27 protein-coding genes and 4 pseudogenes (1 of these 31 cut by a window edge) are annotated in these 48,044 nt (G+C 67.3%); 19 read left to right on the forward strand and 12 right to left on the reverse strand.

Annotated elements, in window-relative coordinates; all coding sequences use genetic code 11:
- On the forward strand, positions 1 to 64 hold the final stretch of the coding sequence (locus NNI01S_RS18725; protein WP_063021401.1) for a guanyl-specific ribonuclease. Its footprint begins 422 nt before the window's first position; only the last 64 of its 486 coding nucleotides appear in the window; its start codon lies off the left edge, out of view; its stop codon occupies positions 62 to 64.
- Entirely contained in the window at positions 64 to 558 is a 495-nt protein-coding gene (locus tag NNI01S_RS18730; RefSeq protein WP_063021402.1) for a barstar family protein, read from the forward strand. The genes NNI01S_RS18725 and NNI01S_RS18730 overlap by 1 nt, the downstream gene beginning before the upstream one ends.
- A gap of 9 nt (positions 559 to 567) precedes the next feature.
- On the opposite strand, the gene NNI01S_RS18735 is transcribed toward NNI01S_RS18730, so the two are convergent.
- Positions 568 to 1,203 carry a TetR/AcrR family transcriptional regulator gene (locus NNI01S_RS18735; protein WP_063021403.1) on the reverse strand — a complete coding sequence of 212 codons (636 nt, stop codon included), beginning with the start codon at positions 1,201 to 1,203 and terminating at the stop codon, positions 568 to 570.
- A 146-nt stretch (positions 1,204 to 1,349) separates the two neighbouring features.
- Here NNI01S_RS18735 and NNI01S_RS18740 point away from each other — a divergent pair, with 146 nt between their 5' ends.
- The 3 genes from NNI01S_RS18740 (at position 1,350) to yhjD (ending at position 4,450) form a co-directional block, all read left to right on the forward strand.
- Complete coding sequence (locus tag NNI01S_RS18740) at positions 1,350 to 2,282, forward strand: oxygenase MpaB family protein (protein WP_063021431.1); 933 nt, start codon at positions 1,350 to 1,352, stop codon at positions 2,280 to 2,282.
- 22 nt (positions 2,283 to 2,304) lie between these two features.
- Entirely contained in the window at positions 2,305 to 3,336 is a 1,032-nt protein-coding gene (gene trpS, locus NNI01S_RS18745; RefSeq protein ID WP_063021404.1) for a tryptophan--tRNA ligase, read from the forward strand.
- Between the two features lie 82 nt (positions 3,337 to 3,418).
- The gene (gene yhjD / locus NNI01S_RS18750; RefSeq protein WP_174554436.1) at positions 3,419 to 4,450 is read left to right on the forward strand and encodes an inner membrane protein YhjD; all 1,032 of its coding nucleotides are present in this window, start codon (positions 3,419 to 3,421) and stop codon (positions 4,448 to 4,450) included.
- Between the two features lie 7 nt (positions 4,451 to 4,457).
- Here yhjD and NNI01S_RS18755 read toward each other — a convergent pair whose 3' ends face one another.
- Positions 4,458 to 5,759, reverse strand: a complete 1,302-nt coding sequence (locus NNI01S_RS18755; RefSeq protein ID WP_063021406.1) for a D-alanyl-D-alanine carboxypeptidase family protein — start codon at positions 5,757 to 5,759, stop codon at positions 4,458 to 4,460.
- 128 nt (positions 5,760 to 5,887) lie between these two features.
- Here NNI01S_RS18755 and NNI01S_RS18760 point away from each other — a divergent pair, with 128 nt between their 5' ends.
- On the forward strand, positions 5,888 to 7,402 hold the full coding sequence (locus tag NNI01S_RS18760; RefSeq protein ID WP_063021407.1) for an MFS transporter: 1,515 nt from the start codon (positions 5,888 to 5,890) through the stop codon (positions 7,400 to 7,402).
- Positions 7,392 to 8,003, forward strand: a complete 612-nt coding sequence (locus NNI01S_RS18765) for a TetR family transcriptional regulator (RefSeq protein ID WP_063021408.1) — start codon at positions 7,392 to 7,394, stop codon at positions 8,001 to 8,003. The genes NNI01S_RS18760 and NNI01S_RS18765 overlap by 11 nt, the downstream gene beginning before the upstream one ends.
- Before the next feature lie 15 nt (positions 8,004 to 8,018).
- Here the strand turns inward: NNI01S_RS18765 and NNI01S_RS18770 are convergent, their stop codons facing one another.
- Positions 8,019 to 8,918 carry a phenylalanine 4-monooxygenase gene (locus NNI01S_RS18770; RefSeq protein WP_063021409.1) on the reverse strand — a complete coding sequence of 300 codons (900 nt, stop codon included), beginning with the start codon at positions 8,916 to 8,918 and terminating at the stop codon, positions 8,019 to 8,021.
- 128 nt (positions 8,919 to 9,046) lie between these two features.
- Positions 9,047 to 9,568 carry a DUF4396 domain-containing protein gene (locus NNI01S_RS18775; RefSeq protein ID WP_084488976.1) on the reverse strand — a complete coding sequence of 174 codons (522 nt, stop codon included), beginning with the start codon at positions 9,566 to 9,568 and terminating at the stop codon, positions 9,047 to 9,049.
- Between the two features lie 107 nt (positions 9,569 to 9,675).
- Between NNI01S_RS18775 and NNI01S_RS18780 the strand changes: the two genes are divergently transcribed.
- Positions 9,676 to 9,873 carry a type II toxin-antitoxin system VapB family antitoxin gene (locus tag NNI01S_RS18780; RefSeq protein WP_063021411.1) on the forward strand — a complete coding sequence of 66 codons (198 nt, stop codon included), beginning with the start codon at positions 9,676 to 9,678 and terminating at the stop codon, positions 9,871 to 9,873.
- A 22-nt stretch (positions 9,874 to 9,895) separates the two neighbouring features.
- Here the strand turns inward: NNI01S_RS18780 and NNI01S_RS18785 are convergent, their stop codons facing one another.
- Positions 9,896 to 10,201, reverse strand: coding sequence for a DUF6881 domain-containing protein (locus NNI01S_RS18785; protein ID WP_218019220.1), 306 nt, complete (start codon positions 10,199 to 10,201; stop codon positions 9,896 to 9,898).
- 139 nt (positions 10,202 to 10,340) lie between these two features.
- On the opposite strand from NNI01S_RS18785, the gene NNI01S_RS18790 reads away from it, so the two are divergent.
- The 3 genes from NNI01S_RS18790 (at position 10,341) to NNI01S_RS18800 (ending at position 12,848) form a co-directional block, all read left to right on the forward strand.
- Positions 10,341 to 11,024 (forward strand): JAB domain-containing protein, encoded by a 684-nt coding sequence (locus NNI01S_RS18790; protein WP_063021412.1) that lies wholly within the window; start codon positions 10,341 to 10,343, stop codon positions 11,022 to 11,024.
- Positions 11,025 to 11,142: 118 nt separating this feature from the next.
- A complete protein-coding gene (locus NNI01S_RS18795; RefSeq protein ID WP_218019221.1) occupies positions 11,143 to 11,820 on the forward strand; it encodes a HEAT repeat domain-containing protein in 678 nt (225 codons plus the stop codon).
- Positions 11,814 to 12,848: a HEAT repeat domain-containing protein gene (locus NNI01S_RS18800; RefSeq protein ID WP_063021413.1), complete on the forward strand. Its 1,035-nt coding sequence runs from the start codon at positions 11,814 to 11,816 to the stop codon at positions 12,846 to 12,848. The genes NNI01S_RS18795 and NNI01S_RS18800 overlap by 7 nt, the downstream gene beginning before the upstream one ends.
- 62 nt (positions 12,849 to 12,910) lie before the next feature.
- Here the strand turns inward: NNI01S_RS18800 and NNI01S_RS34615 are convergent.
- From NNI01S_RS34615 to NNI01S_RS36550, 3 genes and pseudogenes are all read right to left on the reverse strand, one after another.
- A pseudogene (locus tag NNI01S_RS34615) lies at positions 12,911 to 13,033 on the reverse strand (succinate dehydrogenase iron-sulfur subunit); the annotation flags it as partial.
- A 190-nt stretch (positions 13,034 to 13,223) separates the two neighbouring features.
- Positions 13,224 to 35,510 carry an MFS transporter gene (locus tag NNI01S_RS35720; RefSeq protein ID WP_245676271.1) on the reverse strand — a complete coding sequence of 7,429 codons (22,287 nt, stop codon included), beginning with the start codon at positions 35,508 to 35,510 and terminating at the stop codon, positions 13,224 to 13,226.
- Positions 35,511 to 35,804: 294 nt separating this feature from the next.
- Positions 35,805 to 37,631, reverse strand: a pseudogene (locus NNI01S_RS36550) (LuxR C-terminal-related transcriptional regulator); the annotation flags it as partial.
- Here NNI01S_RS36550 and NNI01S_RS36045 point away from each other — a divergent pair.
- From NNI01S_RS36045 to NNI01S_RS36080, 8 genes are all read left to right on the forward strand, one after another.
- Entirely contained in the window at positions 37,527 to 38,051 is a 525-nt protein-coding gene (locus NNI01S_RS36045) for a hypothetical protein (RefSeq protein ID WP_169812987.1), read from the forward strand. The pseudogene NNI01S_RS36550 and the gene NNI01S_RS36045 sit on opposite strands and share 105 nt — an antisense overlap.
- 105 nt (positions 38,052 to 38,156) lie before the next feature.
- Positions 38,157 to 38,834, forward strand: coding sequence for a hypothetical protein (locus NNI01S_RS36050; protein ID WP_169812988.1), 678 nt, complete (start codon positions 38,157 to 38,159; stop codon positions 38,832 to 38,834).
- Positions 38,835 to 38,912: 78 nt separating this feature from the next.
- Positions 38,913 to 39,278: a hypothetical protein gene (locus NNI01S_RS36055; protein ID WP_169812989.1), complete on the forward strand. Its 366-nt coding sequence runs from the start codon at positions 38,913 to 38,915 to the stop codon at positions 39,276 to 39,278.
- 345 nt (positions 39,279 to 39,623) lie between these two features.
- Positions 39,624 to 41,087, forward strand: a complete 1,464-nt coding sequence (locus NNI01S_RS36060; RefSeq protein ID WP_169812990.1) for a hypothetical protein — start codon at positions 39,624 to 39,626, stop codon at positions 41,085 to 41,087.
- 90 nt (positions 41,088 to 41,177) lie between these two features.
- Positions 41,178 to 41,741 carry a hypothetical protein gene (locus NNI01S_RS36065; protein ID WP_169812991.1) on the forward strand — a complete coding sequence of 188 codons (564 nt, stop codon included), beginning with the start codon at positions 41,178 to 41,180 and terminating at the stop codon, positions 41,739 to 41,741.
- A gap of 96 nt (positions 41,742 to 41,837) precedes the next feature.
- Positions 41,838 to 42,392 carry a hypothetical protein gene (locus NNI01S_RS36070; RefSeq protein ID WP_169812992.1) on the forward strand — a complete coding sequence of 185 codons (555 nt, stop codon included), beginning with the start codon at positions 41,838 to 41,840 and terminating at the stop codon, positions 42,390 to 42,392.
- 1,336 nt (positions 42,393 to 43,728) lie between these two features.
- On the forward strand, positions 43,729 to 43,866 hold the full coding sequence (locus NNI01S_RS36075; RefSeq protein ID WP_169812993.1) for a hypothetical protein: 138 nt from the start codon (positions 43,729 to 43,731) through the stop codon (positions 43,864 to 43,866).
- 203 nt (positions 43,867 to 44,069) lie between these two features.
- Positions 44,070 to 45,017 carry a hypothetical protein gene (locus NNI01S_RS36080; RefSeq protein WP_169812994.1) on the forward strand — a complete coding sequence of 316 codons (948 nt, stop codon included), beginning with the start codon at positions 44,070 to 44,072 and terminating at the stop codon, positions 45,015 to 45,017.
- Positions 45,018 to 45,353: 336 nt separating this feature from the next.
- Here NNI01S_RS36080 and NNI01S_RS18810 read toward each other — a convergent pair whose 3' ends face one another.
- The 4 genes and pseudogenes from NNI01S_RS18810 to NNI01S_RS18820 all read right to left on the reverse strand — a co-directional run.
- On the reverse strand, positions 45,354 to 45,788 hold the full coding sequence (locus NNI01S_RS18810) for a YbaB/EbfC family nucleoid-associated protein (protein WP_169812995.1): 435 nt from the start codon (positions 45,786 to 45,788) through the stop codon (positions 45,354 to 45,356).
- Positions 45,789 to 45,931: 143 nt separating this feature from the next.
- Positions 45,932 to 46,738, reverse strand: a complete 807-nt coding sequence (locus NNI01S_RS36085; RefSeq protein ID WP_245676268.1) for a hypothetical protein — start codon at positions 46,736 to 46,738, stop codon at positions 45,932 to 45,934.
- A gap of 651 nt (positions 46,739 to 47,389) precedes the next feature.
- Positions 47,390 to 47,674 (reverse strand): annotated as a pseudogene (locus NNI01S_RS36555) (WXG100 family type VII secretion target); the annotation flags it as partial.
- Positions 47,675 to 47,837: 163 nt separating this feature from the next.
- A pseudogene (locus NNI01S_RS18820) lies at positions 47,838 to 48,038 on the reverse strand (succinate dehydrogenase iron-sulfur subunit); the annotation flags it as partial.
- Positions 48,039 to 48,044 lie beyond the last annotated feature (6 nt).

Consider the following 48,044-nt stretch of genomic DNA (forward strand, 5'->3'; position numbering starts at 1 on the left):
CGGCAGCGACGGCTCGGCCTGGTACACCGGCGACCACTACCAGACCTTCACGAGGATGCGCTGATGACAAAGACCGTCACGCTCTCGCAGTTCCTGGCCCGGCCCGACGCGGAGGACGCGCCGCCCAGTGTCGAACTCGCCCCGCCGCGCGTCACCTTCGGCGCCCTCCCGGTCGACGCCGCCGAGTTCAGCGGGGTGCGGGACAAGGCGCCCTCCGGCTACCTCGTGCGCGAGTTGCGTGGCGCGAAGATGCCCACCACCGCACGGCTGTTCGACGAGTTCGCGGCCGCGTTCCAGTTTCCGTACTACTTCGGCGAGAACAAGGACGCGTTCGACGAATGCCTGCGTGACCTGGACGATTTCCTCGGCGAAGGCGCCGGATACATTGCGGTGGTGCGCGAGTCGGCCGGATTGCTGGCCGAGGAGCCGATCGAGCGCGACTGGTTCGCCGAGGCCATGCGCGACTGCGCCGCCTACTGGTCGCGGCGGGATGTGCTGTTCCGGGTCGTCCTGCAAGGTGACGCACCCGATCTGCGGGACGTATCGCTGCGGCTGTGACCGGGGCCGTTACCGCAATCTGTCGGCCAGGTCCTCGCCGAGCAGGACGAATACGTCCACCGTGTGCTCGATCAGTTCGTCGCGCGTGAGGTGCAGATCGCCCTGGAGCCAGGCGGTCAGCGTCTGCACCAGCCCCCCGACCAGGTAGAGGGCGCGGAAGTCGACCGCCGAGGGCGGGGCGGAGTCGGGCATCCGGTAGAAGTCGGTGCCCTCGGCGGCCACCATCTGCGCGAACGCGCGGACCGTCTCGGTGGTGCGGGCGCGCAGCTCCGGCGTCGCCATGCCCGCGATCAGCGCCGCCTTCGCCTTGCGCGGGTCGTCGGTGAGCAGGTGCACGCCCGCGGTGATCGCGGCGTGCGCGGTCGCGCGCGTGTCCGGCGCGGCGGTGCGCACGGCCGCGAGGATGGCCGCAGCGAGTTCCTCGGCGATCCCGTCGATCAGGGCGACGAGTACCGCGTCGCGGCTGTCGAAGTTCTCGTAGTAGTACCGCTCGTTGAGACCCGCCCGTGCGCACAGCCCCGAGACGGTCAGCTTCCCCAGCCCTTCGGTGCCGATGATCTCGAGCGCGGCCTCCAGCAACGCCGCACGACGCTGCGCCCGGCGCTCCTCGGCGGAGACGCCTCCATAAGTCCGTTGCGCCGTCACAGTTCGATTCTTACAGGTGCGCAGGACTCCGGTGGCACGGTCGTCGCCCCAGCATTTCGGACCCGGAACATTTTGGCAGGAAGTCTTGCCAGAAGTAACTTTTCTGGTGGATGCTATTGCCAGATGTGCTCGACGAGGAGGCGGCGATGTCCGAGCCCGGTTATTTCAGTGACCACTCGATGGTCCGGCGGGTGATGAGCAAGCGCGCGGTGGGGCTGACCTACGGCCTGCGCGCCCTGGTGATCGGCGCGGTGCACCCGCTGCTCTACGTCGGCACCGCGGAGAACACCGAGCACCGGACGACGCCCTACACCCGGCTCGCGCTGACCGGCCGGCTGTTCGAGGCGGTGTTCCTCGGCAGCAAGGCCGAGGCCGATCGGGCGCTGGCGTTCACCAGGAAGCGGCACGTCAGGGTGCGGGGCGCGCTGCCGGAGGACGCCGGAGCCCGCCACCCGGCGGGGACGGGGTACTCCGCGCTCGACCCGCATCTGATGTTCATGACGATGGCCTTCACCTTCGACTCGGCCGAGGTGATGTACGACCTGCTGGTGCGCACCATGACCGACGGGGAGCGCGAGGGGCTCTACCAGGACTACGTGCGCTGGGGGGAGCTGTTCGGCATGCCCGCGGACGCGGCGCCGGGCGGCTACCGCGAGTTCCGCGCGTTCTTCGACGGCTACCTCGCCTCCGACGAGCTCTTCCTCACCGACGAGGCGCGGCTGGTCGGCTCCTACTTGGCCGGGCAGCGCGTCCCCTACACGCAGGGCGTGCCGTTGCAGCAGGTCACCTCCGCGTTCTATCTGCTGGTGCAGGGCAGCCTGCCGCCGCGGATCCGGCGGATGTACGGCATGCGCTGGGGTGCGCCCGAGGAGGTCGCCTACCAGGGGCTTTCGCGCGCGGTTCGCACGGCGCACGTGTCGGTTCCGCTGGTGCCCCCGGTGCTGCGCAACACACTCGCCGGTCCCAGCGCCCCGGTCTACAAGATGCTGTCCCAGCGTGAACACGAACTGGTGAGCGGCGGACGGCCGAGCATGCCCGGGGTGGACCCACGCAACTGGGTGCAGCGAAATTCCGCTTGAGCCGCATGGGAAGATCGGGGGTATGTCCAGTCCTGCGCCCACCCCGGCCGCCGAACGCAAGCAGCGGGTTCTGTCCGGGATCCAGCCGACCAGCTCCTCGTTCCATCTCGGGAACTACCTTGGCGCGCTGCAGTACTGGGTGACCATGCAGGACGACTACGACGCGCTGTATTTCATCCCGGACTTGCACGCGATCACGGTGCCGCAGGAACCCAAGGAGCTGAGACTCCGCACCAAGGCCGCCGCCGCGCAGCTGCTCGCGCTGGGCATCGACCCCAAGAAGTCGACCCTGTTCGTGCAGAGCCAGGTGCCCGAGCATGCCGAGCTGGCCTGGGTGCTGAGCTGTCTCACCGGTTTCGGCGAGGCGAGCCGGATGACCCAGTTCAAGGACAAATCGGTGAAACAGGGCGCGGAGAACGCGACCGTCGGCCTGTTCACCTACCCGGTGCTGATGGCCGCGGACATCCTGCTCTACCGCGCCCATCAGGTGCCCGTCGGCGAGGACCAGCGCCAGCACCTGGAGCTGACCCGGAACCTGGCCCAGCGCTTCAACACTCGGTTCAAGAAGACGTTCGTGGTGCCGGAGGCGCACATCGTCAAGGGCACGGCGAAGATCTACGATCTACAGGACCCGACCGCGAAGATGAGCAAGTCCGCCTCCACCGACGCGGGCCTGATCAACCTGCTCGACGACCCGAAGGTCACCGCGAAGAAGGTGAAATCCGCGGTCACCGACACCGAACGCGACATCCGGTACGACCCGGAGCGTAAGCCGGGCGTCAGCAACCTGCTGGTGATCCTGAGCTCGCTGACCGGTGCGCCGATTGTCACCTTGGAGAAGGATTTCGAGGGCAAGGGTTACGGCGAGCTGAAGGCCGACGTGGCGGACGCGCTGGTCGAATTCGTCACGCCGTTGCGGGCGAAGGTGCAAGAGTACATGTCGGATCAAGGTGAACTCGACCGTGTACTCGCCGCCGGAGCCGAGCGAGCGCGAGAGATCGCCGGCAACACACTCGCGCAGGTCTATGACCGGGTCGGCTTGCTGAGTCGCTAGGCTGCCCGGTCTTCGCTGGGCGGTTGTCGCGCGCCCGGCCGGGTAACACCGGTGTGAGGTCTCTCGGTCGAAGGGGCGAATGGTGCAGGTGATCGACAATGTCAAAGCCGGGATCGAACGCCGGGTGCAGGCGCAACCGTGGCTGGACCACTTGGTCCGCACCGCGGGACGTTATCAGCGGCAACGGGGCAACTACTACGCGGCGGGTATCACGTATTTCACTGTGCTGTCGTTGTTTCCGCTGCTGATGGTCGCTTTCGCGGTCGCGGGCGTGGTCTTGTCCAGCAATCCGGAACTGCTCCAGGAGTTACAGGCCAAGATCATCGAGAACATTCCCGGTACGTTCGGCACCCAGCTGAACGACCTGGTGAATCAGGCGGTCGATTCCCGGCGCACGGTCGGTGCCCTGGGTTTGCTCACCGGCGTCTACAGCGGGCTCGGCTGGATGGCGAACCTGCGCGCCGCGCTGACCGAGCAATGGGACCAGAAGAGCCCCGACGGCAACTGGCTGATGACCAAACTCTCCGATCTCGGGGCGCTGGTCGGGCTCGGGCTCGCGTTCACCGTGTCGCTGGGGTTGTCGGCGTTGGCGTCGAGCACGCTCGGGGAGCAACTGCTCGACAAAGTCGGGCTGGGCGAGCTGCCCGGTGCGGGCGTACTGCTGTCGCTGCTGTCCATCGCGCTCGGCTTCCTCGCCTCGTGGGCGGTATTCGCGTGGGTCATCGCGAGGCTGCCGCGGGAACCGGTGACGTTGACAAGTGCGGCCAAGGCGGCCGGCCTGGCCGCGCTGGTGTTCGAGATCTTCAAGATCGTCGCCTCGATCTACCTGCAATCGGTGCTGAGCAGCCCGGCGGGCGCCACCTTCGGCTCGATCATCGGCCTGATGGTGTTCACCTACGTGACCTACCGCATCGTCCTGTTCGCCACCGCTTGGGCCGCCACCGCCTCGGAGAACGAGCCGGAAGCGGAGATACCCGCACCCGGGCCCGCCGTGATCGCGCCGCGGGTCAGCGCACGCGACATATCGGTGGGCGTGGGCGCCGCCTACTTCGGCGCGGGCGCGCTCGCGGCCCTCGCGCTCTCCGGCTTGCGCAAGTTGCCGGGCCGTCGGTGATCGTCCGTCAGCGTCGCCGGTTGGCCTGTCGCGCGCCTAGCAGCAGCGCGGCGACCAAGAGGACACCGCCGACGATCAGCAGGGTTCTGACGCCGGTGCGGCGATTCTCGGCTGCGGGCATCGCGGAGGGGTCGCTGCCGGGCGCCGAAGACGCGGCCCGGTCGCTGCCCGCCATGGGCGGCGCGGCCAGGGTGGCCGCGCCCTGGTCGCGCTGGGCTACCACCGCGCCGGGCAGATTGCCGACCGAGGCGCCGCGGGGCAGCGCGAACCCGTAGTCGAGCAGGCGGGCGGCCTGCTCCCACGGACGCAGCGGCTGCACGTCGGCCTTGAGCAGGGTGACCGCGAGTCTGCGGCCGCCGCGCTGGGCGGCGGCGACGAAGGTCTGGCGCGCGTCGTCGGTGAAGCCGGTCTTGCCGCCGAGCGCGCCGTCGTAGTTGTAGAGCAGCTGGTTGTCGTTGCCGATCGGGTAGCCGGGACGGTCGGTGTCGCCGGGGATCGCCGGGTCGGCCGGGTAGCCGGGGAAGTCGACCTGCTCGGTGTGGATCAGCTCGGCGAACAGCGGAATGCTCATGGCCTCGCGGAACAGCACGGCGAGGTCGTAGGCCGAGGTGCTCATCCCGGGCCCGTCCAGCCCGGACGGAGTCGCCGCGCGAGTGTCCATGGCGCGCAACGATTTCGCCAGGTCGTTCATCTTCGCGACGGTCGCGTCGTCGCCGCCGAGCTGCGCGGCGAGGGCATGCGCCGCGTCGTTGCCCGAAGCCATGATCAGCGCCTGCATGAGCTGCCGGTTGGTGTACCGGCCGCCGGGGCCGATGCCCACCCGGGTGCCGTCGACGTCGGCGTCGTCCCGGGTGCCGACGACCACTTTGTCCAGCTTCAGCGTGCGCAGCGCCAACGTGGCCAGCAGCACTTTGATCGTGCTGGCGGGCCGGTAACGCCCGTGCGGATCTTTCGCGGCCAGCACTTCGCCGGTGTCCAGATCCGCTACCAGCCAAGCCGTCGCCGAGATGTCCTGCGGGGCGGGCGGCGCGGCTTTGGGGAGCACGACCCCGCACTCGCCGAGGCGGGCGCCGCCGATGGGCGGGGAAGGGATCGGCAGTGGAGCCGGCGTCGGCTGACCGGGCGCGGGCACTTCGGAGGCGTCGATCGGCGCGGGCGGCACCGTCTTCTGTGGGCAGCCGTCGGTATTCGGGGTGGTGAACGGCGTAGTGGTGCCGGGTTCGGCGAGCGACGGCGCGGCCGTCGCTCCGATCGCGGCGACGGCCAGCACGACGCCCACGCAGAGCAAGGCACGGCGAGTGATCTTCATCGCCGATGAGCCTAGCGAGCGGTCCGGTGATCGGCCGCACATGCTCGGCGCATCGGAACCCGATATTGACAGCGTCTACTTAATGAGAGTTACTATCAAAAAGTTGTAACTACCATTTTGGAGGCGTCATGAAGAACGACTCGCCCCGGCGCTGGCTCGCCCTCGGCGCGCTGGCCGTGGCGATGCTGACCATCGGGCTCGATGTCACCGTGCTGACCGTGGCGCTGCCCACGCTCGCGGTCGACCTGAACGCGAATACCGCCGCGCTGCAATGGTTCAGCAGCGCCTACACGCTGGCGCTGGCCGCCGTGATGCTGCCGGCGGGCGCGCTCGGCGACCGCTACGGCCGTAAGAAGTTCCTGCTGGCCGCCCTGGCGCTGTTCGGCGTCGCGTCCGTCGCGTGCGCCGTGGCCACCTCGCCCGGCGAACTCATCGCGGCGCGGGTCGCGCTCGGGATCGCGGCGGCGGCGATGATGCCGCTGTCGATGTCGGTGCTGCCCGCGATGTTCCCCGAGCCCGCCGAGCTCCAGCGCGCGCTGACGATCTGGATCACCTCGACCGCGATCGGCTTGCCCCTGGGCCCGATCGTGGGCGGCTGGTTGCTGCGCAACTTCTGGTGGGGGTCGGTGTTCCTGATCAACGTGCCGATGGTCGTGATCGGCGCGCTCGCCGTCGCCGTCCTCGTGCCCGAATCGCGTAGCGCGCACCATTTCCGGATCGATCTGCCCGGAGTGGCACTGTCGGCGGCGGGCATGCTCGCACTCACCTACGGCTTCATCCGGATCGGTGAGCAAGGCTGGGGCGACGGCCCGGCCTGGGCGACCGTCGCCGTCGGTGTGCTGCTGTTCGGCGCGTTCTTGGCCTGGCAGCGCAAGACCGCGCATCCGCTGGTCGACCTCGGGCTGTTCGCGGCAGACGGTTTCCGTTGGGGCACAGCGTTTTCCATCGTGGTGAACTTCGCCATGTTCGGCATGTTCTTCACCGTTCCGCAGTACTTCCAAGCGGTGCTCGGCGTGGACGCGCTGGGCAGCGGCCTGCGGTTGCTTCCGCTGATCGGCGGATTGCTGGTCGGCAGCAGGCTGGTCGACAAGGTGCTGCCGAAACTGGGCGTTCGCGTCGTGATCACCGCCGGATTCACGCTCTTGGCCGGTTCCCTGGTGCTGGGCGCGCTCACCACCGTGGACAGCGGCTACGGGTTCACGGCCTTGTGGCTGACACTGCTCGGCGCCGGAATGGGAGTGGTGATGCCCGCCGCGATGGGCATGGCGATGGGTGAGCTGGACGCGGAGCGCTCCGGATCCGGTTCCGCGCTGCTGCAGGCGCTGCGCCAGGCCGGTGGCACCATCGGCGTCGCGGTGCTGGGCACCGTGCTGTCCACCCGGTACCGATCCGAACTCGGCCCGCTGAACCGCGAACCGATCGACGACGGCGTGAACGCGGGCGTCGCCGCGGCGCGCAAGCTGGGTGATCCGTCGATGCTGCACCAGGTGCAGGTGGCCTTCCTCGGCGGCATGAGCGCGATGCTCTGGGCCTGCGCCGGGCTGTGCCTGCTGGCGGCTGTGCTCGCGGCGACCGTGGTGCGTGCGCGGCTACGCACCCGAGCGCCGGAGCCGGGTGCGGCAGAATCGATCCATGTCGGTTGAGCCACCCGCGAACGGGACGGCGCAGGGTTTGCGCGAGCGGAAGAAGGAACGGACCCGCCGGACGATTCGCCTCGAGGCTTTCCGGCTGTTCCGTGAGCAGGGTTACAACGAGACGACCGTCGAGCAGATCGCCGCGGCCGCCGAGGTCTCGCCGAGCACCTTCTTCCGCTACTTCCCGTCCAAGGAACAGCTGGTGCTCGCCGACGACCTGGATCCGGTGCTGATCGAAGCGCTGCGGCGTCAGCCGCGCGATATCGGGCCGATGGCGGCTTTCCGCAACGCGGTGCTCGAGGTCTTCGGCAATCTGCCCGCCCCCGAGCTGGCGTTCGAGCAGGAGCGGCAGGCACTGCTGTATCACGTGCCGGAGCTGCGGTCGGCCATCGGCCTGGAGATCATCCGCAGCATCGACCTCATCGCGACCCTGTTGGCCGATCATCTCGGCCGGGCCGCCGACGACTTCGAGGTGCGAGTGGCGGCGGGCGCGATGGCGGGCGCGGCCCTCGGCATGGCGACGATGACGCCGTTGAACGTCGAGAACATCACCCGCACCTTGGATTTTCTGGACGCGGGTATGCCGCTCGCCCCGCGGCCCGAGTCCTGAGGTCGAGACCCCGCGCTACCGCGCCTTGGCGGTGCCCGCATGCCGCAGGCGATCCGGGGTTTCGTCGTCCATCGTCGCGAAGAAGCCGCCGATCACATCCTCGATCTCGGCGATCGAGTCCGCGCAATACAGAATCGGCTGGTAGTGGGTGATGTCGTAGGTCGCGGTGCCCATCTGGGCGATGTCGAGCGGGCGCAGCTCGGCGTGCCGGAACTCCTCGATCTCGCCGTAGGACGACAGCAGGCCCGCGCCGTAACAGCGGACCTCGCCGTGCTCCCGGACGACACCGAACTCCATCGAGAACCAGAAGACGTCGGCGAGGAATTTCAAGGCGCGCTCGGTGGTCAGGCGCGCGACCGCCGCACCGACCGTCGCGTAGATCGCCGCGAAGCGCGGGCTGGCGATCTGGTTGGCGTGACCGATGATCTCGTGGATGGCGTCCGGCTCGGGGGTGTACAACGGCGCGGAGTGATGCCGGATGTACTGCGTGGAATGGAAGATCCGATCGGCGAACGAGCCGAAGAACTCCCGCAGCGGCACCAGGCCCGCGGCCGGGGCGTAACGGAACCCGGTCAGCGGCGCCAGCGCGGCGGAGACCTCGTCCAGTTGCGGGATGTGATCGGTCGGCAACGCCAGCGCCTCGGCCGCCGCGAGTACCTCCGCGCAGGCATGCCTGCGATGTTTGCGCGCGAGTTCGGCCGACACGATCCGCCACACCTGCTGCTCCTCGTCGGTGTAGGCGATGTGCGGGAGCGGTTTGCCCGGAGCGTAGTCCAGCGCCAGTGCGGCGATGGCGTTGCGCCGGGCCCGATATACCGGGTCGTGCACGCCGGGGTGCTCCTCGCTCAGGTGCACGGTCACGTCGCCGTCGCCGGTGCGGGTCACCGGCGAGTACAGCTGCGCCTCGGTGAACATATCTCGATGCAAGCACCGCCGGAACCCGCCGACAACAAACACCCGTTCAGCTGGGCAATCTGCCTAGCTGAACGGGTGTTCCAGCAGCAATCCCGGCACCGTGGGGCGCGGATCCGGCGGCATGCTGATCAGTGCGCGCCGTGCAGCGAATGCACCACCGCGTGGCCTTTGCCGCGCCCGATCATCCACTTGTTGACCGGCGTGGTCACCGCGAAGGCCACCGCGAAGGCGACGGCGAGGGTGGCCCAGAACAGCACGGTGTCCAGGTGGGCGTCCATGGCGCCCGGAACCGCCAGAATCACGGCGTTGTCCACGATCTCCATGACCGTGATGGACACCGTATCGGCGGCCAGCGCGGTACCGACCGCGGCGGCCAACGGCAGGCCCGCCCGCAGCACGCCGCGCATGGTGAAGGCGTAACCGAACACGAACGCCAGCACGATGGCCAGCACCATCGTCGAGGTGTTGTTCCAGCCCAGCGCGGTGCCGACCACCATGCCGAGGATTTCGCCGATGGCGCAGCCGGTGAGGCAGTGCAGCGTCGCCATGGCCGCCATCCGCCAGGTAGCGGGGGAGCGGAGACCGGCGTGCTGTGCGGTGTGCGTGGCGTGCGAGACATGCTCGGCCGACGGGTGGTGCCTGTGTTCCATAGACGGAACTATACCCCCGTAGGGTATTTACGCAACCCTGAGTTCCCGATTTGCCGGACATGAGCGGGCGCCATGCCGCAAGATGGCGAAAGTACGAAGGAGGGCGCATGAAATCCGTGCGGATCGATCTCGACCAGGACTTGCTCGCCGCGGCCGCCGCCATCATGGGCACGTCGACCAGCAACGCCACCATCAACGAGGCCTTGCGCCGGATCGTCGTGCACGAGCGCCAGCTGCACAATCTGGCGCGGCTCGCCGCGAAGGCGTTCGTCGGGCTACCGGACGTCGCGGTGGCGGACCGCTAGACGGCCCTGCCTTCGGGGAGGCCTATCGGGGCGAGCTGGGCCGTTGCTCGTCGAGAGCGTGCCGCCAGACCTCGTCGAACTCCGTGGCGTCGATCTGGAGTGCGGTGAACTCGGTCTCCGCGCTCAGCTCGTCCGGCGTCGGGACCGGGATCTGCCCGAGTTCGGTGCTGCCGGTGCCCCGGCCCGAATCGGCCCAGTCGCGGTGCCCGTCGCGGAACACCTCGACCTTGCGCACCTCGAAACCGTCGTCGCCGATCTCGCTGAACAGCTCGACCGGCTCGTCGTCGAAATCGTGGTGCCACTGCGCCTTCAGGTACCACATCGCCATCAACTCCCCAGTTCGTGACCGACTCGGCTACCGAACCGCACCTCAGCAAGCATATGGGCGCGGCATCCCGCTGCCGAGCTGTCGGTGGCCCTTGGCAGAATCGCGGGCACTGTTGGCGTGACCGAGGGGTGGGGGAGTCATGGCGGTCTCTCTAGTCGACGTGCCGGTATCGCAGCGGCCGCGGGAACGGTTGCTGGCACTCGGGCCGCACGCGCTGAGCGACGCGGAGTTGCTGGCCCTGCTGTTACGGCAGGGCAGGCGCGGTGCGAGCGCGCTGGACCTGGCGGTGGAACTGCTGGTCGAGCACGGCGGGCTCGCCGGGCTGGCGTCGGCGCGTCCGGAGGAGCTGTCGCGCCGGGCAGGCATCGGCGTGGCGAAGGCCGCCGCGATCATCGCCGCCTTCCACCTCGGCGCACGGGCACGCGGCAGGCCGGACACGTCGATCCGGCTCACCGGCTCCGCCGACGTGGCCGCCGCCGCCCTCCCGTTGTTCGCGGGCTGCCGGGTCGAACGTCTGCTCGTGCTGGTCTGCGACGCGCAGAACCGCCTCCGTCAGAAGGTCTTCGTCGCCGAAGGCGCCGTCGACCAGGTCGCCGTCCCCGTCCGGGAAATCCTGAACACCGTCCTCCGCCACGACGGCCGAGCCTTCGCCATCGTGCACAACCACCCCTCCGGCAATCCGGCTCCCAGCCCCGACGACCGCCGCACCACCACGCTCCTCAGCGAAGCCGCCCGAACGGTCGGCCTGCGCTTCCTCGACCACGTCGTGCTCGCGGGGGAGAAGTGGGCGAGTGCCCCGAGCTTCGGAGTTGCCGGCGAGTAGACCGGCGCACTGCACATGCCGTGCGGAAACGGTGCCGTACGGGTTACTTCCTGCGGCCGATGCGCTCTTGACCTTCTCACTGTGTCAACGCCTTCACTGGCTGTCGGAGGTGGTCCCCATGACTTCGACCCACAGGAATCCACAGGACATGCGCCTGCTCGCCGCATTGGCGGCCGGGAACTCGTCGACGCGGCTCGAGGCGGCTCTCGCGGCCGGTACGCGCGCCGAGCCGGGCTTTGTCGATGCGCTGATAGAACGGTGCGCGATCGAGCCCGACTTCTTCGTTCGCGACATGCTCACCTGGGCGCTGACGCGTATGCCGTCGGAGATCGCGGTTCCGAGGCTCCGCAGAGAGCTGCGTTCCGAGCGTGCGCAGGCCCGCAGCCAAGCGCTGCACACGTTGTCCAAGATCGGGGACCCGACCGCATGGTCGGCGATCACCCGGTCGTTGCTGCACGAGGCCGACGACGACGTCGCCCGAAGTGCGTGGCGTGCTGCTGTCGTTCTCGTGCCCGAGGGGGAGAAAGAATGGCTGGCCGCTGAACTGGCCACGCAATTCGGCCGGGGCGACCGGGAGGTACGTTTGAGCCTGAGCCGCGCTCTCGTCGCGCTCGGTGAGCTGGTGGAGCCGGTCCTCCGGACCGCGATGGCAAGTCCCGACCCGACGGTGCGGGCGCACGCGCGCGCCACGGAGCGGCTTCTGCGCGACCCGGATGCCGGATTCGACCTCGCCGTCGATGCGGCGCGCAGGGTCGTCGCGCTCGGTCCGGACCAGGAGGAGACAACCGCGTGCTGATCGGTGAGGTGGCCCGCCGCTCGGGGGTGAGTGCGCGAATGCTCCGGCATTACGACTCCCTCGGGCTGGTGCGACCGACCGGCCGCACTGTGGGCGGCTACCGGGAGTACTCCCCGGACGACATCCGGCGGATCTTCCACGTGGAGGGGCTGCGATCGCTGGGGCTGTCACTGAGCCAGATCGGACGCGCTCTCGATGATTCCGGATTCGCCCCGTCCGCGCTGGTGGGGGACTTGATCCGGAAGACCGAAGAACGACTGAACCGGGAGCGGGAACTCCTGGAGCGGCTTCGCACGGTCGATTCGGCCGAGCCCTCCGGCTGGCAGGACGTCCTGCGCATCGTCGAGCTCCTGCACGGACTCGGTTCGCAGAACGCCGCCCGGCGGCAGCAGGTCGTCCTGGCCCCGGCCGAGGACCTGTCGATGCCCGCCGACCTGCTGGCCGAGGCGGTGCTCACCGAATCCGACCCGTACGTTGCCGGGGCCCTGCGGTGGGCGCTGGCACGGGCCGGTGGTGACGGGGTGGCGCGCGTGGCATCCGGCCTGGCCTCCGAGGACGTCGACGTCCGGCGCCGCGCGGTCCTCGCGCTCGCCGAGCTACCGGGCGACGCGGCGACCGCGGTGCTCACGGACGCGCTCGACGACGCGGACGCGACGGTCCGCAGGCATGCCGCGCTCGCACTGGGTGCGCGGGGCGTGACCCGGGCTGTGCCGGCGCTGGTCCGTACGGTGGTCGAGGGCCCGAACGACGTCGAGGCGGCGGAGTTCTTGGGAACGTTGGCGCGGGAAGCGGAGTGGGCGGACCGGATCATGAGTGCCCTGGCCGACGAACTCGTCGCACACGCAGCGGACTCGGCGGTGCGCATACGACTGACCCAAGCACTTGCCGAGATGCCGGGGACCATCGCGCTGGATACCTTGCGGCGACTGGCTCGCGACGAGGATCGTGCCGTGGCCCTCATCGCCTCGGCCCTGGTGGAAATGCTCGGGAAACGGCCGGATCAGAAGCCGCGCCCGGCCCCGCGATGACTCCCTAGCGCACCGATGACCGACGTCGGACCAACCGCGTAGCCGGTCTTCGGGCCGAGGAATCAGCGGGTGAACAGCAGCGCTCGCGTGACTTCTCGGATCGCCTTGGGGACCTCGATGCCGCGGGGGCAGGCGTCGGTGCAGGTGAAGATGGTGCGGCAGCGCCCGAAGGCTTCGACGTCGTTGCGGTCACGGACGAGGCCGTCGAGTACGGGCGCGCTGTGCGGGCCGGGGGACCGGTAGTGTGTCCGGGAACAACGACATCGCGGCCCTCGGGGTCTTCGTCGTCGGGGCCGAGGTCGTTCGCGACGGGGTCGCGGGGTGTGTCTCCCCGGTACGCGATGCGCTCGAGGATATTCCGGATTCCGGCGAACTTTACGACTTCTGGTCCGCGGCGCTGCGCAGTTCGAACCATATGGCTTGGCGCCAGCCGTCCTCATGGCGTTTGAACAGCTCGACGCCGGCGCGCATCGGCGTCGAATCATGCCCTGCGGCAGCAGGTCCGGGAAGGACAGCGAGACCGGAGCGGGTCGGGATGCCGCCTCGCGCGTTCCGCGGCATCGAGGCGGCGTGCGTGTCGAGCAGCGTCACGCGCAGCCGGTCATCGGTTGTCTCCGCCACGAGATGGATCCTGCCGCGGCGGTGTTCGGCGGCGTCCGTCACCATTGCCGTGAGTTCGGCGCACGCGAGGTTCACTTGTTCGACAGGCCAGCCGTCGAGCTGTCCGGCCAGCCAGGACGCGGCTTCCGAGGCTGCGTTCGGGCTGTATCGGCCCTCCGGCTCGGCACGAATGATTCGCTCGGACCGTTGGGCCGACTCCGCCACTGTCGCGGGTCGGGTGGACGCTACGGGAATATCTTCGGTGGGAGCCGTTTCGCTGCCCATCGCCCAGGACGCGCCGGAATCGGTGAGCCAGGAGGTGAACTTGTCGTGCACGACCGACCACGCGGCCGCTGCTCGCGCTCGATCCCGTCCGGACCGGAAGGCGGTGTAATGCGCTGCGACAGAGTCTCCGTCGGTGTGCACGGTGATCGTGCCCTCGGCAGGTTCACTTCTGGCCGCGTTGACCCGGATGGTGAACGAGTGGCCTTCCGCGGTCGCTTCCCAGGCGACGAGGTCGATCCAGAAGACAACGCGGTTACCCGCGCCGTCGTCGGCGGACGAGTAGCCGGACAGCAGCTTGTACGCGTCGCCTTCGTGGCGGAGCATCGGTCCGAGAGGCATCTCGGCTGCCGCGCCTCGCCACATCAGGCCTTGGTGCTCGGAACCGAACTGTGTGTCGAATTCACACACGCTGAGATCGGCTCGGCTGTTCGCCAAGGCGTCGAGGATCTGCGCGGGGTTCATCGGATCCCCGTTCCATTCCTCGAAACCTTGGCTGAATGCATCGAGACCCTTCACCCGGCCGCTGACCCGCCACCATCCGAAGCCGCTGATGTCCTCCAGCGATACGCCCTGCGCGAGGAGCGCGCTGAGCAGATCCTCATGCGACGCGTCGGCGGTGACGAACTTTCCGTCGGCGAGCAGGATGAAAGGGTCGCCGATTTCGGGGTCGCTGGTGTGATAAGGCTGCTTGTCGGGCCCCGTCCCGGGCAGCACGATCCAGCCGCGCGAATCCACCTCGGGCCACAGCAGTGCGATGTCGTCCGCAGGCTCGACCAGGGTTCCCGGCAGTGGCACCGTGTCGTAGGTGGTCCGGCTCGGACCTGAGGACGAGGCTGTCGTTTCTGAAGTGGGGTCCAGAGCCTCGGATTCTTCGCCGCCGAGGTCGATGGCGACGGGGTCGGTGCGGTCATCGGTCGACCGCGGTTGCTCACCAGTAGGAATGGATACCGTCGCCGGCTTCGTGCTCGGGGGCTCGGGTGGCTCGAAGAGGTATGTGCAGTCGGCGACGTTGTAGCCGTTGAATGTCGTGTTCCCCGAATCGATCCGGATCCGCTTCATTTTCTTGCGCTCTGCGGTCAGGTGGTCGAACAGGACGGGACGATTTGTCGCGGCACCGCCCGAGTGATCGTCGATGACGATGGCGAGCCGACACCCGCGGGCCGTAGCAACTTCTTGTGCCCAGTCCATGAACTTTCGATAGAAATCGGCGACCGAGACGTGGTTGATGTAGTTCTCGACGGGATTGAGACCGCGTATCAGCAAGATGGGTTCGCCGGTTTCGCTACGGGTCTCGAGGAGGAGGCAGGCCCCGGCGAACGCGGTACGGACCGGGTCGTCCGGATTCCGGACCATGATGACGGCCGTCATATTCTGCATCGCCTCGGCGACCGAAGGATATCTGCCGGCCCAGCAGGCGCTGGCGATATTACCGGACAGTTCGAGCAGTTGTCCCCGTGTCGGAACGAACTGAAGTCGAGTGGTATCGCTCGAGACCCCGACACCCTGCACTCGCAGAATTGCTTCTTCCAACGCCGAGATATTTGTCATCCGGCGGAACTTGCTCGCAATCTTGCGACTGGAGAAGTAGCGGCCGAATACTTCTTGATTGGTGGTGTGATCGACAAAATCCCGGACAAGAACCACGTCCTCCAGCGTTGGTTCTCCGGGTCGGAGGCTTTTCAAACGATCGATCCACACCGGATGTTGCTGCATCGCCCATGCGAAGCATATGGTTCGGAGATCGTCGTGCAGTTTACCGACGTGCACCAATCGCTGAAAATTCTGCTCGAAATTCTCCAGTGACCGCAGCGCCGGGAACTGTTGTGACCCCCCTGCCTCCGATGTAATGAGTTCCTTCAGTTCATGCACTCGCGCTACCATATTCCGACGTGCTTTGTCGTTCATGGGCGAACCGTCGGCCAGCGTGTCCGAAACGATGCAGCGGTCCAATTCCTCGATATACTCGACAATATCGCGGCCGATCTTGCCGAGTAGATAGGTCAGCGGTCGATGCGCGCTTGTCAGAGCCGAGCGCGCATCGAGCAGATTCTTCGCCAGTCTCTCGAAGCGGGTCAGCAGGTCCTCCGTCCATTGCGATCCGGACCCACTGTCGCGAGACCGCAGTTTGGCAATTTCGAGGACGCTGCTGGGTTGATATTCCGCGGGGATCGGTGCGATTCTGCCTTCCGCCGATGCCTGCTCATGGTAGCGGAGCAATTCACGCAGGGACGTCAGGCTTTGGGGTCCCCAGTCGGACGAGTCATATCGGGTGACGATGATCAGCAACTGTCCCAGGAATTCCGAGGACTGCACCTTTGCCAAATTCTCGGGCGAGATATTTGCGCTTTTGACCTCGGTCACGAACGGGCGTGCGATTTCTATCAACTCATGAACTACTGCGTCGCCGGTGCGTCGCAAGCCGAGGGTATTCCGCTCGGTTTCGGAGACGTTGTCCGATATCAGATCGCGAATGCATCGAGCAAATCCCGGTGTTACGTCCCGTATGACCTCCATCGCCGCACGGATCGTTGGCGGTCGCTTGGCGGAAGGTAGCCCACCTACCTTCTCGATATAGCAACTGAAATCCCGACCGGGCGGCCCATCGACGTAGAGGTCCTCCACTGCACGCAGTTGCTGCGCACTGAACTTCACCTCTGCGCTCACATCGTCCGGGAGGTGCGACAGCTGACCGGACTTCAGGAGTCTGTCCGCGAACTCCTGCCGGACAGAGTCGGGGGAGAAATCCTTTAGAGACGACAGGAAATCCCATCCAATATCTCTGCCATTCTTTCCATCGCTGAAACATTTGTCGAGCGTGTCGAGAAGTCGTGAGTCCACGCTTCCCGGCGATATCTCGGCAATCCGGTGCAATTCCCGTTCGAAGCTCGCCGGGTCTGCAATTCTGATCGGCATTCCCGCGATAATATAGGGCGCGAAGTGAGCATTTCTCTGATGAATCTCACGTAACGCGGCAGCAATCTGGGGTCTCGAGAGAAGATCGATTCCGTCTGCGACGGTGCCGACGTTCCAATTCCGATCTCGCACCATTTCGTACAGTATCTCGTACGCCATCGGATTCAGGATCGCGTCCTGGATATGGGCGTGGGCGGCGACGCGCATTCGAATCTGCTGGAGATTCAGACTATTGTCGAGCCGGTCTTTGGTCCCGCTGTCGGCGTAGGACTCGACCGCCACTTTTGTCAGCTCGAACTCCGCCGTGAGGTCACGGAAGTAGCCGACGATCGCTTCCTGCGCGTCGGCTGGTCGTCCGGCAAGTTCTTGCACGAGACGTGCGACGGTGTCCGTACTCAATGAAAGACGGGAGCCCAACTGGGCGAGTTCCGCGGTCGCGTCCGCTGGTGCGGGCGCTCGATCGAACGCCTCCAGTGCGGCGGACACAGATGTTGTGAATCCCCTGGCTACGCGTCGATTGGTTTGCCTGAGGTCCAGCTCATCACGGGTCAGCCACTGAACATCGTGGAGCCGCGTGTCGCCGACAGCACCGGCACCGAACCGCTCTGACACCTCGACCACCGCAATGCCGGCGCGGGTGATGGTCGACGCATCCATGGCCCGCACATTCAATGCGGTCGCCTCGTGCGCGGAAGGCAGCCGCCACAAGTCCGGCCGACCGTTGTCGTCGAACCCCTTGACCACCAGGACTCGCTCGACGCCTGTGGCATCCACATGCCGGGCCAGCACCTCGGCGGCCGGTGATCTGTCGCCAGAGTGGTTCCGCGCGGCGGCAGTGGCTGCCCGAGTTCCGGGCGCAGTCGACTTCGCGTCCGGGATTGCCGTGACCCGGGCCGTCTGTCTGCTGGCGCTTCCGCCATAGAGCGCCGCGTGGACTTGGGCGTGCAGCAGGTCGGTGGCGGCGCCGTCCAGGCGGCGGATCCGGTCCTCGGCGACGATGTGTCTCTGGATGTCGCCGATCAGTTCCTTGCCTCGGGGTCCGGTGCGCAGCGTGTAGGCGTCGTCGAACGGATGGGTGGCCTCGATCTCGCGCAGCAATGCGCTGTCACTCATCCCGGGGTCCAGTTTCAGCAGTCGGGCGGCGAGATCTCGTTTCGCGCGCAGCCTGACGAGCTCTGCGTCCGCGAGTCGTCTGGTATGCGTCAAGCCCGCTTCCCTCGTCGGCGTCGTCTCGTCCGGATAGCCGAGGTCGATCGCTACGGGGTCGATGCGGTTGCCGGATGGGGTCGGCTTCGCCTCCGTGGTAGCGGATTGCGGTGTCGGTTCGGCGGCGACGACCACTGCCGACCGGTTCAGAATGACCCAGACGTCGGCGGCGCCGTCCTCGCGCACGTAGTAGGCGTCGTATCCGCGGACGGCCGCGTATCGGCCTGCGTCCGAGAGTATTTCACGCTTGACGGCGAGTTCCCCACGACGGGCGCGCACTTCGGGGTTCTGTTCGCCTGCGGCCAGCGTCTGCTCTTCGTCGTCGAGGGCAGAAATTTCCGCGTTCATCTCCTCTTGCAGCCGGGAGAAGTCGATCGTTCGTGCACTCCTCGGCAGCGCCATCCGGATCACACCGTCGGATCGGTCGTCGGAATAGCCGAGCGCGACTTCGCTGTCGGTGCTCGCATAGATTCCGATGCCGAAGGACGAGCTTCCGGGGACACCCGTCAGGTATCGACCCGACCTGAGTTCTACGGCATAACGTGGGTCGCGGACGCCGCGGAACAACTCATGATCACCCGCAGCAACGAGGGCATCGATCTCCTCGGGCGTGGCATGCACTGGCAGGGAGTCGAATCCCTGGGCTCGCGCGATGTACGCCATGGCCGGATCTTCGATCGGATCGGCTTCGCTCCGCGGCGGATCGACGATCTCGGACTGTGCCATCCGATAGTCCAACCGATGAAGCAGATCCTCGCCACGACCAGTCCTCGCGGCCGCGACTGCGCGGGCTGACGTGTCCGTTCCTGGGCTCGATCGGGGGGCAGATTTGGTCGAATCCGTGCTTCCGGCCGCAGTTTCCTCGTCGGGTCGCCCCCGGAGTTGGACCGGATGTTTGCGGTGCAGTAGCTCGGGAAGTTGGCGGCGGGCGGGGGTGGGAGTGCCGTCGGTGCTCTTGAAGTAGGCGACGAAGGCCTCTTCGAAGGTGTCGTACGAAGGTTTCCATTTGTTCTGACCGTTATCGTCGCCGTCGTAGTTGCGGACGTGGAGGGTGTCGTCGTCGGTGTCATCGATGAGAGTGTCGAAGACAAGAATCTCGCCCTCCACTTCGACGATGTAGTGGATGTGCCCAGCGACGGTGACGGCGGCCCGGTCTATGTTGTTGCGTTTGTTACGGATGGTTTCGACGGCTATACCGATAGGGTCGAGACCCCTGGTCTTCATCGGGCGGAGTTGGGCGCCGAGGGTCTCTTCGGTGATGCGCCAATTGTCTTCGGCCTTCCATCGCGGATCGGTGTCGGCGGGTTCCGGCGCGGTGTCATCGCCCAGCGCCCGGTGGACGCGGCTCATGTGGATGGCGCAGTTGCCGATGACCTCGGGTGCCGGGGTGGGCGCATCCGGAGCTGCCTGCGCGGGCGAGCCCGCGCTCGCCTCTGCCCGGATCTGCGTTGGCTCGGCTGGAGTTTCGGGCTCGGTGGGGTGTTCGCGTCGTCCGAACAACCCGCGGCCGCTTTTGCTGACGATCCGGTAGAAGACGCGGCCCTGTCTGACGAAAAGGACAACGCCGTAGCCTGCCGCGGTGATGGCGCTGATGGTCGCCGCCAGCGCGGCAACCGTGTCACCGCTCTGCGCGTTCGCCGCGGCGCCGCCGATGAGGGCGCTGGCCACGAACAGACCGGCACCGGCGGGGACATTCAAGATCCCGCCCTTCACACCTCCTACTCGGCCTCGCATCTCCGACGGGATGACCTTTTGCTCATGCGTGCCGGCGCGGGCGACCATGGTCCACATCACCATCGAGTCCACGAAGGTCGCAGCCGCGATCACTGCGGGGTCGGTGGTCGTGGCCTGGACCGCGAAGCCGCCCGCCATATTGGCCAGTGCTAACGGGTAAAAGGTGGTGGTCTTTACATTACGAGTCACCTTCGAGAGAACGCCGCTCATTATCCCACCGATGGCAGGCGCCGCGACCACCGCTCCACCTGCCCAGCCCAGGTCAGAGCCTTCCACTACCGTGGCGGTGCGGAAGCCCATCATCGCGAACGCGGCATTGTTTATCGCGGAGATCACGGTGTAGTCACGGAGAAATTTGTCGTCCCACAGTGTCCGTGCGCCGACGGCAATATCACGGAACAGGGACTGCGGCGCGCTGAAGGTCTGGGGCGGCAACGACAAGCTTCTTATGTTTACCCAGTTCGTCAGATAAGAAAGGGTGTTCAGGCCGAATGGCGCCGCGGGCGCGATGCCGGCCAGGCCCGGGCCCAGGGCCTGTCCGGTGACAGATGCCGTGGATCCGGTGACGTTCCTCAGATCGTTGCCGGTTCGCTTCTGTGCGTCGGTGAGTAAAAGGTCTCCGTTCACTGCTTGGAAGGCGCGGAAATAGTAGGTTGCCGCAGTGCCCTCGACCAGTGATGCCGCGGCCACCGTAAGGGCCAGATTCGGCGCATCGAAGAGGATCAAACCGGTGGTGGTGGCGGCAGCCGCCGCGCCGATGGCTTGGGCCCGGAGCATTATTCTCCGCCGATCGGAACGGTCGGCGGTGCGACCGGCCAGTGGCTCTGCGCCCTTCGCGAGCCACCCCGCTGCAGCGGCGATGGCGGCGGCCGCCGGTGATTGGCCTGCGTTCATCAGCGCATAGGGGGCGGCAGTCGTTGCGAGACTGGTGCCGAAAATGTTGCCGACCTCTGCCGGGAGATACCACCTGCCCAGCAACAGGTGTGCGAAAGTTTTGTTGACAACGAGCAGCTCTCGCGTCGACAACGACTTTTCGGCGGGCGGATCTGTCGGTTGCTGTGGGGCGGCGGGCACCTCAGCGGGCTCGTTGCCCGCTGGCTCGTCCGGATCGCCGAGGTCGATGGCGACGGGGTCGATGCGGTTGCCGGATTGGGCCGGTTTCGCCTCCGTGGTAGCGGATTGCGGTGTCGGCTCGGCGGCGACGGACGTGCCTTGCACTGGCAGGGAGTCGGATCCCTGCGCTCGCGCGATGTGCGCCATGGCCGGATCTTCGATCGGATCGGCTTCGCTCCGCGGCGGATCGACGGTCTCGGACTGTGCCATCCGATGAAGCAGATCCTTATCACGACCAGTCCTCGCGGCCGTGGCTGCACGGGTGGAGGTGTCCGTTCCCGGGCTGGACTGGGGGGCAGGTCTGGTCGAGTCAGTGCTTCTGGCCGCAGTGTCCTCGTCGGGTCGCCCCCGGAGTTGGACCGGATGTCTGCGGTGCAGTGCCTCGGGGGGTTGGCGGCGGGCGGAGGTCCAGGGTGTCCAGCCGTCTGTTCGGGGGGCCGATGCGGCCGGATTGGGCCGAGCATTGTTGGAAGATTCGGATGGCTGCCACGGTGTCCGTGCCGGCCGATCGGGCGCTGCGGCTCCCGGCGGTGTCTCGCTCTGTATGGGTTGAGCCCACGGGGTGGCCCCGGGCCTCGCGATGCCCTGCGCTGATCGCTCCGCCGGTCCAGCGGCGCGCGACGCTCGGGGTGTGACGGGCGCAGGTTCGTCGGGGGCTCCGAGCTCGATGGCGACGGTGTCCGGTCTGCGGGGTGCGCTCGGCGCGGTGTCGTCGCTCGCAGGTTCGAAGGCTCCGAGCCGCACGGCTTTCATCAGCATCAGAGTTCGCTTCGTCTCACCGAGTACGGCACCGATCTGGGCTCGGCGGCGTTTGACGGTGAGCGTGGCCACGCCCAGCACCTCGGCGATGGCTTGATCCGTGCGGCCGTCGGCCATCAACTGGAGGAGTTGTCGCTGCTCACGGGACAGGCGAACGGTACCGGCCGGTGGTCGATCCCCGTCGTGGACGAACCCTTGCCGCTTGGCCTCGAGGACCGTCCGGATCGCGCCGGCGGTTCCGAACTTCTTGGCCGCACTCCGCTGGTAGTTCGTGACCGCCTTCGTGTCGACAGCCAGCCGTCGCCCGATCTCCGCATAGGTCAGACCCTGGTAGATCAGGTTGAGCACCTCGAGTTCCCTGCTGGTGAGCCAGGGCGAGGACGTCGTCGGGGTGGGGCTGCTGAGGCGGTCGATCAGAGGTGCGCTGCTTGCGGCCCGATCCGGTAGCTGGGCAGGGAAGTTCGCCGCGGCCGCCACCGCTGCGGCCAATTGGCGCGCTGCGATCCAGAGCACATCACGATCGAATTCGATGCGATCGGCCGTTGTCGGTGATGCGCTGGAACCCGCAGGCCAGAATGTTCGGATCAAACGGTCACGCCGGTGGCTGGGCAACGCCGTGAGTTCTCGGTGAACATCCACGAGTCCGGCTTCGGTCAGCAGACGGGCCAGTGGGTCCGATCGCTGGAGCCGCGCGCATTCGAAAACGAAGTCCCGAATCCTGGACCATGGGCCCGCGATTTGGCGATGGATCCAGATTATCTCTCGCGCGATGTTGTTCAACCACAGCTCGATATTTCGGTTACCGAGCTGCCCGAGGCGTGCGATCGCCGTCGCGCATACTTCGTCGGCAATGCGGTGCGCTGCCTCCTGCCCGAAATTATCTGCCAGGCGCGGCATATCGGTCTCGAAACGTTGCCGCAGCAGTGCAGTGGCGAGCTCAGGCCGTCCATTCGCGACATGTTGCTCGAGCACCTGCCGCAGCAGTGGCTCGCTGTCCCACGGGGTGCCGACTCTGTCGGCGGTGTTCGCCTCGTCAGTCGTGCCGCGCTGTGGGCTCGGCGGTGCTCCGGTGGAATCCGGCGGGTTCCGCGGCGGAGTGGTTTCGGGCTGTCGTGCCCCGACCGGCGTGGGATCGGCTTCGTCCGGATCGAGGTCGATCGCGACGGGGTCAGCGCCGCGATCGGCAAGGGTCGCGGATCCGTCGTGATCTGCCGCCGTATTCGCGGGGGTGTCGATCTTCGCGGCCGACAGCAATCCCGCCGCGGCGGTCACATCGTCGGCTGTGCCCGCTTCGATGCCTGCCCGGACCAGTGCGCGCGTGACGGCGCCGAGATCGCCCGGAGACTCGGCGAGCGATCGCCGGACGATGGCCGCGACGGGGTCGGGATCGTCGGGACTGATCGGTTCCCACACGCCGTCCGTCAGCGCGAGGACGACACCGTCGCCGCGTAGGTCGCGGACCTTCTCGCGCGGTTTCAGCCCGTCCAGGGACCGGCCCAGGTTGTGAGTGAGACCAGGGCCGCCGATCGCCGAGTGTTCGGCTTCTTCGCGAGTGGTGTCCTCGAAGACGTCCAGCACATCCTGGACCTTCGAGTCGTCCCTGGTCAGCTGTATCGGCGGGCCGCCGTCCAGTGGAATCCAGTACGCCCGGCTGTCGCCCACCCAGTCGACGGTGAGCCGCCCCGACTCCATCAACGCGACCACGATGGTGGTGGCGGGCGGCTTGTCCGCGGAAGACTCCGGGGGCAAGGCGAGCACCGCCTCCTGGGCGGCGGCCACGGCACCCTCCACTACGGCCACCGGATCGATCCGGCCGTCGCGGTCGGCCCGCCGCAGCGCCGCCACCACGAAGTCGCGGGCGGCCGCGTTGGCGGCGGCGGAGGCGCGGTGACCGCCCTTCGGCCGGGAGAGACCGTCGTTCACGATCAGCGCGGTGGCCTCTTCGCCACCGACCTGCACCCGGATCAGGGCGAAGGCGTCTTCGTTGTGCGCGTGCCCGCCGCGATCGCTCGCTGCCGCAACCGTACCCAGATCCTCCACCGTCAGGTTCTGCTCGACATAGCGCCGCGGTGCGGTCTCATCGGAGCGGCGGGGCTGCTCGACATGATGTCCCCGTGGGTGTTCCGATCCGGACTGCGCCGCGCGGTCCTCGGGGGTTCGATCGGGCGACACCGAATCGCCGGGTCCGGGCTCGGTGAGATCGGGCTGCCTGGGCCGGGTCTGTGTGATGAAGTCGGGTTGCCCGTCCGCGCCGGGCCAGACGACGGGTGCGCCGGGTAGCGCCGCCGGGGGAGCGACCGTCGCGCGATGCCGCGGTTCGCCCAGCATCTCCGCGATATTGCGGACCGCGTGGTCGGCCATGCCGTAGTTCTCGGCGGCTTGCGCGAGTCGTCGTTCTCGATCGGCCGCATCGGCGAGCGCGGCGGCCGCCGCGTTACGAAACTCCGTCGCCGCCAAGAGATCTGAGATCGCGCGGAAGTGGTCGAGCAGGAACGAGAGGCGCTCCCGCCCTATCCGTGTCGTATTCGGTTGCTCCGCGAAGGTCAGCAACTCCTCCAGCCACTGCGACATATCTCGCAGCTCGTCATAGCGCCGAGTGGCCTCGGCGAGCTGCTGGCGGTCGTTGGTGTTCACCGCGTCGAGCGCTGCGCCCTCGGCCACCATCTCTCCGAAGATCGTTTCGGCCACGTCGCCCAGCCGTTCGGTCTCTCCCGGCCGGAGGTGGTCCGCGGGCCGGGTCACGATCGTCGTGTCCGTTCGGGGGCGGGTTTGCGCCCGGACTTCCGCGACGGCGGCGAGAGCCGATCCGAGCCGGATCTCCGCGGCGTCCTGCCGGGCCCGCAGGACGGCCGGCGTCCCCTCCCGCAAACCCTGCTCGTAGGCGGCGTTCGCCTCGGCGGCTTCGTCGGCGCGGGCCAGCCATGCCGACAGCTGGTGCGCGAACTGCTCCAGCAACCGCAGCCGTTCCGCCGGGACCTGCGCTTCCGGGCGACGCCGCGCGGCCACCAGCTCATCGATCAGAGCGGGCGCGCGATTCAGGACGGGATCGTTCGAAACCTCCGCTGTGCCTGCGAGTCTCCCGGCGACCGCGGCACGCAGCGCTTGCAGCTGTTCGGTGTCGGAGGATTCCGCGTTGCCGGTCTGCCGGTCTGCCGGTGCGTTTTCGTCGGGGCCGAGGTCGATAGGGACGGGGTCGGGTCCGGTCGGCCTGGCGTCTTCCGGCTGATCCGTCTGGAGAGCGGCATTGCCCTTGTATTCGCGGTTTTGGCGGCGGACTTGCTCGGCGTCGTCGAGGAGACCGGACTTCACGCGATACTCCTCGACCAGCGGGAGCGCGCGAGCCTGGCGGGGGTTCAGCTTGCCTTCTCGCCCGAGTTGCAGCAGCGCCCCGAGCAACCTGTCCACCGCCGCTGCGCTCGACAGATCCGCGCGCCCGTTGCTGAGCTCGAGCAGTTGCCGCCGCAGTGCGTCGACGTCCTGCCGCAACGTCTTCAGTTTTCCGGAATCCGTGACCAGTTCCCGGGTTGTGGGCAGCGGGGCGGGGTCGTGTTCGTTCAGGTCGGACGGTGCCCGGTGGGTAGCAGCCGTCGATTCGGGCGTTTCCGGTTCGTCGGGTTCGAGGGCGAGTGCGACAGGGTCGATTCGGTTGCCGGGCGTGGGCGGGCGTTGGCGGTCGGTGTCCGTGGGTGGGGTCGACCGGTGCTGCGCCCCATCGTTCGGGTGGGCGGGATCGGGGTCCGAGCTGGTGGTCGAAGGGGCCTGGCCGAGTCCGGTCCGGTCGCCGGCGCTGCGGTCGATGCCGATCGATGCGGGTGTGTTCGGTGGTCGATCGGTGGTGGTACCGGATCCCCTAGGTGGCGGCATCGGCACCTCGAACCAGATGGTTTTGCCGCCGGCGCGTTCCAGGATCACGCCCCAGGACGAGGCCATTGCTTCGAGCATGCCGAGGAAGAAACCGTGGGTGTGGGCGACGATCCCGGTTTCGGCCCATTCGGCGGCGTGGTCATCGGTGAAAGCGGCGGCGCTGACGGTGCCCTGGGTAGTTGCCTCGTGTCGTGCGGGTAGGCCACGGCTGGTATCCGTGATCCCGATGCGAACTGTGTTTCCGTCGAGCCGGATTCGCACCCGCGCGTCGCCTTGGTCGGCGTAGCGGTAGACGTTTTGGACGAGGCCGGATACGAGGACGGTCAGATCGGAGGGATCGGGGTGACCGGCCTGCCGCAAGCGCTGTCGTACTGCTCGCCGCGCGAGGCTCGGGCCCTGTTGCAGAGAGTCCTGCGGTATGGGCAGATCGAGGATGAGTTCGTGGGGTGATTGCGAGGGGTCGCTGGTGTCGGCGGTTTCGAAAAGCTTGAACCAGAGCTGTTTTCCGCTGTTGCGAGCAAGCACCCATCCCCAGGTTTCGGTGTGCGTGTCGAGGAGGTCGACGGCGCGCCACCCAGGGCGGTCGCCGCTCTCGCGCGCGGGCAGGGTGCGGCTGTCGTCGCTGACGTGGATCTCGATCCAGCGTCGGCCTGGTTGTCCGTGGATGGCAGCGGAGATCTCGGGTGCCCCGCCGCCGTCGGAGCGGGCTTGCGACGCGAGTTCCCAGGCGATGGCGGCGGCCCGTTCGGTGTGTTCGGCGATGGGCCAGTCGGCCAGCGCCCGGTGCAGCGGTTCGACGGCCGCGGCGACGTCCTCGAGATTCAGGCGTCGGGTGGCGGTGTCGACCAGGTGACGGAGTTCGGCGGGGGCGTCCGGGCGGCGTGCGAGTGCGCGGAGGTGGTGCAGCGGGTCGCTGCTGATGCGGTCGGTCCATCCGGTTCCCGGCTGGGGCAAGCCGAGGATATGAGCGAGTTCGTAGTCGAGTCGTTCCGCCCGGGCTTGCCATTCGGCGCGCTGCTCTGGGGTGGTTGTGTCGCGGGCGAGCTCCTGAGCCTTGGCTTCATGGGCGAGGCGGTCGACCACCCAGCCGGGAAGACGGGTGAGGTCGGCTCGAGTGTCGGCGTCGCTGCGCTCGGCATCGCTCATGGAGCGCAGCTCGACATCGATCTGGTCGAGGACCTGCGTGACCGCGCCGGGCAGGCTGTTGTGCAGGACCGCGGCGACATCCGCGGGGGTATGCGTTGCGGCCGGCGCGTTTTCGTCGATCACGCTCGCCGAATCCCGGCTCGACCGTTGCATGGAGGATTCGGTGACGCCGTGCCCATCTGTCCGGGATTCCGCCGATCCCGAGTCGAGGCCGTCGGGGTCACCGAGGTCGATGGCTACAGGGTCGGGACCGGACGCACGACCGGTGGTGGGCGCGAGTTGATCCAGGCGGGACAGAACCTCGTCGAGCAGGTCGATTTCGGCTTCGCTGATGCCTGAGGCGGCGGCCCTTCGTTCCTCCTCGGCCTCACGACGACCGCGCTCGAAGGCCGTTTCGCCGGGTGGTGCCTGGGTGACTGCGCTGCGTCCAGCTCTATGCTGCTCACGCCCGAATGGCATCGCGCCACTCGACTGTGCGTTGATCAGCGGTGTGGAGACGGCTACTCCGGCCAGGAGCATTCCGAGTTGGCGGACTGTGTTCATCACGAACGACTTGGCTGTCGCCTCATCCCGGTAACCGAGACCGGACACCATGGTTTCGAGGGACAGCCTGCGCGTGAAGACAGCGCGGATGATCTTTTGTTGCCGGTCCGTGAGCGCGCCGAGCGCTTCCTCCAGTTGGTCGGGGGTGGCTTCGGCGAGCACCTGTGCCAGCTGGATGTCCGACATGTGTTGCTCGACAACGACAATCGAAGTCAGACGTCGAGCGGCGGCGACGGCCGAGCGAATGGCGGCGTCCCGCGGAATCGGTTGTCTCCATGGAAGTTTCGCCAGAGACTGCTGTTCGGCGGTGGATAGCTGGTGACTGGCGCGCACGATCTGTTCTGCGGTGGCGTCGGCCAGCACGGCGGCAGCACCCAGCTCCCCGGTCCTTGCCGCCAAGGCATGTGCCAGTGCGGAGCGGTAGGCGTTGAATCGTGCGGCAGCGTCGTCTCGGGGCCGGTCCCGCCCGGGAGTGGCCGGACCGCCGACATTCACCTCGATCCCTCGGCGCCGTGCCACCTCCAGCATCTCCGCCCAGTGCGGGGTCCCCAACTTGATCGCCATCGAACGGACGGCGGCGCCGACCTCGCGATCCGAAAGTGCCAGCGCGGTGGCGATGTCGCGGTGGGAATGACCTTTCGCAACGAGTGCGAGCACGGTGGTCTCGCGATCGGTAATGCCGGGATGCGCTGTACCAGAGTGCGTTTGATCGGGCACGGTCGGTTCGGGTTCCTGCCGGCCGGTCCGCGAGGCACCGAAGACGGTGTGCGGCGAAGCGTCCGGTGTCGGGACTTCCTCCACACGCGGTATATCTGCGATCCGCAGCACACTGTTCTTTTCCTGCCGCGACAACGAACCTATGTCCCGGCCGTGATGCAGACTGTCGGCCAGCTCGAGAAACACCCAACGCGTGGTGACACCGATCTGGTCGAGATACCCACGGAGATCGGTGACGGTCAATTCGGCGAGCCGGCCGTACCTGGGATCCGATTCGGTGATGCCATCAGAACGAAGCACTGCCAGCATCTTGGCCCGCAGAGGGTGGAACCAGCTGTGCTCCAGTATTTCCCGCGCAGACTCGCGCAATCGTCGGACGACGTCGTCGCCCGAGCTCGAGTCCGAGAGCCGGAATACCTTGTCATTGATTTCCAATGCCAGCTGCACGGCGCGCGCAAGCCGTTCGCTTCGCCGCCCGCCCTTCGCTGATACCCCGAGCAGCGATAGGACGTATCCGAACGTGTCGAGTCCGTGCTGTTCCCTCAGTTCCGCCGGGTTTGCGGGAGGGGCGGCACCCGCTTCGGCCGTTTCAGCGCCGGGCAGAATGCCGGCATGGATAGCCACCGCCACCGTCTGCGGCCGGTTGCGGGTGCCGAGTTTCTCGCGAACACGGGCGAGCGCCTTATCGACCGCGCTCGCCGAAATCTGGAGGTCCCCCGCGATATCGGTGTTCGTTTCGCCGTTTGCGATCCGCGTGAGCAGATCGATGTCGACGGTGCTCAATTCGGGAACTTCCACGGCGGTTCGGGTGGTCCCCGGCAAGAGTCCGGTGCGGATGGCGACGGCTATCATCGCCGCCCGGTTGTGCACGCGGAGCTTTCGGCAGACACGCATAAGGTACTCGTCCACTGTGAGCGAGGACAGGCCCAGCGCCTGCGCGATGTCTTTGCTGGTCTCACCGTTTGCGATCCGCGTGACCACGTTGATTTCGTAATCGGCCAGCCACATTCGGCCGGTGCCCGGGACGGCGTCGGCAGGGTCGGCGAGCGGGAGGTCGCCGGTTCTCACGGCGGCAGCCACGATTCCGGGACGGTTGCGAGCGCCCAGTTTGCGGCCGACTCGACCCACCAATTGGTCCACGCTTCTCGGAGAGATCTCGAGATCTTGAGCGATGTCATCGCTGGTGTCTCCGTTCGCGATCCGACCGAGTACGAGGATTTCGTGACTGGTCAGATGGAGATCTTCGCGACCAGGTGTCTCGTCGTCGGCGCGGTGGCTGCCGGGGAGGATGCCTGTGCTCAGCGCGATGTACACCGCTTCCGCCCGGGTACGAGCACCGAGTTTCTGGCGAATCTGGGTCGCGTAGATGCTCACGGTCCCCGGGGACAACCGCAGCTCCTCGGCGATCTCGGGGCTCGTCATTCCCGCGGCCATCAACTCGAGCACCGTGAACTGACGGTTGGTGAGCCCACTATCCGTCTGCTGTGACGAGTCGGTCGCGTGCGTTTCGGCGTCTGCTAGAACCCGCTCGCCGGCGTCGACCAATCTGTTGAGCGCACCTCTTTGCACCAAGCTGATCGTTGCACCACGCCGCATTGCGTCGACCGCCTCGGTGACGTATTTGCGCTGGGTGGCATTCAGCTCGAACCAGCCGTCTACCAGACCTTCCACGATGCTGTGCAGCCATACGCTGGGATCCGTGCCCGCATCGGCACGCCATCGGTGCGCCTCCGCTACTCGAAATGCCATGCGGTTGAGCTCCTGTGCCACCTGCAGGAGCGGCCGCATGTCGCGGCCGACCGGCGAGGCCGGAACCCCGAGCCGGGCAAGCACTTCCCGGAGTGAGGCCCGGCCGTATCGCTCGCGCAGCTCGTTGAACGCCGTCGTATCCCCCTGCCGTGCGCGCTGCACAGCGGTGTCCGGCTCATCGGAATCGCCGAGGTCGATCGCGACAGGGTCGATGCGGGTTCCGGATGTCGCCGCACGATCGCTGGTCGGGTGCTGTTCACCGGCCGCTTGTGACTGCTCTGCCTGCTGTGCCGCCTGCACAGTGGGACGGAGACCGTCAGGCATGCCGAATTCGTCGGCGAATGCTGCTCGGATCCTTTCCTCGGTCTCGGCCAGATATTTATCGACGAGCTGGGTCGTGATCCCCAATCGGGCGGCAGCCTGCTCGGTCGACAAATCGGCCGAGCGGACCATGAATACAATGCGTTTGGCCAGTCCGGGATCCTCGAGACCCGACAATGCTCGGTCGAATTTGTCTGCGAATTCCACATCGGTGAACTGGGATTCATCCGTCTGATTTATATCGCCTGGTCCGGACCTGCCCTCGACCGCAGCATCCTTCGATACCTGTCGGAGGAGCGGAAGGGCGGTGATCACCTCCTCCCGGGTGAGATTCAATGCCGAGCTGATCTCGGCGATGCCGGGAGTGCTGGTCCCGACGCGATTCGTGCGAATGTATTTGTCCACCTTCGCGAGAATGCTCTGCACTTGCGGCTTCATGCCCGGATACCGCAGCTCCAGTCGCGTCCTGATGACGGAGTAATGAGCGGCCATCAAGGCGGCTGGAAAGAAACTGCCGGGCGGGACGAAGTTCCGGGTGGTCAGCAGAATTGCTATGGCTGCCTGTTGGGCATACTCGTTGCGGTGCTCGGCCGGGATGGACCGGCGGGTAGCGACCTCGTCCGCGAGCCGTGCGTATCGTTCGAATATTTTGTTTCGGATATGCTTTTCCTCGGCGGAACCCGGTCGCGTTGCGATCAGATCCCAGAAAAGCCGCTCTTCCTCCGGATCGCGCTCCTCGACGTCCGTGCGCGAGTAGTGGGTCAGCAGTGCTGATACGAGTGTGTCATTGGGTATTTCGAGTGCGTCCCGAATTCGCCGGAGATCTTCGACGCCGGGCTTGTGGTTATCTTCGGTGAAGCCGACCCAGGCGTCGGATTTTCCAATTCTCCTGGCCAACTCCAGCGGTGGGATTCCTCGAAAGATTCGGACGCTTCGAATCCAGTCATGTATGGAATAGAAGTCGGTGGGGTGGGGAACCGATACGCTGTCGAGGTCTGGAAGGTGGTGCAATCCCCATGCGGTGGCGAGGTCATTCCACCTGCCGGCGCGATGCAAGGCTTGACGGTAAATTCGCACCACGGTGAGGTCGAGCGGATCTCGCACCCCGGTCTCCAGGCTCTGGACCGCACCGGCGGAGACGCCGAATGCATTCCCGACTTCCGACCAGGACAGCTTGTTCACGTGTCGGAAATGTCGCAAATACGCGCCGAGCGATTCCGAGTCGAAGGGGCTAGGATAAAGAATTGTACCTCTGGGCAGATGTGAGTAGCACTCCGAGATATCGTCATAGAAGATATCGTCTTCGGTCGCTGTGGCCTCGAGTAGTGCAGCTACGTCATCCTTTGCTGGTCTGCTCTCTCCGGATTCCCAACGGGAGATCGTGTTTTTCCCCTTCTTCAGTCGGCCGGCAAGCTGTGACCGCTTCAGATCGTGGGATTTCCGACGGAATTCTAGATAGTCGCCGATGCGGGAATACCCCTCGGGATACGCGGGCGCGCCATCAGTGGTGAGCAGAGCCGGATAGAGGCGGGCGGCATCGCGGTACAGTGCGCGAGCGCCGGGAATCCGGCGAAGGGCTGCTCGAACATGCCGGACTTCGAGGTCGCGTTCGCCTCGTTCCACCGCCTCCCAGGTGCCGGGGGCGGCGCCCACCAACTCGTCCATCCAGGCCGGTGTCGTCGCAAGGAACCGACGCAACTCGATGTGCCAGGTTGTGGCGTCCCCATCGGGTCGCGGAACAGCTTCCACCGGCGCTGTGTCGTTGTCGTTCGGGTCGATTCCGGCATATTCGAGCCAGCGGTGCAGCTGGGCCGGCTCGAGGAAATTCATCTCGGCGTAATCGGCGAGACTTTGGATCGGTCGACCAGACCTGTCGGCACGCCGTGCTCGATACCATTCCAGGAACTCGTGTTCGCTGCCGGAGAGGGCGACCCACGGAAGGTCACCATTCTTTGCGGCAATTGCGGCGAGCTGGGCGCGCGAACCAGGACCGTACACCTCGCGTGCATTATCCAGATGTGCTTTCACGGTCTGCCCCGTGATGCCGAGGATCGCCGCGATCTCCCGAGTCGTTCGGCCGGCGGCCACCAGCGCCAGTATGTCCAGCTGGCGGGCTGTCGGTGCGGACGGCCGCGCTCTCGGCTCCTCCGAACGCTTGTCGTTCGGATCGTTAGCGGTCCATCTGTGTTGCTCTGCGGAGTCCCCGGCTCGGGGAAGGGCGCCTTCCTTTTCGGCGACGGCGACAAGCCGCGCCCGGGAACCGGACCCGTACAGCTTGCGGAGGTTGTCCAGATGCTTTTCCACGGTCCGCTTCGATATGTCGAGGGTGGCGGCGATTTCGTGGTTCGTCAGGCCTGCGTCGACGAGGGCGAGTATCTGCTGCTGGCGGGCCGTCGGCGCACTGGGGTCGGCCGCGGGCGACGCGGGCTGCGACCCTCGATGATCCTGGGTAGCGGAATGCGTGGGTCGTGCGGTGACAGGAATGGCGCCGTCCTGTTCGGCGGCCGAGACCAGGTGCCACCGCGATCCTGGCCCGTAGACGGTGCGGAGGTTGTCCAGGTGTTTTTCGACGGTCCGCACCGAGATGCCGAGGAGTGTCGCGATTTCTTGGTTCGTTCGTCCAGCGGCGACCAGGACGAGTATCTCTCGCTGACGGCCGGTCAGTGCGGCGCGGGGTGGTGCGGCATCCGGGTGCCCCGGCCGGGCGCGCCGCAATGCCTGGCCCGAAGGATCGACCTTGGAGTATCTCGCGGTGCCACGGTTGCCGTCGGGGAGGTACGGAGGGTCGTCTTCGGTATTGCCCTCGGCGCGTGGCATTCTGGCCTGCTGCTGGTCAACCAGTGCGGTCAACCCGTCGAGAACGAAGTGTGCCGAGCCGTCTGCGGTGACGTATGTCAGTTCCGCCTCGAGCTGTCCCCGGTAGGTCGCTCGGGCCTCGGCGCTCATCCCGCGCCACTTTCGTGCCAGCGTGGCGACCAGACCGTTCGGCGCGATGCTTGCGACGAATCCGGAAGGGGCGGGGACAGTACCACGCTGGTACGGCCGGGCCGCGGCACTCGCGGGCCCGTCGGTTTCCAGCGCCTGCGTCACCGTGAGGCCGTTCAGCAATCCCCGCAGGGCGTACACCGGATGCGTGGGATCCGCGGGCGCGCTGCGGCCGAACGAATTGTTCGCTTCGGCCAGCGCCTCCGCCGGATTGAGTACGGCCTCCGCACCCCACCAATCCCAATCCGGGTCGACTTCGTCCTCGGGGAGAAAAGCGACCCTGGGCTCTCCCGGTTTCTCCGCGGGTTCCTGCTTTCGCTCGCGGCTGTCACTATTGAGTAGTTTCAGCCATTCATCGAACCGTGCGTCCGAAGGCAGGTCGCCCTTGGCGCGCAATCCCACGAAGTAGTCACGGAGATAGCCGAACACTCTGGGGGCCAGCAGGTATCGGTAGTCTTGCCGCCGATCGAAGCGGGCGTCCGCGGGAAGTTCGCCCGCGGCTCGCAACTCCGCAAGCCGGGCGTAACGAGGTGCGCTGAGTGGTGGAGCGTGTTGCGACAGCAATTCGGCCGGGTCGCGCAGGTGCGCCAGCTCGTGCCGGAGACGATCGTATACCTGGTCACCGGTCGGCGATGTCTTCGTGCCGCGCCGGAAACTCGCCTCCATCGCAGCGGTGAAGTATTCCCTGTTGGTGAAGAAATTCTCGTTGAGGAACAGGATGAACTCCTGCTCGCCGAGCATCCAATCGGCGGCGGCGATGGCTCCGTCCGACATGGGCGTGACGACGATCGCCGCGGGCCGAATAGTGGGATCCTCGGCAAAGGCATCGACCACCGCGTTCCGGACCGACAGCGCCGTCTCGACCGAGATTCCGGGATTGTCCAGCCCCAGTACCTCGATGCCGAAGATTGTGAACAGCTGCGCCGCAATCGCCTGCTTGCTACCGGTATCGGCATCTCCGACGAATCCATGCTGCTGTGCCGCCTGGACGGTGGGGTGCAGCCCGTCGGTGTGCAGCTTGATTTCCGCGCGCGCGATGTACCCGTTCACCGTGTTGCGGGACAATCCCAGCCTGGACGCGATCTGTCCGGCTGTCAGGCCGTCGGCCAGTAGCGCGAGTACTTCCCTCTCCCTGCCGGTGAGCGCGGTGGGGTTCCGCTCCGCGAGGGCGGAACGGAACGCCTGAACGGTGTCCGCGGGGACCGTGCCGGTGATAGGGGTATTCGGCAAGTCCGCCATCAACAGCCGCATAGTTTGGAGCTGCTGAGGTGACAGGCCGGGTGGTTCCGAAGATGACGAGGGCATGAGAACCGGCCCCTCGAAACCCACCTTCTCGGCCAGCCGGGCGAGCAACCGGTTCGACTGGTCCGGCGTCATCCCGAGCACGGCGGCGAGGGAATCTTCGGCGATGCCGTCGGCGATCAGGCGCAGAACGTAGAATTCGCCCTCCGACAGTGTGATCGCGTCGACCGTCCCCATCGGCCCGTCCGGGTGATACCAGAACCCGATCTCGTCGGCCGCATCGCGCACCAGCCGCAGGTCATCGTGTGTGCCCGAGCCTTTCACCACATCACGGGCCGTGGCCTTGGCCGTGCGCGCTGCTTCGGTCAACCTGTCGCGGGATGGCTGCGGCTTGATCCGCGCGGGAACGAACTCGTCACCGATCCAGCGCGCCGGACGAACGCGACGCGTCACGAAGTTCGGATCGGTGAGGGCCGCGATGTCCGCACGGTCCGGCGGTACACCCAACCGGTGAGCCGCGGCCAGGACGCGTTGCGTGGTCTCGCCGTGCCACGGCTTCTTCACGCCGAACCGTCCGTTGAACACACTGCTGACGTACGAGTCGCCCACACCCGCGAGCCGGGCGATATCGGCTCGGGTCGGTTTCTGCTCGGTTCGGCTCGGGCGCAGGGTGAGGTAGCGCTCCGCCAGACGGCGCGTCTGTGGCGCAACGGTCGCGTCGGCGGCCAGCACTTCGGCGTGCGTGCGGGTCAGTTCGTCGTCGGCGACGCCCATCTGCCGCGCAAGCTGGTTGCGCAGCGTGTGGATCCGGACCGGGTCCAGCGGGACTGCCTCCAGCGGTTCGGAAGTGGCACACAGGAAGGTCTCACTCGCGGCGACAAAGTGTTCCAGCTCCGGCGAGTCCGTCAGGCTCGTGATCCAGTACAGCTCGGCCAGCACCTCGCCTGTGGTCATCGGCTTGGGTGGGGTCAGGTCTTGCAACCCCAGCAGTGCCCGCAATTTTTGGTCGAGGGTCCGACGCCGGTTGTCGAAACCTTGCTGGTTCAGCGGATCAGCCTCAGGATCGGCCGCATCCCGGAGACCGGAATCTTCGCCTTCGCGCCGCTCCAGCTCGGCGCGCGCGCCCTCGCGAGTGGCCGCTTCCTGATCCGCGTGCAGTTCGAGCTGGGACCGGATCCATCGAGTCAGCGCCTGAGCGTCGACCGTCACGGCGGTGGGCATGGCCTGTGTCTGTTCCGCGACGAGGGCGAGGGCCAGACGTACGGCGCCCCGCGTCACCGCCCTGGGTGGCAGCCCGAGGTGCTCGGCCAGCGCGGTCTGGGCCGGGTCCGAGGCCGGTTCGGCGGGCTCGGCCGATCGTGCCTCGCCGGATGCGTCGATGTCGGCGGGGGCGGGCGAGGTCTCGTACGAGCCGGGTGCGGACTCGTCTCGGTCGTTGTCGTTATCCGTTGCCCGCCGCAGCGCGTCCGTGACGCGCGCCTGCAACTCCGGGTCCGGGACGTCCGCCGGATCGTCGACGGCTATACCGCTGTGCAGTGCCCAGGCGACCAGCCCGGCGGTGTCATCGATACCGAGTCCGGTGCGTAGTCCGCGCCGGATGTGCTTCACCAACGACACCGGGATGCTCAGCTCTGCCGCGATAGCCGGATTCGTCAACCGCTGGGCCACCAGGCGCAGGACTGCGGTTTCCCGCGCCGTCAGATCGACGTCGGCTGTTGGTTCGGGTATCGGTTCCGGGTGGTCGGCCGACCATGCCCGCTGGGCCGCCATCAGGAGCACGGCCCGGTCAGGGGTGCCGAGCTTCACCGCGATGCTTTCGAGTTCGTTGATCACGGTGGCGTGCGATCCGCCCAACGCGCGGGCGATCGCTTTGAGTGACAAGCCTTGTGCGGCCAGCCGCAGCACCTCGGGTTCACGCCCGGTCAATTCGGAGGGTTGGGTGGCGATCCGAGAATGGAAGGCGCGCACCGTAGCCCAGGACACCGTTGTCGGATCACCGCTCGCGCCCGGCAGCGACTCGGCGAGTGTCTCGAGTCGCGATGCCGGTTCCTGCCGCTGCGCCGACACCCGAATCGTGCCGCGCGTGCCGATCTTGTCGGCCAGCTGTGCCAGTACGGGACCCAATCCACTGTTCGGCACGCCGAGCGCTGTCGCGAGGGTCTCGTGCGGCACACCCTTCGTGACCAGGTGCAGCAGCAGCGCCTCGGATTCGGTCAGCTCGACAGTCCGTGCCGTCGCGGCCGACGACTCCAGGCTGGGCGCCAGGGCCGCTAGTTCCTCGTGATCCGAGGTGCCCAGCTTGGCCTGTAGCTGGATCCGGTAGCCCCGCGCCGTCGATGCCGTAACTCCCAGCCGGTCACCTATCGCCTGATCCGTGAGACCGGCCGCGACCAGGTCGAGAACCTCGCGTTCGCGGGGAGACAGATCGATGTGCTTCCGCGTTGCCGCGGACTGGGGATCACCAGGCTGGAACGCCCCTTGCCGTTGTGCCGCCAGCAGGCCGGGCAGCCTGCCCTCGACATCCCAACGGACGGGCAACGCGGCCATGAACGTCCGCACTCGATACCGGGTCATCCCCAGCTCGGTGGCGATGTCACGGTTGTCCAGGCCGTTGGCCGCCAGCTGGAGGATGGCGACCTCGTCCGTCGAGAATTCGACGTCGATGTGCGGGCCGGATGGTTCGTCCAGCCATCCCTCCCGATCTGCAGCGAGGACCGCGGGAATCACACTCGGGCAGCGGAGTTTGGCACACGCGTGCCGGGCGTAACTCTGGACGGTTTTGGGCGAGATTCCCATCCGAGAGCCGATTTCGGGGTACGACAGGCCGCGCGCACTCAGGCGCAACACCTCGAGCTCCCGGGGGGTCAGCCCGCCTCTGCCGGGGATCGGAGCGTCGGATTCGGTCCGATCCGATTCCGGAACCACCCCTGCGGGAGATTCCGCGGGTGCCCGGACGCGAGCGACCGCCGAGGCGAATGTGCGAATCGGAGCCCACAGCAGAGGGTCCATGTCCTCACCGGGAGCCGGTAGCACCGCCGCGGCCGTCCGGGCCGACTGGCCCGGCCAGAACTGGCGGAGTACCCGCTGCTGATTCGGGTCGAGCCCAGCCTCGCGGAGAGCGTGCCGCAGATCCTCCGGCTCGGCATCGGCCAGGGCGCGGGCTACCGCATCGCTCCGTTCGATCGACGGGCCTGCGACGTAGATCGCCAAGATCTGGCGCCGGAAGCTGTCGAAAGCAGCGCGCCTCGACGCCTGGACCGAGCGAGGCGAGTCCGGGACGGGTGGCGTCGGATCCGGCTGCGCATCGTCGGGGTCGCCGAGGTGGATCGGGGCCGGGGCAGCCGCCCGCGCGCGGGACTCATCGAGCTGCTGCCAGAACTCCGGTGGGAACGCCGACCTGTCGCCAGGTCGTCCGGGCACCGCACGTGAGGAATTGTTCTCGGCTGCTCGCGGTTCGGACGTCTGCGCGGTGCGATCCGAGATCGATGCGACCGTGGCGCGGTGCTCGGCCTGGAGCCGGGCCAACTCGTCGAGCACGAAACCGGTGTCGGGGTTCAAGTATGCGACTTGTTGTTCCGCGTAGTCGGCGCGGGCGGCGGAGGACATAGCGCGCCATCTCGCCGCCAGGGATGCGGACGGGCCGTTGGAGGCGATGCTCGTGCCGGACTCGGACGCAGCCGGGACCGGACCGCGATAGTCCGCCTGCACCAGGGCATTGCGCTGTTCTGCTTCCCGCAACACCTGAAAATACGGAATGTCTCGAAGCAGGGCTTGCAGGACGTAGGCGGGATGTGTGCGATCGGCCGGTGCGGTCCTGCCGAACGCATTGTTCGCCTCGGCCAGTGCTTCTGCCGGATTGAATACCGCGAGGTCACCCATTTTGGGCTCGTAAGTGCCCATTTTCGTACCCTGCGACTCTTCGTCCGCAAGTATTCGGTTGTATTCCTCTTCCTTCAGCTTCTTCCTGCTGCTGCTGTACGAATCGAGCTGCCCCAGCCAGTCGTCGAAATCCAGGTCGGCTGGTAGCATGCCGACCTTTTTGAACTCGGCGAAGTGCGTGTACAGGAATCCGAATGCTCGTGCCTCTTTGGAGTCTTCGTAGTCTTTCCCCTCGACGGCTCCGTCTCGTAGATGGGCAATCGGCTTTTCGTCGTAGAGCCCCTTCCGCGCTGCTCGATCCTGCAGATGGCCCATCTCGTGACTGACGGCGTCGTACGCGGGATCACCGGTCGGGGCCATCAGGTGGCCTGCCCGCACCGCCTTCCGCATGGCGTTCCGGAATCTCTCCGGGGCACCGAAGAGGTTCTCGTTCAGGACCATGAAGGTCGGGGCGTCCTTTCCGATGCCTTCGGGAGTCCAGATACAGGCACCGGTATTGCCGACCATGGGGGCGACCAGTACGACGTCGAGCTTGATCTCCTGCCCCGCCGCGAAACCGTCGACTATCGCATTCCTGATCGACAGAGCCGTGTCGACGGGGATGCCCGGCTTGTCCAATCCGAGCACCTCGATGCCGAACGTCTCGAACAACTGCCGGGCGATGGCCTGCTTGGTGTTTCGATCGGCCTCGGCCGTCCGCGCGGCGTCCGCGCGGTCGCGGTTCTCGGCCGAGGGTTTCCGTTGCCGGGCCGTCGAATCGGCCGCCCCTCCCGCGATCTCCTGCGCGACCCACCCGAACAGGGCGACCTGAGCGTCGGTGAGATCGTCGCCGCGGGATCTGGGATCGAGCGCTTCGGCGACGAGTCGGCGTACGGCGGGATTCAGGTGATTGAGGCTGTCGAGCCACGTGTCCCGCGCTCGGCCGAGTAGCCAGTCGCCGATGTCGACGCCAGGGGGGACCTGCCAGCCACCGGCTTCGGCGTCGCCGAGCGTTGCCCGGGCGACGGCGTGCGCCAGGAGCTGGATCCGCGTGGGTGGGGTGCCGTGCTCGGCATCCCCGCTGAGTACGGCAGACATGGCCTGGGCGGTGGCGGGGCCGAAATGGCGGTCCAAGGCCTGCGCGGCGGACCGGTCGCCCTGCTGCGCCCGCTGCAGTGTCTCGGTGCGGTCGCCGGCGGACAGCTGGTCGAACGGGACGGTGGCACCCGCGGCGGCCGCGAGGACGGGCTGCGCGGTCGGCACCTGCGCGACCAACTGGGCGACGGCTGCGGTGTGCGCGTCTTCGAGCCGGTGTCCTTGTCGCAGCATCGTCCCGGCGTCGGCGACGAGTTGGCGCTGCGCCGGATCGAGTTGATTCAGGCTGATGTGCAATAGATTTCGTGCGGTTTCGCGCACGTGGTCGGCGGCGTCGGCGCCGATGGGGAGCCCTTGCGACTCGACCTGATCGAATGCCGCGTCGCGGACGGCCTGCGCCACCGGCAGCAACGGTGCGGCCGCCTGGCCGCCGGGTGCGTCGAGCGCCTCCAGGAGGTGGCGGAGGGTGCTGTCGCCGTGCTCGTCACGCAGGTCGGGTGCGGCCGGTGGGTTACCGGAAGCCAGGTTGGACGCTGCCCCGGCGGCGAGTCCGGCGGCGGTCGGGACGAAGGTGCCGTTATGGGTGGCGGCAGGGGCGTGCGGTGTCGCATGCGAAGCCGCGGTCCCCGCGGATCGGGGAGGGGGGTGCTGGGGTTGCTGGGTCGCGGTGTGATGTGCGTCCGTGGGCGGGGCGTTGGCTTGGTTGGCGCTCGCGTACTTGGAGGCGAGCTGATTCCGTTCGACGGCGTCCTTCATCGCCGGGACGGCACGCTTCCACAGGTCGGACTCGGCGTTTCGCAGCGCCGCTTCGGCGTTGTCGAGTTCGACGCGGGTGGCCTCGGTGCCGAGGGCTTCGTGCTGTTCCTGGGCGGCCCGGTGGGCCTTGACGGCTTCGGTGTACTGGACGATCTGCTGCGTGACGCCGTGGTCGGTGACCCGGCCCAGAAAGTCCTCGGGGGAGACGTAGTGCACCGCCGAACCCGGGGTGCCACCGTGCTCCCGGTCGTCGCCGGATCCGCCACGGGCGCCACGACCATCCACCTGGTCGTTCACCCGCTCGGAGTACGACGGCCCACCGCTGACTTTCACGTCGACGCCGCCGAGATCGATCACCTCCTGCGATGGTGTCGGGTCGGCCCCGCGGCCTCCGTCCTTGTTGGTGATATAGATGGTGCCCTTGTCCCCGAATTCCTCGATCTTCTGCCGGACCAGGGCCTCGGCGGCGGCATTGCTACCGCCGTGCTCGGCATAGAATTCCGCGTCGACCACCTCGAACTTCAGCTCGAATCCCTCGCCGTGTTCTTCCTTCGCCGCTGTGCGGAGCAGGTCGATCAGTCCGATCCGCCCGGCATCCGCATCGCCCCGGATTTCGCCGTTGTCCATGCACACCACCCACTGCGCGCGGCCGGTCTGCTCCCCGTCGACCACATGCGCGTCCCGCACGATGTCACGGGCCAGCTGCGTGAGTTTCGAATGCGTGTTCTCGTAGAATTTCGGCGGTTCCACGACCCGTTGCGAGGTATAGAAGGTCGGAAGCTCCGGCACCGGCCCGACGCCGTACAGGTCGTAGGTGATGCCCTCGACGCCCTTCATCGTCCCGGACAAACCGGACGGATCGAACAGCAATTTGCTGCCGATCAACTGCTGATCCGACATGCGCAGCGAATGTTCCTGATTCGCCCGGACCGGCAGCCCTTCCTTGACGTCGACGAACTGACCGACGTCCTGCCAGCGCACCTCGGTCGACTTCGTCCTGTCCCACATCGCCTTGTCGTTGGTTTCGTGAGCGAGGATGCCGATCTTCGCGCCCTCGCCTTCGTCCGCCCGGGTGATGTAGTGCGTGCCCTTCTCCAGCCCCCAGCGGGCGTTGGCGGCATCGGCGAACAGCTTCAGCTGCGAGTCGGTGACCGGTCCACCCGCCACCTTCTCCAGCTTGGCGACCGCCGCCGGGGTCGTTTCCGCGGCCCACATTCCCCGGGTGTGCTCCGGCCGCTTGAAATCCGCTGCCGTCAAACCGTGTTCGCGCTCTGCGATCGTCAGCCGATCCCAGATCCCCTGCAGTTCGGCGACCACCTCGGGTGTGGCCTCCTCCGCCGCCCCCGGGGATAGTACGCATTCGGAATTGCCGTCGAAGATGGTGTCGAATTCGTCGACGGTGAGCTTGCCCGCCGGGAACGGGTCGTACCGGAGGTCCAGGCCGTGGTCGGATGCCGCGGTGTCCAGCCTTTCCTTGATCAGGTCGATCGACGGTTTCGTGTTGAGGAAGTCCCGCAGTGCCGTCACCTCCTGGTGTGCCATGCCACTGGCCGCGAGCTCGTTCATCATCGAATCCGCGACCTTCAACGCGCGGAACAGGTAGTCCTCCTTCGTGCCCACGACGATCCGGCTACGGCCGGGTATCGGATCCGGCAGCGGACCGTCCTGGTCCATCCGGACCACATCGATCCCGGTATCCGACTCCGGCCGCGCGACGAATGCCTGCAACTCACCGGCCAGCTCACCGGCGAGCAGATCACTGCTTGTCCACGCATGTGCGGTGCCGTGATCGATGGCATCGGACACCTTCTTCATCACCATGACGATGGTCTTGCCCTCACCGGTCTTCATATCGACCGGACCGTGCTCGAGCAGCAGGAACGCCGCGGCCTGGGTCTCCCGCACCAGCCGATGCCGGTCGTCGCCCCGGCGAATCCATTCCGTCATCGCCGCGACGCGCTCCTCCCTGGACCCCCGCACCATCGTGTCGGCCAACGACTCCGGTGACGCGTTCGCCAACGGGCTCGTACCGTCGGCCGTGCTGCCCGGCTTCCGCAATTCCCCGATCGCGCGACCGGCATCCAGGGCCGTGCGTACCCGCTCTTGGGCAACCACCTCGAACACGGCGTCGCGATCGGTGAGCACCCCGGCCTCGTAATCGTTCATCAGCGAAACACCCGCGTTGTCCGAGATTTCGACCAGGTCATGGGCTCTGGCCCGGGCTGCGGCGTCATGGTGGGCTACCGCGGCCTCGTACGTCTCCCGGCACTCGGCCAACTTCGCCTGAGCCTGCCGGAGCTGTTCCTGAGCGGCCTGCCCGGCTTCGACGGCCACCCGATCCTCCGCCGTGCCCCGCCCGAACAGATCGCGCATCTTGTCGCCGAAGCCGACGCGGGTGGCCCGCTCATGCTCCTGCGCCACCCGTACGGCCTTCTCCTGCCGCTGCAGCTCGGCAAGGGCGGCCCGCTCGCGCTCGGCCGCCGCTTCGACACGCTGCCGGTGATGTTCGCGCACCAGCTCGTTCTGCTGCCGCTCGGCCGCATTGCGCTGCTCTACTTCGGCTCTCGCGCTCGCACGCGCGTCTGCGGCGGGATCCTCAACGCGAGCGGTGGGCGCATCCGACTCATCTTGTGCGCGAACGTGTTCGGGCTCGGGTGATGGCGCGTCCGCGTTGTCGTCGGCCGCGCGTGGCTGCTCCGGTGCATTCGCCTCATCCGGCTGCGTGGCTCGCGCGGTCTCGTCACCTGTCGCGCGACCGTGCTCCGACTCCGGCTCGGCGGCCGCGGGCGGTGTGTTCCGGAGGTCATTGTCGGTGGCGTGGGCGGTCGCCGGCCCTGACGGGGCACGGCCGTCCTCGGCCTGCCCGCGCGCTCCTTCGACCGGTTCGACGGCAGGAGGGCGCTCCGCGGCAGCAGCCTTCGGGGCCGACACACGTGGCGGCCGATTGCCTCCGGCAGCAGTGGGCGAACCACCGGCAGCGGGTGTGCCGGGCTGGACCCCTGCGGCCGGTCGCGCCGGGCCGCCCGAGGGCTGGGCGGTCTGCCGCTGCTGTCCGGCCGCGTCCGCGAACCTGTCCCCGCCGGGGGAGCGCGGACCGGAATCAGCGCGTTGTGGAGCGGGCGACGGGTCGGTGGTGATCGTCATACTCGGGGTCACGTCGTGGTCCGATGACAGGACGTCGGCCGACTCCTTGTGCGCCGCCGCCGGTACCAGCTCGGGCACGGCCGGTTCGGGATCGGTGGCGCCGTCAGGAACCCGCTGCGCCCCCTCACGCTCGGTCGCCGACACGGTCGGGCTCTGTTGCGCCGATGCGTCGTGCGGGTCGGCCGTGACGGGGCGGGGACCGGCCTCCTCGCCCGCTGCGACGCTTGGTTGCCGCACCGATGACGACAGCCCCGCCGCCGGATCGGCGCCGCGGCCATCCGCGACGGCGCGGCCTCGCCCGGCCTGCCCCTCGCTCGCCGTGTCCCGGCCCCCGGGGTGCGGTCGGGCCGTGGCGGCGGCGTTGTCCGGCACCGCGGCGTGCTCCGGCGTGGAATGCGGCGCCGACGAGGCATTTGCGGAGCCCGCCCGGTTGTCATGAGCCGCCCCGGGCGCGGCATCGGCCGGTCGAGCACTGCCTTCGCCGGTATCCGCGGGGAGTGGCCGCACCGAGTGGCCGGGCGCGGCATCGGCCGGTCGAGCACTGCCTTCGCCGGTGTCCGCGAGGCGTGGCCGCACCGAGTGGTCGGGCCCGGCTACAGGATGATCATGTTCGGTGATCTGCCGTGCTGTGCCCGCATTGTCGGCGGTGCTGTTATCCGAGTCGTGCGGTGCCGGACGCAGTTCCCCGTCGACAGGAGCTTCGGCGGCGCCGACGGCCTCGGATTCCGGTCGTGCGGCAGGACCGTTCCGTGCCCCGGGCGCCTCCGCCGATGTCGGATCCGTCCCGATGCTCGGCACGCCGACCGGGTTGACGGCGGACGCGATGGCGGCTGCGGGGTAGGTGACGGTCTTGACGGGATTGACATTGTCGATCAGGGCGCCGGGCATGCCTGCGGGCGCTTCCCAGTCCATGCTGTTGTTCGGCACGGAGAAGGGCTGCTCCGGGCGCGGCTTGTACTCTTTCGGCGGCGATATGCCGGGTGGTTGATGGCCACCATCAGCCTTCGGCGTCGTCCGTGTGGGGGCCGCGGGGGCCGGATCCGCGGGTGCGGCGACGGCATCGGAGGGGGGCTTCGCTGACTTGACCGGGTTGAGGTTGTCGATCGACACATTCGGCGGATTCGCGGGCTGCCAGTCGGCGTTGTTCAGTGGGAGTGTGGGACGGACCGGGGCGTCCGCGGTGGCCCCCGCTTGGTGCAGCAGCGCCAGAAGATTGTCGATCTGCTGTTGCTGATGGGTGTGGGAGGGGTTGTTCGGATCGAAGTCGGTGGTGACGATGCCATGTTCGCGCAGTGTGTCGACCAGCGCACCAGGCGATGCTTCGGCCTTGGTGACATCCGGTGCGGCAGCTGGCTCGGCAGTCGTGCCAGGAAGCGGTGCCCGGCTGCGCATACCCTGTGCCGCAAAGCCCGCCGCGCCGATGAATCCGCTACCCATACCGGGGATCAGGCCCTCGGTGAAGGCCTTGCGGCTGAACGGCTGGTCCGACAGCATGAGCGAGACGGCGGTGCCGCCGAGAGCGCCGACGGCTCCGGCTCCGGCTCCGACCATGGTGGTGCCGGCGAGCTGCAGGGCCATCCGTCCCGCCGTGCTGTTGGCGTTTGCGCCGATGGTGGCGACCTTCGGCCCGGCCCAGAGTCCGAACAGCATGCCGAAAAGGCCTCCGACACCGCCGGCGGCCGTTGCCACGCCGACCGACGTCCAATCCATCTGTTCGCGGTTACCCTCGGCAACCTGAATCGCCTGGGCGCCTGCTTGGGTGCCGCCTCCCAGTGCTACCCCGATCACGATTCCGTTGCGCAGCACCACCATCGAGCCGCGTTCCGCGGCCAGTTCGGCGCCGCGTCCGGAAAGGAATGCCACGAATCTCATCCACGCGCGCTGCGCCGCGGTTCGGGTCGCCATCTTTTCTATGGCGGCCTGGACCCAACCACCGGCCGCGAACATCAGTGCGCACCGAGCCAGCTGGATGGCCAGGATCACGGCCATGCTGATGATGACCATTTTCTGCAGTTCGGTGGCGTTGGCGCTCTCGTAGAGCTGCCTGGCGAGGCTGTCGCAATTGGTGGCCTGCTGTCGGAAGCGTTCGGCCATGTGCTGGTGCTTCTCGGCGATCGCGGCGACGGTCCGGCCGTGTGAGCCCTCGGGCGGCTTTGCCTTGGCTTCGTGATATTCAGCCTGCGCACGACACCATTCGGCCTTATCCGACCAGGCATCGGCGGCGCGTCTTTCCGCGTCCTCGTCACCCAGCGGGAAGTGCCCGGCGACACACATCACTACCGCCGGGGGCAGCCAGTCCGGCAAACGCAGCGTCATGTGCGCTCGCGTTCGTCGACGCGGATCCGGCGAGCGGCTCCGTGCACGCTATCGCTGCCTGCATCGCACAGTCGCCCCCGGATCCCATTCCCTTGCGCCGGCGAGAAGTTCCGCTCCGGTTGTCGGCAGGTACGCAGCATCGTCTGCACTACGCCGGTACTATCTCGGGGAGCCTTCGTTGTCCCCGCGGAAGAAGGCGCGAATCTCGTTGAGGCTGGGGGCGCCCGGGGAGATGTCGGGCAGGTCGGGCAGGTCGTCCAAGTCGTCGTCGAGGGGTGCGGCGAGGGCTTCGGCATGCTGCTGCGCCCGGTGCGCCGCGGCCCGAGTAGCGTCCACGATCGCCCTGCTCAGCTGCTCCGGCGTCTGGCGCATTGCCGCGGCCGTGAGGCGCAGGTCCGTCAGCACGCCGGCGGCGTCCACGGTCACCTCTACCGATTGGTCGGGAGAACTCGCCTGCGTGCGAGCATTTTCCAGTTCTCCGAACACATCGGCGAGTCGGCCCTGCTGACGTTCGAACGAGTTGAGGAGATGTTCGAGCTGGTTGCGCATGCCGCTGTTGGCCGAGCGTAGGCCTTCGCGCTCCCATCGATCCATGCCACAACCTTCCGCCTCGAAATCGTCAGCGGGCAGCGACGACCGCGGACCTCCGAACGTGCCCATAATGATGACCGACAGGTGCGTGGCGACTTTTACCGCTGGTGGGAAGGGTCAGACGCCGTCCGCGCAGGCGACGGGTCTCATTGCCGGTCCGGCAACGCCGCACGCGACATCGCCACCAGCAGCCGGCTCAGCGCCTTCTGCGGGCCGTTGGCTTCGTCCTCGCTCGATTCGACCGCGGCGAATCCCTCGGCCAGCGCTCTGCCCGGAACGAACAGACCATGCTCGAAACAGTGGTCGCCGAGCTGCGCCCGCCATCGCTTATAGCCGGCGACCACCCGGCTCAGCGTCTCGCCTCGGGGATCGTTGATCCGCACGTATTCGGTGATGAGCGCGCGTTGCGCCTCCTTGCGTGCCCGGAACCCGCCGGTGAGGTCGATCGCGGCTCCGAGTTCCCGCAGGATGGCGGCATACATCGGCCGCTGTGGGGTTTCGGATCGAGTCGTCGCCCGGGAACGGCCTGCCAACATCCGAGGATCGATCACAGCAGTGTGAGCCAGCACGATCCATGGCGCCACTTCTCCCGAGTGCTCTGCCGTGCTGCGATTCTCGACGGCAGAGAGCGAACCCGTCACATCCCGGATCTCGATTCCGCGCAGCACGGCCGGCATCCGCGGGAGGACGGTGTCGACGGCATCGGCGATGTCCTGGACCGTTGCCGCGGTGATACCCGCCGCGTCGAATCCGACGATCTCGATGTCGTGCCTAGCGGCCATCTCCCGAGCGATGCGCATGGCCTCGGCATCGGTGGCCCGGAGGGCCCGCACACCCGCGGGTTTCGGGGTCCGCTTCTGCTCGGGACGTTTCGGAGCCGGCTGCGGCTTCTTGCTCGCGGGCGGGCGGTCCGGGGTGCGTGGAGGAGACACCCGAGGCGGGATTTCGTTCACCGGCGCACCGGATGGCCTCGGAGCCTTCGCCCAAGGCGTGCCGGACCCGTCCCGCGTCCACGGCGTATTCGCCGACGGCTTGCCAGATTTGTTGGGGTCGCCCGGCATCGTCCGTGGGCCCGACTGTTGCCTCGTCGGTGTATTCGCCGGCGCTCCCTGTCGCTCCGCGCCGATACCAGGTGTCGTCGGCGATCCGGTTCCGGCTGCCGGGGGTTGGTCGCCGGATTTGTCCTCGGGCGATTGCGTTTCTGGGGGATTGCTCGTCGAATCGTCCGGCTGTCCGGATTCCGGAGGTCGCTGTCCGGACTCTGCGGGCTGCTGTCCCGATGCCACAGGTTGCTGGACGGATGCCGAGGGTTGTTGTATATCGACGCTGCCGCGGTCGTTCGGGACGTTCGGCTGCGGACGGGCGGAGTCTCCATTCGCCGGGCGATCGAACGTGCCCGGCGCCTGTGCGGAATTGTCTGTGTAGCCGGGCGATTCGCTGGCTGTCGCCTGCGGAATGGGTCCTACCGGCCGGTTCTGGCTCGGTGCGTTCGTGTACGGCATGCCGTCGTCGGCCGAGTTTCGGATGTTCTGTCTGCCGTGGTGGTCCCCGTCCTCGAACGCATCGGCCGCATCCTTCATCGCGGAACTCATCGCCCGCATGTCCGCGACGAGGTCGTCGAACCCCTCCAACGTACGGTCGGCACCGGGCCTGTAGGTATGGGCGAACGTCTCGCCGGCTTCGTCGGCGCCCCAGAACTCACCCTCGTCGGCGAGTGCCGCCTTCAGCTCGTTCGCCATCCGTTCGGCGTCTTCGGCCGCCTGTCGCAACTCCGCCGCCGATGCGCGCAGCTGGGCCGGGTCGACCGCCAGTGATTCGGCCACGCAACCCCCTGGGTCGATATCGAGACGGCCCCGCCGTCTCCGGCTGCTGAACGGAACGTCGCGCATCGGCGAACCGCCGCGCGCCAGGCCGACCCGAGCATAAGCGACGCTCGCCGGTGTTCCCGTCGGCGGGAACGTGGCGGCCGCTCACTTCGGCTGCGGTCGCGAATGGCGAAAGGCCGCCACCATCTTCGTGATGGCGGCGGCCTTCGTGGTTCGGTGCCTGGGGTCAGCGGGTGAAGAGCAAGGCTCGCTTGACCTCTTGGATGGCCTTGGTGACCTCCATGCCACGCGGGCAGGCGTCGGTGCAGTTGAAGGTGGTGCGGCAGCGCCAGACGCCTTCGACGTCGTTGAGGATGTCGAGGCGTTCGCGGGCGCCTTCGTCGCGGCTGTCGAAGATGAAGCGGTGGGCGTTCACGATCGCGGCCGGCTAGGT

It is taken from the genome of Nocardia niwae NBRC 108934 = DSM 45340 (assembly GCF_001613465.1).
In the GTDB taxonomy this organism is placed as follows: domain Bacteria; phylum Actinomycetota; class Actinomycetes; order Mycobacteriales; family Mycobacteriaceae; genus Nocardia; species Nocardia niwae.

Excerpts from the sequence above, each read along its gene's own strand:
- NNI01S_RS18730 (WP_063021402.1), top strand. The coding sequence starts at position 64 with ATGACAAAGACCGTCACGCTCTCGCAGTTCCTGGCCCGGCCCGACGCG.
- NNI01S_RS18740 (WP_063021431.1), top strand. The coding sequence starts at position 1,350 with ATGTCCGAGCCCGGTTATTTCAGTGACCACTCGATGGTCCGGCGGGTG.
- trpS (WP_063021404.1), top strand. The coding sequence starts at position 2,305 with ATGTCCAGTCCTGCGCCCACCCCGGCCGCCGAACGCAAGCAGCGGGTT.
- NNI01S_RS18755 (WP_063021406.1), bottom strand. The coding sequence starts at position 5,759 with ATGAAGATCACTCGCCGTGCCTTGCTCTGCGTGGGCGTCGTGCTGGCC.
- NNI01S_RS18760 (WP_063021407.1), top strand. The coding sequence starts at position 5,888 with ATGAAGAACGACTCGCCCCGGCGCTGGCTCGCCCTCGGCGCGCTGGCC.
- NNI01S_RS18765 (WP_063021408.1), top strand. The coding sequence starts at position 7,392 with ATGTCGGTTGAGCCACCCGCGAACGGGACGGCGCAGGGTTTGCGCGAG.
- NNI01S_RS18770 (WP_063021409.1), bottom strand. The coding sequence starts at position 8,918 with ATGTTCACCGAGGCGCAGCTGTACTCGCCGGTGACCCGCACCGGCGAC.
- NNI01S_RS18775 (WP_084488976.1), bottom strand. The coding sequence starts at position 9,568 with ATGGAACACAGGCACCACCCGTCGGCCGAGCATGTCTCGCACGCCACG.
- NNI01S_RS18780 (WP_063021411.1), top strand. The coding sequence starts at position 9,676 with ATGAAATCCGTGCGGATCGATCTCGACCAGGACTTGCTCGCCGCGGCC.
- NNI01S_RS18785 (WP_218019220.1), bottom strand. The coding sequence starts at position 10,201 with ATGGCGATGTGGTACCTGAAGGCGCAGTGGCACCACGATTTCGACGAC.
- NNI01S_RS18790 (WP_063021412.1), top strand. The coding sequence starts at position 10,341 with ATGGCGGTCTCTCTAGTCGACGTGCCGGTATCGCAGCGGCCGCGGGAA.
- NNI01S_RS18795 (WP_218019221.1), top strand. The coding sequence starts at position 11,143 with ATGACTTCGACCCACAGGAATCCACAGGACATGCGCCTGCTCGCCGCA.
- NNI01S_RS36050 (WP_169812988.1), top strand. The coding sequence starts at position 38,157 with ATGGGCAATCGGCTTTTCGTCGTAGAGCCCCTTCCGCGCTGCTCGATC.
- NNI01S_RS18810 (WP_169812995.1), bottom strand. The coding sequence starts at position 45,788 with ATGGATCGATGGGAGCGCGAAGGCCTACGCTCGGCCAACAGCGGCATG.